Consider the following 55,271-nt stretch of genomic DNA (forward strand, 5'->3'; position numbering starts at 1 on the left):
TGCGGAGGTGGCGGCGTGAGCGGTTCGCAGCGGAGCGGAGAGGCCGCTCACCGGAGGCACAGTTCGGCGACGCCGGCACCGGAGCCTGCGGAGGTGGCGGCGTGAGCGGTTCGCAGCGGAGCGGAGAGGCCGCTCACCGGAGGCACAGTTCGGCGACGCCGGCACCGGAGCCTGCGGAGGTGGCGGCGTGAGCGGTCGCAATCTCGTTGTCGACGTCACGTCGACGATCATCGGCGGCGTGCTGGCGTTGATGGTGGTCGCGGCGGGGGTGTCGGCGGGGACGCTGTCCGATGGGCGGCTCGTCGTCTCGCTCGGCGTCACCACGGCAGCGGTTGTCGGCATGTGGTGGCGGCGGCGGTGGCCGGTCGGGGTCGCGGTGGCCATGCTCGCGCCGGCGGCGCTCACCGACATGGTCGGCGGGGTCGTGCTGATCGTGCTGTTCGGGGTCGCGATCCGGCGGCCGCTGCGCACCGTGCTGTGGCTGGCCCTCGCGCACGTCGTCGTGGCCATTCCGTTCACGATCCTGTACCCCGACCCGGACCTGCAGGTCGTCGGGTCGGCGACGGTCGGCCTGGCCATGTTCGCCGTCGTCATCGCCTGGGGGTCGGCGATCCGGGCCCGCCGGGAGCTCATCGCCTCCCTGCGGGAGCGGGCCGTGCGGGCCGAGTCGGAGGCGCGGCAGCGGGCCGAGCTGCTGCGCGGCCTGGAACGGGAGCGGATCGCCCGGGAGATGCACGACGTGCTCGCCCACCGGATCTCGCTGATCAGCCTCCACGCGGGGGCCCTGGAGATTCGCCGGGACCTGTCCCGGGAGCAGGTCGCCGACGCCGGGAAGACGATCCGGGCCAGCGCGCACCAGGCCATGGAGGAGCTGCGGGAGATCCTGGGGGTCCTGCGGGCCAGCGACCGGGAGGAGCTGCGGCCCCGCCAAGGGCTCGTCGACCTCGAGGAGCTCGTCGAGGAGGCCCGGAGCGCGGGCACGACGGTACACCTGGAGAATCGGCTGGAAGACCCGTCGACCCTGTCGGCGGCGGTGGACCGCACCGCGTTCCGGCTGGTGCAGGAGGGGCTCACCAACGCCCGCAAGCACGCGCCCGGGACGGCGGTGTCGGTCCTCATCGACCAGCGCGACGCCCTGCACGTGCGGATCAGCAACCCGCTGCCCGCGCGGCCGGTCGCGCCGGTGCTGCCCGGGACCCGGTCCGGCCTCGAAGGGCTGGCCGAGCGGGTGGCGCTGGCCGGGGGGCGGTTCGAGCACGGGGTGCGGCGCGACGACGGGCACCGGCCGTGCTTCACGCTGGAGGCGTGGCTGCCGTGAACGATCGGGCCGTACCCGCCGAAGCGGTCATCCGGGTCGTCGTCGCCGACGATGACGCCCTCGTCCGGGCCGGGCTGGGCATGGTGCTCGGCGGCGACACCGGCGTCCTCGTCGTCGGTGAGGCGGCCGACGGGGCCCAGGCCGTCCGCGTCGTCCGGGACCTGCGGCCCGACGTGGTGCTCATGGACATCCGGATGCCGCGGATGGACGGGCTGGCCGCTCTTGCAACGCTCGCCCCCGACGACGTCAAGGTCGTCGTGCTCACCACGTTCGACACCGACGAGCACGTGCTGCGGGCGCTGCGGCTCGGCGCGCACGGGTTCCTGCTCAAGGACACGCCGCCGCTGGCCATCCTCGACGCGGTCCGCAAGGTCGCCGCCGGCGAGCAGACCCTGTCGCCGTCGGTGGTGCGGCAGCTCATCGCGCACGTCGCCGCCGACGATCGGGGCGCGGCCGCACGCCGTACCATCGCCGCCTTGACACCCCGGGAACGCGACGTCGCCGAAGCCGTCGCCGAGGGGCGGTCGAACGCCGAGATCAGCGCCGCGGTGCACATGAGCGTCGCGACAGTCAAAACCTACGTGTCACGGATCCTGGCCAAGCTCGGCTGCACAAACCGGGTCCAGGTCGCGATCCTCGTCCACGAGTCACGCCTCGACTAGATGCGCCAGCCCGGCCAGGACGGCCTGCAGGCCCCGCTCGAACTGGGCCGTCACCGCGTCCGCGGTCGTCGGGAGGTTCGCGGCCTCGGCCGAGCCGGGCGCGCCGCCGTTGAGCAGCGAAGCCGTGTGCGGGTAGCGGCCGGTGGCGAGCTGCTCCAGGCCGTATTCGACGATGGCCTTCACCTGCTCCGGGTCGGGCTCGGTGCGCATCTCCGCGGCCTTGAGCGCGCTGCCGAACACGTATGCGTCCACGACCATCAGCACGTCGATCTTCGCCGCCTGGTCGAGGCCGGTGCCGGCCAGGGCGGCCAGGCTCTGCTCGAAGTGCAGCATGCCGTTGGGGCCGATCGCCGGGCCCTGCCGCAGCGTGACCGCCCACGGGTGGCGGACCAGGACCGACCAGGTGCGGCGGGCGATCGCGGCGGTCGCCTCCCGCCAGCCGGCCGGCAGCTCACCGTCGGCGAACACCGACTCGGCCAGGAGCGCGTCGTCCATGAGCGCGAACAGCTCGTCCTTGGTCTCGACGTAGTTGTAAAGGGTCATCGTGCCGGCGCCGAGGCGCGCGGCGACGTTACGCATCGAGACGGCGTCGATACCCTCCGCGTCGGCGATCGCCAGGGCGGTGGCGGCGATACGCTCGCGGCTGAAGCGGGGCGCGCGGGCGCTGGGCTCCGGGCGCGCCCAGATCGGCGGTCGGGGCATGGACACGATTATCGGTGATAGCGGTCGGCGATGAAGCCGGGCTCGGCCGCTTCCCGCGCACGGGGTGCCGGCGGCCCGGCCGTGTTGGCGCCGAAGCCGCGCCCGAGCGCCCGGACCTGCTCCTCCATCAGCGGCACGCTCCGCCGGGCCTGTGACTCCAGGACCTTCTCGGTGAGCCGGCTGTTGAGCAGCGTCCGCATCCAGTACATCACCATCACACTGCGGGGCACGAAGACCTTGCGCCGGCGGTGTTCCAGCGCGTCGGCGAAGGCCCGGGCGCAGCGCTCGACGGACGTGGTCGAGCCCATCGGCGGCGGCAGGCGGCGCAGCGTCTCCTTGAACGACGGCAGGTCGTCCTGCGCGTCGCGGACCAGGTCGGTGTCGATCCAGCTCGGGTGGGCCGTGCCGACCCCGACCCCGTGGTGGGCGACCTCCAGCCGGACGGCGTTGCCGAAGTGCTCGACGCCGGCCTTCGAGGCGCAGTACGGGGCCATGCCGGGCAGCGCGGCGTACGCGGCGGCGGAGGCGACGATGAGCAGGTACCCCCGCGCCTCGATCAGCCGCGGCAGGCAGGCGGCCGCGGTCCGCATCACCCCGACGAGGTTGACCTCGACCGTGCGGACCAGGGCCTCGACGTCGCCGGTGGCCACGGTGCCGCGGCTGGCAACACCCGCGTTGGCGACGACGGCGTCGATGCGGCCGTATGCGGCCACGACCCCCTCGACGGCGGCCACCATGCTGGCCTGGTCGGTGACGTCGGCCGCGAACCAGACCGCGCCGAGATCGTCGGCGACCGCTTTGAGGCGCTCCGGCTCCAGCCCGACGAGGGCGACCCTGGCCCCGCGAGCGGCCGCTTCCCGCGCCGTGCGCTCGCCGATACCCCTCGCCGCGCCAGTGATGAGCACCACCTGACCGGACAATGAACGCTTCACCGCCGGGGCCTCCTGTCAGGCGACACAAGCCTTGTCGGTCGAGACCCGGTCGCTCGACGCCGGGTTCGACGGTACCGTCCAGTACCAGGCAAACTACACCCGAGGACAGTGTCGCGGAAGGTGAAGGCAACCGCATGACGAGCACCCGGACCGCCGAGGAACTCCAGTCCGACCTCACGGGCGGGCTGGCCCAGGCGATCGCCGCGAAGGGCTACGCGGCCACCACGATCGCCGACATCGTCACGCACGCGCGGGTGTCGAAACGCACCTTCTACGAGCACTTCGCCGACAAGGAAGCCTGCCTGATGGCCCTCTACGAGCAGGGCTGCGACCACCTCCTGGAGGTCGTGCGCAGCGCCGCCGGCCCCGGCGGCCGCCTGCTCGATTGGAGGGCCGCGATCAACAGCGGCGTCTCGGCCTACCTCACCGCACTGGAAAGCATGCCCGCCGTCACCCGCACCCTGCTGGTGGAGATCCAGGCCGCCGGGCCGAGAGCGTTCCGGCTCCGCCAGCAGACGCAGCGCCGCTTCGCCGACACCCTCGTCGACGTCATCGAACGGGCCCGCGCCACCGACCCCGCCATCCCGCCGCTGTCACCGCTGCTCGCCATCGCCCTCGTCGGCGGCGTCCACGAGATGATGCTGCAGGTCTGCGACCCCTACACCGGGGCCGGGCCGTCATTCACGGAACTGACCCCGGCCGTCGACGAACTCGTCTACGCGATCCTCACCAACCCCTGGATGACAGCGGATGGAATGATCGGACCCGAAGCCCGGTTGGACGAGTAAACATCAGGAAGGACGCGTTGCGGTGCTGAACCCCAGCGAACTTTACGAGCTCGCCGACGCCGAGCAGCTTCACCTCGGCCAGGCCGCCGACCGGCCGGTGCTCGTGCACGCGCTGACGGGCTTCGTCGACGCCGGCAACGCCGCCCGCCTGGCCCGCGAGCACCTGCTCACCGTCGGCTCGCCCCGCACGGTCGCCACGTTCGACCTCGACCAGCTCTACGACTACCGCAGCCGCCGCCCCGCGATGCTGTTCGTCGAGGACCACTGGGAGCACTACGAGCAGCCGGCACTGCTCCTGCGGGTCCTGCGCGACGCCACCGGCACCGAGTTCCTGCTGCTCGACGGCCCCGAACCGGACCTGCAGTGGGAACGGTTCTCCGCAGCCGTCCTCCAGCTCATCGAACGCTTCGACGTGCGCGCCACCGTCGGCCTGACCGCGATCCCGATGGCCGTCCCGCACACCCGCCCCACCGGCGTCACCGCCCACGGCACCAGCCGCGACCTGATCGCCGGGTTCGAGCCGTGGCTGCAGCGGGTGCAGGTGCCGGGCAGCGTCGGGAACCTGCTCGAGTATCGGATCGGCCAGCAGGACCGCGACGCCTTCGGCTTCGCCGTGCACGTCCCCCACTACGTGGCCCAGGCCGAGTTCCCCGCCGCCGCCGAGAAGCTCCTGGCCTGCCTGGCCGACGCGACCGGCCTGCGCGTCCCCATGGACGAGCTCCACACCGCCGCCGACACCGTCCGCGCCGAGATCGACGTCCAGATCGCCCAGGCCGACGAGGCGGCCTCCCTGGTGCGGGCCTTGGAGGAGCAGTACGACGCCTTCACCCGCGGCCGCACCGGCAACAACAACCTCCTGGCCGACTCCCCGGCCCCGCTCCCGACCGCCGACGAGATCGGCGCCGAGCTCGAACGCTTCCTGGCCGAACACACCAAGGGCGACGAACCCCCGATCGCGTGATGTTGCCATCCAATTACGCTCCGCACCTTTTTCCTGATCAATTAGAACAGGTGTGCTAGCATTGGGTTTGGAATGAGCGCGCGGGCCCGGTCGGTATGCGACTCGGCTCGTCAACTCGACCGGTGTTGGCGAGCCGAACGCTTCGAACGAAAACGAGAATCGGCACCGCAGCAGCACGGCGGCCCGCGGTGGCGTGGCGTGAACAGCACGACGGCCCGCGGTGGCGTGGCGTGAACAGCACGACGGCCCGCGGTGGCGTGGCGTGAACAGCACGACGGCCCGCGGTGAGGTGGCGTGGCGTGGCGCTACCAGGCGGTGCCGGTCAGGCGTTCGTAGACCTCGACGTAGCGGGAGCGGGTCCTGGCGACCACCGCTTCCGGGATCTCCGGGCCGGGGGCGGTCTTGTCCCAGCCGTTCTGCAGGGACCAGTCGCGGACGCTCTGCTTGTCGAACGAGAACTGGGGGCGGCCCGGTTCCCACTCGGCCGCGGGCCAGAAGCGGGACGAGTCCGGGGTCAGGATCTCGTCGGCCAGGAGCAGGGTGCCGTCTTTCGTCCGGCCGAACTCCAGCTTGGTGTCGGCCACGATGATGCCGCGCTCGGTGGCGATGTCGGCGCCCCGGGAGTACACCCGCAGCGTCAGGTCCTGGAGTTCTTCGGCGAGGTCCTGGCCCAGCTCGGCCTGGACGTCGGCGAAGGTGATGAACTCGTCGTGTTCGCCGATCGGGGCCTTCGTCGTGGGGGTGAAGATCGGGGCCGGGAGGCGGGAGCCTTCCACCAGACCCGCGGGGAGTTCGACGCCGGAGATCTGGCCCGTGCCGCGGTACTCCGACAGGCCGTTGCCCACGAGGTAGCCGCGGGCGATGCACTCCACGGGCAGCATGTCCAGGCGGCGGCAGCGGATGGCGCGGCCGGCGAACTCGGCGGGGACGTCCGTCGCGGAGATCACGTGGTTGGGGACGATGTCGGCCAGCTGGTCGAACCACCACAGGGAGAGCCGGGTCAGGACCGCACCCTTGTCCGGGATCGGCGTCGGCAGGACCACGTCGTAGACGGAGATCCGGTCGGAGGCGACGAGGATCAGATCGTCACCGTCGGCGTAGACGTCACGGACCTTGCCCGAGTGCAGGAGTTCCACAACCCGCACCCTATCGGAGCGGGGTACCGTGAGCGGCGTCACGACGTCGTGAGTGGAGGTCCCCGCATGCCCTTCGATCCCGCCAAGACCGCGCTCGTCCTCATCGAGTACCAGAACGATTTCGTCTCCGAAGGTGGAGCGTTCCACGGCGCCGTGCAGGGCGTCATGGACAAGACCGACATGATGGCCAACACCCGCAAGGCCGTGGCCGCCGCCCGGGCCGCCGGGGTGACCGTCATCCACGCACCGATCACGTTTGCGGCCGGCTACAACGAGATCACGTCCCACCCCTACGGGATCCTCAAGGGTGTCGTCGACGGCAACGCGTTCGTGAAAGGCGAATGGGGCGCCCAGATCGTCGACGACCTGGCGCCCCAGCCGGGGGACATCGTGGTCGAGGGCAAGCGCGGGCTGGACACGTTCGCCAGCACCAACCTCGACTTCATCCTGCGCAGCAAGGGCATCACCACGATCGCGATCGGCGGGTTCCTGACCAACTGCTGCGTCGAGTCGACCATGCGGACCGGCTACGAACACGGTTATCAGGTCATCACCCTGCAGGACTGCGTCGCGGCGACGTCGCAGGAGGAGCACGACAACGCGTTGAAGTACGACTTCCCGATGTTCTCGACGCCGATGTCGGCGGCCGACTTCGCCGGGCAGCTTTAAGCAACCCGGTAGGAGCGGATGGCCAGGCCGCCGGCGATCACGAAGCTGGCGGCCAGCACCGCCAGGTGGGCCAGGTGCGGGGTGTCGCCGGCCCAGGCGGCCTGGATCGCCTGGCGGAACGCGCCCAGCGGGGTGAAGTCGCCGATGCGGCGCAGGACCCGCGGCATCCACTCGACGGGGACGTACAGGCCCGCGAAGAACGCCGACGGGAACCACAGGGCCAGGGCATAGCCGGTGGCGGCCTTGGCCGAGCTCGCCAGGGCCGAGACCAGCAGGCCGATCGGGAAGAGGCCGAGCACGCCGAGCAGGAACGTCGGGATCACCAGGGCCAGGTCCGGCCGGTGCATGTCCAGCGCGGCCACGCCGACGGCCAGGGTCAGCAGGGTCGAGAGCAGGACCACCCCGCCGTTCATGACCAGCTGCGCGCCGAGCATCACGGCCGGCTTCACCGGCGTGGTCGCGAACCGGCGCAGGATGCCCTTCTCGCGGTAGGTGGCCAGGACGACCGGCAGCATGAAGAACGCCACCATCGCCATCGACACCATGACGGCCATCGACGGGATCACGGTGTCGATGCCGCGGTGCCCGCCGAGGGCCGGGTCGGGCTCGTGGGCGCTGCCCGGCGCCCCGAAGATGACGAGCAGGGCGACCGGCAGCAGCACGGTGAACGCCGGGCCGGTGACCTCGCGGAGCATCAGTTTCGTCTCGATGACGGTCAGTCGGGTCAGGGCGCGCATGTCAACTCCACAAAGGCGGTCTCGAGGTCGGCCTGGACAATGTTCAGATTCAGCGGTACGACGCGCAGGGCGCCCAGGGCCGTGGACACCTCGTGGGCCAGGTTCCCGGTGCCCCGCACGGTCCAGATGCCGTCTTCGATGGCGGTCGCGGCCACTCCCGGTACACCCGCCAAGGCTTCTGGATCCAATGGCGCCGACGGCCGGAACGTGACCGTCACGCCGCCCGCGACCCGGCGGATCAGCCCGTCGGGGGTGTCGATCGCGACGGTGCGCCCCTGGTCGATGACGGCGATCCGGTCGCACAGCCGCTCGGCCTCGTCCATGAAGTGGGTGACGAGCAGGACGGTGACACCCCGGTCGCGGATGTCGGCGATCAGCTGCCAGGTCTCGCGCCGGGCCTGCGGGTCGAGGCCGGTGGTGAGCTCGTCGAGGACGGCCACATCGGGCGAGCCGACCAGCGACAAGGCGATCGACAGCCGCTGTTTCTGACCCCCGGACAGTTTCTTGTACTGCTGGCGGCGGTGCTCGGCCAGCCCGAGCCGCTCCAGCAGCGGGCCCGGTGCGGCCGGCCGGTCGTAGAACGAGGCGAACAGGCCCATCGCCTCGTCGACCCGGATCCGGTCCGGCAGCTGCGACTCCTGCAGCTGCACCCCGAGCCGCTGGCGGACCCGCGGGTCGCCCGGGTCGCGGCCCAGGACGCTGACCGCTCCCCCGTCGGGGCGGCGCAGGCCCTCGATGCACTCGACCGTCGTCGTCTTGCCGGCGCCGTTGCGCCCGATGATGCCGAAGATCTCGCCGCGCTCGACGGTGAAGGACACGTCGCGGACGGCCTCGCGGTCGCCGTAGCACTTCCGCAGCCGCTGGACATCGATGACTCCCATGGCGCTTATGTTGGGCTCACGGCGGACCGGGCAGAATGACGCTGAATGCCGGGAGCGGGGTGCAGTTATCTGCACCCCGGACGGCAGCCAGGGCCGATGTGCGCGCGCGACGGGGAGGTGACGCTCGTGGGTATGTCGTACTCGAAGGCGCTCGCCCGCAGCCTCCAGCTGCTCGCGCTGGTTCCGGTGGTGTTCGCCCAGTTCCTGGCCACGGTGCTGCCGACGTGCGTGCTGGTGATCCAGCCGGGCATCGCGGTGCGCCGGCTCACCAACCGGTGGCGGGCCATGTTCGGGGAGTGGCTGGGCCGCGACATCCCGGTGCCCTACTGGCCGCGGCCGGGGCCGCCGCAGCCGGACGAGGACGGCCTGTATCGGCACGACTCCCAGCTGTACCGGTCGCCGCGCGTCCCGGCCTACCTGGCGAAGGTCGACTGGTTCGCGAAAGACCCGGCACTGGGCCGCGACGTGCAGTGGATGGCGCTGTTCCCGTTCTTCGTGCTGCTGGTCATCCCGATCGGGCTGCCGGTCGCGCCGTGGGCGGTGCGCGCGATCGCGTTCTGGAGCGGGTGCATGCTGAAACCCGATCCGGCGCCGAAGGCGGGGAAACGCTCCGACCGGGTCCTGCTCGCCTGGGCCCGCTGCGGGTTCCTGTTCCTGTGCGCGGTCGCGCAGCTGGTGCTGTTCGCGGTCACCCTGGTCTGCTTCACGCTCGGGTTCGGGCTCGGCCTGATCTTCCTGATCCCGGCCGGGCTGACGCAGATGCGCTGGCTGCTCAACCTGCGCCGGTCCTACGCGGCCTGGGGCGGGGTCGCCGTCGAGCGGCCCTACACGCCGCGGCGCCACCCGGAGCTGCGCCCCGACGGGCTGTATCGGGTGAACAACACGCTGTACAAGACCGAGAACATGGCCAAGTTCAACGCACACTGGCAGTGGGTGTGGCACGACACCGCCTCCTGGCGCGACCTGTCGTTCCTCGTCGCCGACGCGAACGTCACCGGCGTCATCGCGGGCCTGCCGGTCCTCGCCGGGGTCTACGGGGCGTGGGGCCTGGCCCTGCCCTGGATCTGGACCGAGCTGTTCGACGCCGAGTGGAGCCGGTGGTACGGCGCCGTCAACGGCAACCGCACCGCCGGGCTCGTCATCGGCATCATCCTCGTCGGCAGCGCCCTTGCCGTGTCCCCGGCCGCGCTGCGGTTCGTGTCGGCCTGGACCCCGGCCCTGCTGCAGCCGACCGCGAAAGAGGCGCTGCGGCGGCGGGTCGAGCGGCTCACACAGACCCGGGCCGACGCCGTCGACGCCCAGGCCGCCGAGGTCCGGCGGATCGAACGCGACCTGCACGACGGCGCGCAGGCCCGGCTCATCTCCGTCGGGCTCACCCTCGGCGCGATCGAGCGGCTCATGGACACCGACCCGGCCAAGGCCCGGCAGCTGGTCGCCCAGGCCCGGGAGACGTCGCAGACGGCCCTCACCGAGCTGCGCGACCTCGTCCGCGGCATCCACCCGCCGGTGCTGTCCGAACGCGGCCTGCCCGACGCGGTCCGGGCCCTCGCCCTGGACACCGCGGCCGACGTCACCGTCACCGGCCGGCTCGCGGGCCGCCTCGCCGCGCCGGTCGAGTCGGCGGCGTACTTCGCCGTCAGTGAACTGCTCGCCAACGCCGTCCGGCACGGGCAGGCCGCCGTGGTCGCCGTCGACATCCGCCACGTCGACGGGGTGCTGCGGATCAGGGTCACCGACGACGGCGGCGGCGGCGCGGACCCGTCGCGCGGGACAGGGCTGCGCGGGATCGAACGGCGGTTGGGTACCTTCGACGGGACGCTCGCCATGGACTCCCCCGCCGGCGGGCCGACCGTCGCCTCGCTGGAGCTGCCGTGCGCGTTGTCCTCGCCGAAGACCTCTACCTCCTGAGGGACGGCATGGTGCTGCTGCTGCAGAGCCACGGGTTCGAGATCGTGGCCGCGGTCGACACCGGGCCGGCGCTGCTGGAGGCCCTGCTGACGCACCGGCCGGACGTGGCCGTCGTGGATGTGCGGCTGCCGCCGTCGTTCACCGACGAAGGCCTGCAGGCCGCCCTCGCCGCCCGGCGGGAGGTGCCGGGGCTGCCGGTGCTGGTGCTGTCGCAGCATGTGGAGCAGCTGTACGCGCGGGAGCTGCTGGCCGACGGGACGGGGGCGGTCGGATACCTGCTGAAGGACCGGGTGTTCAACGCCGACCAGTTCATCGACGCCGTCCGGCGGGTGGCCACGGGCGGCACCGTCATGGACCCGTCGGTGATCGCGAAGCTGGTCGCCCGGCCCCCGCAGCAGACCGGTTCGCTGACCCCGCGCGAGCGGGAGGTGCTGACGCTGATGGCCGAGGGGCGCTCGAACGCGGCGATCGCGAAGCAGCTGTTCCTGTCGGAGAGCGCGGTCAACAAGCACATCGCGAGCATCTTCGGGAAGCTGAACCTGCCCGTCTCGGACGATGACAACCGCCGGGTACTGGCGGTTTTGGCGTATTTGCAGGGTTCCTGACGGTACGTTGGCGTTCGTGGGGCTTCTCGTCGCCGCGATCCTCGCCGTGCTCGTCGCCGGGGGCGCCGTCTACCTGGGCTGGGCCGCGCTGCAGGCTGCCCGGCAGGCCGCCGGCGCCGTCGGGGAGTTCATCGCGCAGCACCGGCTGGCCGACGACCGCCGCGACGCCGAACGGGTGTGCGCGTGGGCGGTCAGCGAACGCGAGACCTTCGAGAAGATCATCACGCGGGGCGTCGTCGGCGCCGCCGTCCGCAACGCCGGCCAGAGCCCCGTCTACGACGTCGAGATCGTCTTCACCGACCCGCCGGCCGCGTGGACCGCGGTCCGCCGGGTGCGCATCGTGCCGCCGTCGGAGCAGCCGGAGGTGTACGCCGGCTTCGACCAGGAGTCCACCGACGGCCCGGTCGACCGGGATCGCATCAACGACGACGGCACGATCCGGCTCGCCCCGTCGGCCGACATGCACGTCGAGGTGCGCTTCACCGACGCCGGCGGCCGCCGGTGGCAGCGCGACGACCAGGGCCGGCTCAACCTGCAGGCCGAGAACGTGGCCCGCGCCCCGGCCCCGGTCGAGACCGCTTAGGTCGGCACGTACAGCAACGCCTCGCGGAGAGGCGGAGTGTGACGTGGCGTCAGGCGATCACGGTGCCGGCGGCGGCTATGGCGGCTCCGCGGGCGCCGGCCATATCGCGCTCCGGGACCAGGGCGAACTCGGCCACCTGCAGTTGTTCGTCGCGGAGCAGGGTGTGTTCGCGGATGCGGGCCAGGAACCAGTCGCGGAAGTGGGGGGCGGCCTCGACGACGCCGCCGCCGACGAAGTAGCAGTCGGGGTCGGTGAAGTTGGCGGCGATCGTGAAGAGGCGGCCGAGGCCCATCGCCTGCTGTTCGAAGATCTTCAGGGCCAGGCCGTCGCCCTGCTCGGCGTAGGAGCGGACCTGCTTGGCCGCGGCTTTGAGGGAGTCGGCGGCGTGCAGGGGGTGGTCGGGGAAGCGGGTCAGCCAGTAGGGCAGCAGGTTGCGCACGATGCCGGTGAGCGAGGCGACGCTCTCCACGTCGCCGAGGAAGCCGCAGCCGCACGAAGGGAGCGGCTGGCCTTCCTCGAGGAGGCCGTGCATCGGGATGTGGACGTGGCCGAGTTCGCCGGCCATGCCGGCGGCGCCCTTGATGACCTGGCCCTGCTCGATGACGCCGCCGCCGAGACCGGTGCCGACGATGGCCGAGATCGAGGACTTGCCGGAGGCCGCGTCGCCGAAGTAGACGTGGTGGGCGTAGAGAGCGGCCGCGTTGCCGTCGTTGTTGTAGATGACGGGCAGGCCGAGCCGCCGTTCGAGGGCGCCGCGGAAGTCGTAGCCCCACCAGGCGGGCTGGGAGAAGTTGGTCGCGCCCTTGGAGGAGATGACCCCGTCGGCGCTGGCCGGGCCGGGGGTGTCGAGGCCGACGGCGGCGACGCGGGAGCGCTCGACCTTGGTGACGGCGAGGATGTTGTCGAACGCGTCTGCGAGCGAGTCGACGGCCGCCTCGGGGCCTTCGAGGACCCGGCTGGGCACCTCGACCAGTCCGTCGACGAGGAACGAGCCCTCGTGGTCGAGTACCGTCGCGTTGTTCGCGGTGCCGCCGTTGTCCAGCCCGACGACGACCCAGTCCTTCGCGTTCACCATGGTCCGACTCCCTTAGTACCTCCGGCGCGGTTGCACCCTAACGCATTGACCTGAAGCGCGCTTGAGGTCGCAGAGTGGTTGACCATGAGAGCTGCAGCGTTCGCAGAGCCGGGCCCGCCGGACGTCCTTCGCGTTGTTGACCTGCCGGAACCGCAGGCCGGGCCGGGTGAGGTGCGGGTCCGGGTGAAGACGGCGGGGGTACAGCCGTTCGACGCGGCTCTGCGCCGGGGGTGGGTCCCGCCGTATGCGCCCGTCACCCTCCCCCAGGCCCCCGGCAACGAGTTCGCCGGCGTGGTTGATCAAGGCCACCTCGCCGGCACCGAGGTCCTCGGATTCAGCGTTTTCAACAGCTACGCCGAGTACATCGTCGTCCCCGCGGACCAGGTCACACCGAAGCCGGCCGGGGTGCCGTGGGAGGTGGCGGGCGGCTTCACGGCCGGCTGGCAGACGGCCCGCTTGGCGTTGTCCGCGCTGCGGATCGGCCCCGATGACACCGTCCTGATCAATGCCGCGGCCGGTGCGACCGGCACCGCCGGGGTCCAGCTGGCCCGGCTCCTCGGCGCGACGGTCATCGGCACCGCGAGCGAGGCCAACCAGGACTACGTCAGATCCTTAGGAGCCATTCCGGTGGTGTACGGCGAGGGCCTGGGCGACCGCGTCCGCGCCCTCGCGCCGCAGGGCGTCACCGCCGCGATCGACGGCGCCGGCGGGGACGCGCTCACGACGTCGCTGGACCTCGTCAAGGACCACAAGCGGATCATCACTCTCGTCGAGCACGGCCGGATCGAGGAGCTCGGGCTGGCGAACATCGAGGGGCGGCGCAGCGCCGAGGCCCTGGCCGAGCTGATCGCGCTCTACGCGGAGGGCCGCACCCAGTGGCATGTGCGGCGGGTGTACCCCCTGGAGGAGGCGGCCGCGGCGCACCGGGAGATCGAGACCGGCCACGGCCGCGGCAAAATCGTGCTCGCGGTGGACAATTGACCGTGTGAGTCTGCTGGAAGAGGGGCGGGACGTCCCGCTCGGGCGTTACACGGTGGTCCGGCGCACCCTGCCCAACAAGGCGCGCCGGACCGTCGGGGCCTGGTGCTTCCTCGACCATTTCGGGCCGGAGGACGTCACCGGGAAGCCCGGGATGCGGGTGCCGCCGCATCCGCACATCGGGCTGCAGACGGTGAGCTGGCTGCTGTCGGGCGAGGTCCGTCACCGCGACAGCCTCGGCTCCGACCAGGTCATCGTGCCCGGGCAGCTGAACATCATGACGTCGGGCCGCGGCATCGCGCACTCGGAGAACTCGCCGACGGCCAAGCCGCCGCTCCTGCACGGCCTGCAGCTGTGGGTGGCACTGCCGGACTCGGAACGCCACCGCGCGCCGGGCTTTCAGCACATTCCGGACTTGCCGGAGGTTTCCGATTCCGGGGTGAAAGTTACCGTCGCCGTCGGCGAGCTCGAGGGCGCCGCCTCCCCCGCCGAGGTCCACACCGAGCTGCTCGGCGCCGACATCGAGCTGGCCGGCAGTACCGAAATCCGCATCCGGCCGGACTTCGAGCACGCGGTCGTGGTCACCGAGGGCGCGGCGACCGTCGACGGAGCGGACCTGACACCCGGCTCGCTGTTGTATTTGGGCGACAATTACGACAAAGTGCGACTTGCCGGAAATGCCCGGCTGTTCCTGCTCGGGGGTGTGCCGTTCGAGGAGGAGCTCGTCATGTGGTGGAACTTCGTCGGCCGCTCCCACGAGGACATCGTCGAGGCCCGCGACGCGTGGATGGCCGGCTCGGACCGGTTCGGTGTGGTGCCCGGGGGCGAGCAGCCGCTGCCCGCCCCCGGGATGCCCACGACGCGATTGAAGCCGCGTCCGCGGTACCGATGAACGAAATGCTTTAGAGCAGTTTCCACAGATGGTCGGCGGTCCCGCTGTCGGCGAACTGCACCACCTGGGCGCTGTTCGCGGTCGACATGCCGGCGACGCCGAGCACCTTCAGGCTGTGCTGGACCTGGATGCGGTACCAACCGTCGCCGTTGTCGAGCAAACGCCAGAGGTGATCGGCGCTGCCGTTGTCGTCGTACTGCTGCACGAGGGCGCCGTCGGCCGTGGACATGTTCTGCACGGCGAGGAGCTTGCCGCTGTTCTGGTTGACGACTTTGTACCAGCCGTTGCCCGCGTCGATCAGGCGCCAGTTGTGGTCGGCCGTCCCGTTGTCGTCGTACTGCACGACATTGGCGCTGTTGGCCGTGGACATGCCGGACACGCCGAGCACTTTGAGGCTGTTCTTGTTCTGGATGCGTTTCCAGGCGATCGGCGCGGTGGTGCCCTCGACCCGCATTTCCAGGATGCCGCCGGAGACGCCGGCCTTGAGCTGGACGGCGACGCGCAGGGCGGAGGTGGTGACGGCGTTGAACGTGACCCGGTTGAAGGTGTTCAGGGCGGTGCCGTAGGCCGACGCGCCGCTGACCGCGGTCCATTGCCCGTTCGTGTTCAGGTACTGCACCTGCCATGACTGCGGGACCCGGCATTGTCCGGTGCCGGTGTCGTCGAACCAGTACACCGAAACCGCGCCTGTGTTGATCGGGGTTGAGTAGGTCAGCTGGGCCCATTCGCTGGTGCCGAGGTGGTCCCAGAACGTGAGCCGCGGGATGCTCTGGTCGGCGGAGCTCGTGGGGACTTTGCCGTCGTTGATCGCTCCCACGCTGTCGCCGCCCCAGCACCAGGACGCCGACGCCGTCGCCGGGATCGACCAGTCGATGGCGTCGGCGCCGTCGCTGATCCGCGGGAACGTGGTGATCCTGACCCGCTGGGCGCCCATCGGCAGCAGCTGGACGGTCTCGTTGGGCTGGGTCGAGCGGGCCGGGCTCTGCTGCAGCGTGCGGACGATCCCTTCGGCGTCGGCCTGCCAGTTGGGGATCCTGCGGCCGGTGACGCTGAGCGAGATCGGGGCGCCGTCGCGGGTGAACGGGTTCGCGGCCAGCGGCCCGGGTTTGCGGGTGACGGTGACGGTGACGGCCGGGTTGGCCGGGTCGAGCAGGAGGCCGTAGTTCCAGGCCGAGTCGGCGTACACCTCGTTGGCGGGCCAGGCGTCGGTGCCGCCGATGCGGGACCAGCGTTCGGCGATCGACAGGGAGAACGTCAGGGGGCCGTTGTCGACGCTTATCGCGTTGCCGTTCTTGGCCCAGGTCCGCACGGTGGTACGCATCGGCAGGGTGACGGTGACCTTGTCGCCGTTGTTGAACGTCTGGTCGACGATGACGAACGAGCCCGACTGCAGTGTGCCGGTGACGAGGGTGCCGTTGACCCGGACCTGGGCGCCGGTGGACCAGCCGGGGACGCGCAGGTACAGCGGGAACGTCACCGCGCCGGGCGTCGTCAGGGTCAGCGTGATCGTGTCGCTGAACGGGTAGTCGGTGTCCTCGGTGACCGTGACCGTGGTGCCGTTGGCGCCGACCTTGGCGGTGACCTGCGAGGCGCCGTACATGGCCGCGCACAGGCCGTTGTCCCACGTCGCGAACCAGAGCTCCTGCGCGTAGTACGGCCAGCCCATGCCGTAGTTGTGCGGACAGCAGCGATAGTTGTGGATGCCGAGCATGTAGGCCAGCATCGGGAAGCCGTTCTGGAACTGCCCCTGCGTGAGGGTGCGGTCGGTGAGGGCGATGCTGTTCGCGGACGAGACGTAGTGGATGCCCTTCTGGGCCGGGTCGAGCGCCGCCGGCAGCGAGTTGAACGCGAGGTCCTCGCACCGGTCCAGCCACACCGAGTCGCCGGTCATCCGGGCCAGCAGCTGGTGGCTGTGCATGAACTCGACGATCCCGCAGGTCTCGAAGCCCTGGCGGGGGTCGGTGTAGCCGGTGCGGCAGTTCTCGTCGCCGGCGAACCCGCCGCCGGGGAAGTTGCCGTAGAGCCCCATCACGGTGGTGTAGTCGTTGTACGTGGCCTGCGGATACTTCGGGTCGGGGTCGAGCAGGCCGAACTGGGCCGGCTCCCGGAAGCCCTGCGCGAGGTTGACGTTGTGCCAGTTGGGGATGCCGTTGGTGTAGTCGGCCGACCCGGCGTGGATCTTGCGCACCAGGTCGAGCAGCCAGCTCTCCGGGCTGCGGTTGTACAGCCAGTAGATGCTGTCGATGTTGTCGCCCCACCGCAGCGCCGCCCAGCTCCGGTTGAACACGGCCGCCGGCTGCGCGTTCTGGAACTGGAAGTACTTGCGCATGAACGGCACGACCCGGGCATCGCCGCTGTACTCCGCCCAGCTGCGCAACGCATCGAGCAGCGGCATGTGCGGCCAGAAGTCGGGCCCGTTCTCGAGGCTGGTCCGCAGGCTGTTGGGGCCGAAGAAGCCGTCGGCGGCCTGATTCGCGATGATGCCGTCGATCCACTGCTTGGTCAGGTTGAGGATGCGGGTGTTGCCGGTGACGTACCCGAGGTCGCCGAAGCCGCGCAGCCAGTAGGGCAGCTCCTCCCAGGCGCCCTTGGTCTTGTCGACCCAGCCGCAGTTGGCGTACACGAGATAGTCGGACACCTCGGTCATCCGCCCGCACAGCCCGTCGGCCTCGATGTTGAGCTGGTTGCGGATCCATCCGCGGGGCTGCACGGCCCCCGGCGGCAGTTTCAGGAACGGCGTTGACCGCAAAGGCGCCAGATTTTGGGGGTACTGCCCTGTGCGCGCGCCCGCCGTGACGGTTTTGGCAGTGCGGACGGCGGCCGCGGCCGCTTCGCTCAGGCCGGTGGTGAGCGCGATCGCGCCGCCGGTGACGACAGCCCCTCGCGCGACGAACGTCCTACGGTCCACGACCGGACTCTCCTTTGCTCCTGGCGGGGAACATCGAAGCCCGATTATGCGCAGGTCTGGTTCGATTATGAAAGAACCCGTTGACTTTTGTTCAATTAGCCGTGTCAGGTTGTGTGGTCTCGACGCTTCGATACCAGCGCAACCCTCCGGCCACGGCGAGCCCGGCCCCGGTCGCGAACGCCACGACCACCGCCCAGCGCCCCCACTCCGGCCCGGCCAGGGTCCCGTACCGGAACACGGCGGAGTCCCCGATGCCGACCATGACGGCGAGGCAGGCCCCGGCGATGCCGAGCAGAATGTCCACACGTTTGAACAGCGCGAGCACGCCGACGGCCGCGGTGCCGGCCGCGGTCAGCAACGGCCACAGCCTCGCGAGCAGCTGCACACCGACCCCGTCGGCGGGCGAGGCCGCGAGGTCGGCCGCCTCGACGATCCAGGAGCCGGTGAGCCCGCCACCGACGATCGCCGCCGCGGCCAGGGCCGGCCTGTAGCGCGTGAGTAGCCCTACGGCTATGGCTCCGAGCAACCCGCCGACCCACCACCAGCCCGTCTGCGGGGCTTCGGCGGCGGCGATGGTGCCGCGGACGATCCCCGGGTCCCGCCCGTCCACGAGCAGCGGCACACTCCAGGCCCGGGCCGGCAGCTCCCGGGCCCGCTCGTCGTGCCACCGGACCCGCGGCTCGGCGCTGACCAGGTGCCACTCGGGTGCCGCGCCGGCGTCCCCGCCGGTGGCCGTGCCGGTGATGGACCGGCTGGCGAACCAGGTCGGCGACTGCCGGTTCTCCTGGACGCCGCCCGCCCCGACGCGCAGGAACTCCTCGCCCTGCAGGCCGAGCACGACCACGTCCCGGCCGGAGCGGTTCACCAGTTCGAGGCGGGCGCCGCCTTCGACGGCCTTGACGGTGACACCGGGCACGGACACCGAGTCGACGGTGACGACGTAGTTCACCGCGACGGGCGCATCCGCTCCGTGCGCGGCGGCCGGCCCGGCGTAGAGCAGCACCGCCAGCACGCCGACCAGGCCCGCCAACAGGAGTCTGATCGCCCCGCCGAGCCGGACGCCTTCGGTCAACCCGCGCGGGCGGTCGCTCATCCCGCGCGGCAGGTCGCTTACCCCGCGCGGGCGGTCGCTCATCCCGCGCGGGCGGTCGCTTACCCCGCGCGGACGGTCGCTTACCCCGCGCGGACGGTCGCTCATCCTGCGCGGGCGGCGGCGATGGCGGCGACCAGGTCGGCCCGGGCCCGGGCGACCCGCGAGCGGATGGTGCCGACGGGGACGTCCTCGATCTCGGCCGCCTCCGCGTAGGACACACCGAGCACCTGGGTGAGCACGAACGCCACCCGGCGCTCCGCCGGCAGGGCCGCGACCAGCGCGTTGGCGGCGTGCAGCCCGGCGTGGTCACCTTCGGCGAGCACGGCCGGCTCGGCCATGACCCGGTTCTCCAGCCGCCGCGCCCGCACCGCCGACCGCACGTGATCGGCACAGGCCCGCCGAGCGATCGCGAGAACCCACGTGCGCGCCGAGGACCGCCCAGCGAACTCCGGCAACGCCCGGAACGCACGCAGATAGGTGTCCTGGGTCACGTCATCAGCCTGCGCCACCCCGACCAGCGCCGCCACGAACCGCCAGACCTCGGCCTGCGTGGCCCGCACGAACACCGCCGCGGCCCGCTCGTCACCCGACCGAGCGGCCAGCAGCGCCCCGGTCGCCGCGTCCACCCCGCCGTTGGCCTCACCAGTCACGGCAGCGAGCCTAACCCCCCGACCTGAGCCCCCCACCAGCGACGCCGCCCCTTTTCGTCGTACACCCGTCCTAAAATCCCCCCATGACCCACGCCGCAGCATGGACCGACGACCCGGCAGCATGGCACACCCGCCTGGAGGCGATGCTGACCACACACCGCCAACGCCGAGCCGAACGGGCAGCGATGCAGGCCGCCCACAAGGAGGCCCGCCGGCACGGCCTGCAGCAACGGCACGCCGAACGCCTGGCCCGCCTCGACCGCGAAGCCGCCTGCGCCGAGCTCACCACCCACTGGGCCAAGCGCGCCCCGACGCCAGCTGGAGCTCCGACGCCAGCCAGGACATCGACACCAGCTCGGACACCAGCCGGGATTCCGGCACCATCTCGGACTCCGACATCAGCTCGGCCACCGGCACCACCTCGGACACCGGCTCGGATCCCGGCACCATCTCGGACTCCGACGCCGGCTCGGCCACCAGCACGACCCCCGGCACCACCTCGGACACCAGCACGAGCTCCGGCATCAGCCGGGACTCCAACTCACCCTCGACCTCCGAGGAACGCTTCAACCCCGACGGCGACGGGAGGTGTAGATCGCAAAGGCTGAGCCCGCCACGACGAGCAAGCCCAGCGCAACCCACAGCGGCGTCAGGCTGCCACCACCCCCACTCCCGGCCGCGGTGTCGGCGGCGGGGCCGGCGGACGGCGCGGTGGCCGGAATGAGGCACGCCACCTCGACTGGCTGAGGGTTGCCACCCGCCCCGGCGACTGGGATCAGGGCCTGGCAGTGACCGTTGACCGGAGCGGCGAGGTCGATGGCGACCCGCCAGGCCCCGGCCTCGAGCGTGCCCGTGTACGTCTGGGTACCCCGCTCATCCCCGGTCTGCTGCAGCACCGCAGGCGCGACGACCGCGCCCGCATCCGTCCGCGCCGTCAGGGTCACCCGAGTCGGCTCACTGATCGGATGCCCGTCCTGCCACTGCGCCGTGATCCAAACCGACCCGCGCCCATCCGAGTTGATCGTCACCGACGCCCCACCATGCGCCAGCGCCGGCGACGCCACCAGCACCACCAACACGACAGCAAGGAGACAAGCCCCAATCCGCGCCGCCACCCGACGAACCCTACGCCATCCCCGAATCCCGCCCAGCCAGGCTCACACCCCAGCTCCGGCTGCGGCTCCGACTGCGACTGCGGCTCCGACTGCGGCCCCGGCTGCGACTGCGGCTCCGGCTCCGGCTGCGACTGCGACTGCGGCTCCGGCTGCGACTGCGACTGCGACTGCGGCTCCGGCTGCGACTGCGACTGCGGCTCCGGCTGCGACTGCGGCTCCGACTGCGACTGCGACTGCGGCTCCGGCTGCAGCTCGGGCGCCGGCCCGTGGAGGGTGCTCGTGCCGTCAGGGGCCGAACTCGACAGCCTTGTTTGAACTGTTCGAGACGTCCGCAACCCTGATCGGCCAGACCCGCCGCCTCGTTGCACGATCGCGCCATCAAACGAAACGGCCACACTCCTCATAGCCACCCGCACGGGCGCAACGTACAGCCGACGTGCACGCACACAACCCGCAGCTCGACACGGCAGTCAGACCCGGCAGGCAGCCGAACGCGGGCGTGACGCGCAGCCGGACAAGACGCGCGGCCGGACTCGGCGCAGGCAGTTCGACATGGCGGCGATCGAGGCGGCGCGGGCATTGCGGCTTGGCCCGGGATCGACTCGGGGTGGGCATTGCGGCTTGGCCCGGGCCGACTCGGGGCTGGCTTAGGCGTCGCAGGGATCGTCGGGGCGGGGCGGGAGGCGAGGCGGGGTGGGGCGGGAGGCGAGGCGAGGCGAGTTGGCGGGTGGGGGGTTAAGGCATGGCGGGGAGGGATTCGGGGCGGTCGTCGCGGACGTAGACGATCATGTCGCCGGTTTGGATTGTGGTGCCTTCCGGGTCGGCCAGGGAGAGGACTTTGCCGCGGCGGAACAAGGCTATGACGAGCTCTTTGAGCTCGCGGGGTGAGGAGCCCACCTCGTCGCGGCGGGCTGAGCGCATCGCCAGGGCCATGCCCTGGCCCGGGGTCAGGAGGTCCTCGACGACCTCGATCAGCGGCGGGGCGGTGGTGGACAGGCCGAGCAGGCGGCCGGCCGTGGCCGAGGAGACGATGACGTGATGGGCGCCGGACTGGCGCAGCAGCGGGGCGTTTTCGGCCTCGCGGACGGCGGCGATGATGGAGACCTTGCCCGCCGTGAGCTGCCGGACCGTGAGCGTGACGAGGACCGACGCGTCGTCGCTGTCGGTGGCGATGATGACGGCCTTGGCCTCCTGGACGCGGGCCTCGACCAGGATCGACGAGCGGGTCGCGGAGCCCTCGACGGCGACCAGGCCGTCGGAGGTGGCCTGGCGCAGGGCGGCGCGGTCGCTCTCGACGACGATGACGTTGGTCTTGTCGAAGCCGTTCTCGAGCAGAGTGCTGACGGCGGCCCGGCCCTTGGTGCCGTAGCCGCACACGATGACGTGGTTCTTCACGCGCTTCCTCCACCGCTGCAACCTGAGGTTTGTGCGGTACTGCTCGGTCAGGACTTCGAGTGTGGTGCCGACCAGGATGATCAGGAACAGCACGCGGGCCGGGGTGATGACGATGATGTTGACGAAGCGGGCCGACTCCGAGACCGGCGTGATGTCGCCGTAGCCGGTGGTCGACAGGGTCACGACCGCGTAGTAGAAGCAGTCCAGCAGGGACAGGCCGTCGTTGTTGACATCCCGGTAGCCGTGGCGGTCGATGAAGATGACGCTGACGATCGCGACGACGAGACCCACGGCCAGGCCGAGACGGGCACTGATCGCTCGTAACGGACCGCGGCGTACCGCTGGGAGGTGGATCACGAATTCCACCATAAGGGTCGGGTGTGACAGTTTCGTCGGCGGCCGGTGGGAATGGCCTGACCCATTCGCGCAACACTGCTGTGCTCATGACCGCGATGCGCCAGGATCGATGCATGGCCACCACCGTCGTCGAACGTCCCGCCGTGCGCCGGCCGCTCTCCTCCGACCGGCGGGATCTTGTCGTGGCTCTGGCCGCGGTCTGGCTGACCGCGGGGCTGTTCATGGACGGCTGGGCGCATTCGCACGTGCCGTCGCTGGAGACGTTCTTCACGCCCTGGCACGGGGTGTTGTACAGCGGCTACGCGGCCCTGGCCATCGCGCTCGTCCCGGCGAGGCTCTGGCGCGGGCGCCCCCCGGGTCCGGTGTCGGCGTGGCTGCCGGCCGGCTACGGGCTCGGGCTGCTCGGGGCGGTGGCGTTCGCGTTCGGCGGCGCCTGCGACATGCTGTGGCACATCACGTTCGGGATCGAGGTGGATCTCGAAGCCCTGCTCAGCCCGCCGCACCTGCTGCTGCTCACCGCGGGCGCCCTGATGATCGCGACCCCGATCCGCGCGGCCGCCGCGAAAGGCGCGCCTCAGAGCGTCTACACCGCGGCGCAGACCCCGATCCGCGCGGCCACCGCGACCGGCACGCCTCAGGGCGCCTACGCTGCGGCGCCGGACCCGATAGGCGCGGCCGCCACGACCGGCGGGCAACGGGGTGTGCACGCCGCGGTGCTCATCGCCGCGACGTGCGGTACCGCCATCGCCGCGTTCTTCCTCGACTATCTTTCGCCGTTCACCGACGCGCCCGCCGCCGACAGCGGGTATGGCAACGGCCAGCCGTTCGGACTGGCCGAGTATCTCGTGTACTCGCTGCTGATCATCGTCGCCGTGCTGTTCACGTGGAGCCGGCTGCGGTACCTCCCGGTCGGCCTCGTTACGCTGGTGGTGGCGGCGGCCTCGCTGCCCAACGGCGTGTTCGACGACTTCGAGAACCTCGCCGCGCAGCTCTGGCCGCTGCTCGGGGCCGTCGTCGCCGATCTCGCGGTGCAGGCCGTCGCGGCGCGGTGGCCGCGGTTCGTGCCCCTCGCGGTCGGCGTGCTCGTGCCGTTCACCGTCTGGCCGACGCACCTCATCGGCGTGCAGATGTCGCTCGGGGTGGCCTGGTCGCTCGAACTGTGGAGCGGCGTGATCGTCCTGACCATGCTCGCCGGCGCGGCCGTGGGCGGCCTGTTCCTGCCCCGCGAAGGGTCGGCAATCGACGGCCGTGACGGCTAGAGTCGCTCGGGTGCGGGACCTGTTGCCGGAGTGGGTGGCCGTCGAGGTGGCGGGCGAGGCGGACTACACGGCTGCGCTGCTGCCGGCCGAGGCCGCGGCGTTGAGTGCGCGGGCCGTCGCCAACCGGCGGCGCGAGTTCACCGCGGGCCGCACCTGTGCCCGCCGGGCGCTGTCCCGGCTGGGTGTCCATGGCCGGCCGCTCGTCCCGGCCGAGAACCGGGCGCCGGTGTGGCCCGACGGCACGACCGGCAGCATCACGCACACCGCCGGCTACTGCGCGGCCGCCGTCGCCCGCCGCGCCGACGTGCGGGCCGTGGGCATCGACGCGGAGCGCCGCACGATCCTGCCGGAGAACGTCCGCTCGGCGATCTGCCGGCCGGAGGAGCTGGCCTGGTGCGCGCGGCGCCCCGACGAGGACTGGTGGGCGGCGGTGCACTTCTCGGCCAAGGAGGTCGTCTACAAGCTGTGGTCGCCGATCATGGGGACCTGGCTGGACTTCCTGGAGGCGCGGCTGACGATCGACGTCGACCGGGGCGAGTTCGAGGCCGAGATCCTGCCGGAGAAGCTGGCGAAGGAGCCCGGCGCCCCCAAGCTGTTTCGCGGCCGCTTCCACGCCGACCCCGACCTGGTCCGCAGCGCCGGCGTCGTCCTCGAGTGAGCGGGGCCGCGGCGTGAGCACGCTGGAGCGGGCGCTGACCGAGCCCGGCCTCGAACCACTCCCGGCCCGCGCCGCCGACCTCCTGCGGCTACTCGGCGCGCCGCCGCGGCTCGGTGCCCATCTGCGCGCCGTGCACGATGTCGCCGTACAAGTCATCGCGTGGGTCGCCGGCGAGCTCGGCGCCGACCTGGGCGGCGTCGACCGGGAGGCGGTGCTCTTCGGGGCGGCCACCCACGACATCGGCAAGGTCCGCTTCCCCGCCGAGCTCTCCGGGCCCGGCGCAGAACACGAGCCGGCCGGGCGGGAGCTGCTGCGAAGCCTCGGCGTCGAGCCGCGCCTGGCCCGCTTCGCGGCGCTGCACGGGAATTGGCAGCGCCCCGGGGCCACGCTCGACGAGCTGCTCGTCACCCTGGCCGACAAGGTCTGGAAGGGGCGGCGCGAGCCTGGTCTGGAAGAACAGGTCGCGCAGCTCGTCGCGCAGCGCCGGGGTGAGCCGGTCTGGGCGGTCTTCATGCGCCTCGACGACGAGCTCACCCGCATCGCCGACGGCGCGGACGCCAGACTGGCGTTCCAGTCCGGATTCCCGGTCGGCGAACAACCCATGATCTAGAACATCCGTTCTAACCATGCGGCCACCATACCGCCCGGGTACGACAAAAAAGCCCTCAGACGCGCGGCTCGTATCGGACAATCGGCTGCGTCGCCCGGACCAGGTCCCGCATGTCCGACAAATCCGAACCGACCACCCCGAGCGCCCGCGCCTGCACCAGGATGTTCCCCAGCGCCCCCGCCTCCACCGGCCCGGCCAGGACCGGCAGCGCACAGGCGTCCGCGGTCAGCTGGCACAGCAGCGTGTTGAGCGCACCGCCGCCGACCATGTGCACCACGTCGACGGACACACCGGCGAGCCGCCGGGCGTCGTCGATCGCGCGCCGGTACGCCAGGGCCAGGGAGTCCAGGATGCAGCGGGTCATCTCCACCGGCGTCGCGGGCACCGGCTGGCCGGCGGCCCGGCAGGCGGCCGCGATCCGGGCCGGCATGTCCCCCGGCGCCAGGAACACCGGGTCGGTCGCGTCCACGATGCTGCGCCCGCCCGGGACCTCGGCCGCCCCGGCGAGCAGCGACTCGAGCGGAAGATCCCACTCGCGCATGCACTCCTGCAAGAGCCAAAGACCCATGACGTTGCGGAGGTACCGCACCGTCCCGTCGACCCCGATCTCATTCGTGAACCCGGCCGCGAACGAGTCGCGGGTCAGCACCGGGGCGGGCAGCTCGACGCCGACGAGGGACCAGGTGCCGCACGAGATGTAGGCGAAGTTCCCCGCGCCCGGCACCCCGGCCACCGCCGATGCCGTGTCATGCGACGCGACGACGGTGACCGGGGTGCCGGACGACACCCCGAGTGAAGCCTGGATGGTGCCCGCCGCCGCGCCCGGCCTGCGCAGGGGCGGCAACAGGGCCGCGTCCACCCCCGCCAGGTCGAGCATGGCCGGGGACCAGCCCCCGCCGCCAGCCGCGAGCAGGCCGGTCGTCGAGGCGTTCGTGAGCTCGGTGCCCTTGACGCCGGTCAGCCAGTACGACAGCAGATCCGGAATCAGCAACAATGTGCGGGCCGCCGGAAAAAGCGCACTGGAACGCGCCGCGACCAGCTGGAACACGGTGTTGAACGGGAGCGTGGCGATGCCCGACGCCGCGTACAGCTCGTAGCCGTCGAACCGGGCCGCCACCCCGTCCGTCCGCGCGTCGCGGTAGTGGACGGGGTTGCCCAGCAGCGCCCCGTCGGCGTCGAGCAGGCCGTAGTCGACGGCCCACGAGTCGATGCCGACGGAGTCGAGCGGCCCCGCGGCGGACAGGCCCCGCAGGACCCCGCGGAAGAGCGCCAGCACGTCCCAGTGCAGGGTGCCGCCGACCCGCACGGGGTCGTTCACGAACCGCGCGACCTCGGCGAACGTGATCGACCGCGGCGAGACGTCGGCCACGATGACGCGCCCGCTCGACGCACCCAGGTCAACGGCACCGATCCTCATCGCAGGAACGCCGCCGCGACGCCGGCGTCGACCGGGATGTGCAGGCCGGTGGTGTGCGACAGCTCGCCGGCGGTGAGCACGAAGACCGCGTTGGCGACGTGCTCCGGGAGCACCTCCCGCTTCAGGATGGTCCGCTTGGCGTAGAACGCGCCGAGCTCCTCCTCGGGCACGCCGTAGACCGCGGCCCGCTGCGCGCCCCAGCCGGAGGCGAAGATCCCGGAGCCGCGGACCACCCCGTCGGGGTTGATCCCGTTGACCCGGATGCCGTACTCCCCCAGCTCCGCCGCCAGCAGCCGCACCTGATGGGCCTGGTCGGCCTTCGTCGCGCCGTACGCGACGTTGTTGGGGCCCGCGAACACCGAGTTCTTCGACGAGATGTACACGATGTCCCCGCCGAGGCCCTGCTCGACCATGACCCGGGCCGCCTCCCGGGCGACGAGGAACGAGCCCTTCGCCATCACGTCGTGCTGCCGGTCCCAGTCGGCCTCGGTCGTCTCCAGCAGCGGCTTGGAGATCGACAGGCCGGCGTTGTTGACGACGAGGTCCACGCCGCCGAACGCCAGGACCGCCTCGCGCATCGCGGCCGCGACCGCGGCACCGTCGGTCACATCGGCGGTCACGGCGACCGCGACGTCGGGGCCGCCGATCTCCGTCGCCACCGCGCCCGCCGCCGCGGCGTCCCGGTCGGCGACGACGACGCACGCGCCCTCGGCCGCCAGCCGCAGCGCGATCGCCCGCCCGATGCCGGAGCCGCCGCCGGTGACCAGCGCGACCCGGGTCGCGAGGGGCTTCGGCTTCGGCATCCGCCGCAGCTTGGCCTCCTCCAGGGCCCAGTACTCGATCCGGAACTTCTCGGCCTCGTCGATCGGCGCGTATGACGACACCGACTCCGCACCGCGCATCACGTTGATCGCGTTGACGTAGAACTCGCCCGCGACCCGCGCCGTCTGCTTGTTGGCCCCGAACGAGAACATGCCGACGCCCGGGACCAGCACGATCGCCGGGTCCGCGCCGCGCATCGCGGGCGAGTCCGGGGCCGCATTGCGCTGATAGTACGCAGCGTATTCGTCTCGATACGTTGCGTGCAATTCGCGAATGCTGTCCGGCGAGCCACCCCCGGTTTCCAATACCATGGGACGCACCTTGGTCCGCAGGAAGTGATCGGGGCACGAGGTTCCCAGCGCGGCCAGCCGGGACATCTCGGCCGAGCCCACGAAGTCCAGAACAACGTCGTCGTCCCGGAAGTGTCCGACCTGCGTCCGGTCGGTGGACGCCAGCCCGCGCAGCAGCGGCATGAGCTCAGCCGCCCGGGCTCGGCGTTCCGCCACCTCCAGAGCCGGAGCAACAGTGGCCCCGAAAGGAGAGGCCTTACCCCGAGAAGCCAGAAACGCGGCCGCGGTACTGATGATCGCCAGCGAGTTCGCCTCGCACTCCTCCGACGTGGCACCCCACGCCGTGATCCCGTGACCGCCGAGGATCACGCCGATCGCTTGCGGGTTGGCCCGCTGGACGGCCGCGATGTCGAGCCCGAGCTGAAACCCGGGCCGGCGCCACGGCACCCACAGCACGCGGTCGCCGAAGCACTCCTTGGTCAGCTCCGGCCCGTCGGCCGCGGTCGCCAGGGCGATGCCGGCGTCCGGGTGCAGGTGGTCGACGTGCGGGGCCTCGACCAGGCCGTGCATCGCGGTGTCGATCGACGGGGCCGCGCCGCCGCGACCGTGCAGGCAGTAGTCGAACGCGGCGACCATCTCGTCCTCGCGCTCGATGCCCGGATAGACGTCGACCAGCGAACGGAGGCGATCCAGACGCAGCACCGCCAGCCCGGACTCCTTGAGGGTGCCCAGATCTCCGCCGGAGCCCTTGACCCAGAGCAGCTCGACGTCGGTGCCGGTGACCGGGTCCGTGTCGGTGCCCTTCGCCGACGTGTTCCCGCCCGCGTAGTTCGTGTTGCGTGGGTCGGCGCCCAGCCGGTTCGACCGGGCGATCAACTCAGAAGACGTGCTCATGCTCCCCATCCAGCTTGCGAGCCGCCGACGCGCTCGGCCACGATCTTCTCCAGATAACCCGACCGCTTGTAGGCGCGGATCGGGTCCGGGTCCAAGCCCATGTCCTCGCGCACGGAGCGCAGGAGCGGGCGGACGTCGGAGTTGTACGCGTCCATGAGGACCTCGTTGGCCTCGAGGACGTCACCGGAGTCCTGGGCGGCCTTGAGCGCCGCGTGGTCGACCAGCAGCGCCTTCGCCGTCGCCTCCTGCACATTGAGGACCGAACGGATCACGGCCTGGATCTTCGGCTCGATGTTGTGGCACTGGTCGAGCATGAACGCGATGCCTTGCCCGGTCAGCGCGTCGGCCAAGACGATCTCGTGCATGATCCGGAACAGCTGGAACGGGTCGGCCGCGCCCACCATCAGGTCGTCGTCGGCGTAGAAGCGGGAGTTGAAGTCGAACCCGCCGAGCTTCCCGGCCCGCAGCAGCTGCGCCACGATGAACTCGATGTTCGTCCCCGGCGCGTGATGGCCGGTGTCGATGACGACCTGAGCCCGGTCGCCGAGGGCCATGCAGTGCAGATAGGCGGTACCCCAATCGGGCACGTCGGTCATGTAGAAGGCCGGCTCGAACAGCTTGTACTCCAGCAGCATCCGCTGCTCCGGGCCCAGCCGGGCGTACGCCTCCGCGAGCGCCGCGGCGAGACGGTCCTGGCGGGTGCGGACGTCGTCCTGGCCCGGGTAGTTGGTGCCGTCGGAGAACCACAGCTTCAGGTCCCGGGAACCCGTGCGGTCCATGATGTCGACGCACTCGAGCATGTGCCCGATCGCCTTGCGGCGGATCGCGGGGTCCGGGTTGGTGACGCTGCCGAGCTTGTAGTCGTTGTCCTGGAACACGTTGGTGTTGATGGTGCCGACCTGGACGCCCAGCTCGGTCGCGTGCCGGGCCAGGTCCGCGTAGTCGTCGACCAGGTCCCACGGGATGTGCAGGGCGACGCTCGGCGCGACACCCGTGTAGCGCTGGACCTGCGCGGCGTCGGCGAGCTTCTCGTACGGATCGCGGGGCACGCCCTCCTGCGGGAACACCTTGAAGCGGGTGCCCGAGTTGCCGTACGCCCAGGACGCCGTCTCGATCCGCTGGTCGCGCAGCCGCGCCGCGACACGCGCCCGCGTCTCCGGGGCGAGATCGGTCATTGCGATGCTCCAAGCTGGTGCTCCAGGTTGAACACCTCGTCGAGGACGACCAGATGCCGCCCGTGGGTGAAGAACTCCGCCATCTGCGCCTCCCAGCGCGCGGACACCTCCGTGGTGTCCATGGCGGCCTGCGCGGCGGCGAGGTCATCGGTGAGCAGGGTCCCGACCAGCAGCCCGTCGTCGCGCAGGAACAGCTGATAGTCGTGCCAGCCGCTGTCGCGCAGGGCGACGAGCATCTCCGGCCAGACCTGGGCATGGCGGCGCCGGTACTCCTCCAGGCGCTCCGGCTTGACCTGCAGCGTGAAGCAGACTCGACGCACGCCATGACCCTTCGTCGTAGGAAATCGTGATATGTCCGATAAGTCGTGGCGCGGAGCGCCCGACTTATCGTGGTGCGCCGCCGCATCGTGGTGCGCCGTGCAGCGCCCGACTTATCGTGGTGCGCCGCGCGCGAAGCCGGCCGGAGCCGTCACCGCGCGCGCGGCGAACCGGCTAGAAGTTGAACTGGTCGATGTTGTCGGCCTTGAAGGTGTAGGGGTCGCCGAGCAGGACCGTGCCGTCCTTGCCGACCGTGAAGTCGCCGAGCTTGCCGGCGGTGAACTTGTCACCCTCCTTGCCCTTGATGATGCCGGAGGCGAGGGCGGCACCCGCGTAGGCGGCCAGGTAGCCGAGGTCGGCCGGGTTCCACAGGGCGAACGCCTTCACGGTGCCGTCCTTGACGTACGCCTTCATCTGGTTCGGCGTGCCCAGGCCGGTCAGCTGCACCTTGCCCTTGTACGTCGAGCCGCTCAGGTAGCGCCCGGCGGCGGCGATGCCCACCGTGGTCGGGGAGATGATGCCCTTGAGGTTGGGGTGCTTGGCCATGAGGCCCTGCGCCTCCTGGAAGGACTTCTGGTCGTCGTCGTCGCCGTAGACGGTGTCGACCAGCTTGAGCTTGCTGTACTCCGGCTTGGCCAGCTCGGTCTTCATCTGCGCGATCCAGGCGTTCTGGTTCGTCGCGTTGGCGGTGGCCGAGAGGATCGCGATCTCGCCGCCGTCGGCGCCGATCGCGTCGGAGATCAGCTTGACCTGGATCTTCGCGATGCCCTCGGTGGTGGCCTGGTTGATGAACAGGTCGCGGCACTCGGGCTTGGTGTCGGAGTCGTAGGTGACGACCTTGGCGCCGTTCTGGCGGGCCTCGTTGAGGGCGCCGCAGATGGCGTCCTTGTCGTTGGCCGACACGGCGATGACGTTCACGCCCTGCTGCGACGCCGTGTTGATGTAGCTGACCTGGGCCGAGGGGCTGGCCTCGGACGGGCCGGTCTCGCTGTAGGTGCCCTTGAACTCGTCGACCGCGACCTTGCCGCCCTTGTTGTCGGACGTGTCGAAGTACGGGTTGTTCACCTGCTTGGGCAGGAACGCGACCTTCAGACCGCTCTTGATGGTGGTGGCACCGCCGGCGCCGGCGGAGCTGTCGCTGGAGGTGCCGGGGTCGGAGTCCTCGGCGCAGGCCGACATGCTGAACGCGAGCGCGGTCGCGACCACGGCCGCGATGAGCTTGCCTCTCATGTGAATCCTTTCAAGTGGGGTGCCGCGAGTGGGGGTTACGGGGTGTTGCGACTTGCAGGCGGGTACAACAACTTTCAGGCGGGTGGTGCGACTTTCAGGGCGGGTCGCCGCCGCCGCAGACGCTCGCGCGCCATGGCGACGACATTCGGTCCGACGACCGAGGCGATGAGCAGAGATCCGGTGACGATGGTCAGGGTGTTCTGCGGCACCGACGCCAGCTGCAGCGCGTTGCGCAGCGTGCTCAGCAGCACGACCGCGCCGATGACGCCGAGCAGGCCGCCGCGGCCGCCGAAGATGGACACCCCGCCGAGGAGCACGGCCGCGACGACGGCGAGCTCGAGGCCGTTGGCGTTGTCGGCGCGGGCGCTGGCGTAGCGGAACGTCCAGAAGACCCCGGCCAGGGCCGACATGGCGCCGGTGGTGACGAAGAGCCAGAACTTGGTCGTGTTGACGGCGACGCCGGCGAAGCGCGCCGCCTCGGCGTTGTTGCCCATCGCGTACAGCCCGCGGCCGATCGGCGTCGCGTGCAGTACCACCGCGAAAATAACGGCCAGCACGGCGACGATGATGATGAACCACGGGATCGTGAGGCCGGAGATGGGGCTGATCGCCTTGCTGGTCCAGGCGATCGGGTAGTCGGCAACGGCCTTGTCACCGAGGACGACGTAGGCGAGGCCGCGGTAGAGGGCCAGGGTGCCGATGGTGACGGCCAGGGACGGCAGCCCGAAGACGGTGATGAACAGGCCGTTGACCGCGCCCAGGACCGCACCGAGGACCAGGCAGAGGGCGATCAGCAGGGGCAGCGACTTGACCCCGTGCATCCACAGGTCGCCCATCACGGCGCAGGTCAGGCCCATGGTGCTGGCCACCGACAGGTCGATCTCGCCGGTGATGATGACGAGGGTCAGTGGGAGGGCCACGATCGCGATCGGGATGACCTCGAGAGTCACGAACCGCCAGAAGCGCGGGCTGGCGACGCCCTCGATCGTGGTGGCGCCGACGACGATGACCAGCACCAGGGCCAGCAGGACGATGAGGTCCCAGGATCCGAGGCGGCGCACGACGTTCACTGGTTGACCCCTCGCTGCAGGCTCTTCGTGACTCGCACCGACAGCGCCCGGTCCAGGCCGATCGCCGCCAGGATCAGCGCGCCGACGGCGGCCCGCTGCCAGAACGGGGTGACGCCGAGCACCGGCAGCGCGGCGCCGATGGTGGTGAGCAGCATCGCGCCGAGGGCGGCGCCGTAGACGCTGCCGCTGCCGCCGAAGATGGCCACGCCGCCGACGACGACCGCGGCCACGACGTTGAGCTCCTGACCGAGGCCGGCGTTGGCGTCGAGGGTGCCGAACCGGGCCACGTACAGCACCCCGGCCAGCCCGGCGAGCATGCCGCAGACGACGAACGCGAAGAACACGCGGCGGCCGACGGCGATGCCGGACAGCCGGGCCGCGGCCGGGTCGGAGCCGATGGCGTACAGCTCGCGCCCGCTGCGGTAGGACCGCAGATAAAAGCCGGCAACCAGCACAACCACCAGAGCGAAAAGCGTCAGCAGGGGTACTCCCAGCAGGGTGGACGTCCCCATGTGCAGGAACGACACCGGAATGTCGGCCGCGTTGATCTGCTTGCCGGTGGCCCACTGGTAGTCGATGCCGCGGAAGACGTACAGCGTGCCGAGGGTGACCACGAGCGCCGGCACCCGGGCGGCGGCGATGAGGGCACCGTTGACCGCGCCGCACACCGCCCCGAGTGCCGCGCCCGCCACCAGCACCACCGGGATCGGGATGCCGGGGTAGTTGATGAACAGCGTCCCGGTGAGGAACGCCGACAGGCCGAGGACCGAGCCGACGGAGAGGTCGACGTTGCGGGTGATGACGACGATCGCCTGCCCGGTGGCCAGGATCGCCAGGATCGTGGCCCCGAGCAGCAGGTCCTTGACGCTCTGCGGGGACAGGAAGCGCGAGTTGGTGATCGCGGTGATGCCGATGAGCAGCACGAGCGCGACGACGATGCCGAGCTCGCGGACCAGGAACACCCGGTGCGTGAGCCTGGTGGCCCGGGCCGTGCGCGGCGGCGCGGGGGTGTCGACGGCGGTCATGACGAGCCCCCCTGTCCGGTGGCGGCCAGCATCACGGACTCCTCGTCGGCTCGGGTGCGGGGGATGTCGGCGGCGAGCCGCCCTTCGTGCATGACGAGGACGCGGTCGGCCATGCCGAGCACCTCGGGCAGTTCACTGGAGACCATGAGCACGGCGACGCCCTCGCCGGCCAGCCGGGTCAGCAGCCGGTGGACCTCGGCCTTGGTGCCGACGTCGATGCCCCGGGTCGGCTCGTCGACGATGAGCACCCGCGGGGTGGTGGCCAGCCACTTCGCGAGGACGACCTTCTGCTGGTTGCCGCCGGACAGGGTGCCGACGGTGTTGCTGAGCCGGCCGGCCTTGACCTGCAGGCGCTGCGCCCAGTCCTGGGCCGCCCGGCGCTCGGCCCCGCCGAAGAGCAGGCCGAGGGTGGCGAGCTTCCAGCGTCGGGGCAGGGTCGCGTTGCGCTCGACCGACAGCTCCATCACCAGGCCCTGCTGGCGGCGGTCCTCCGGGACCAGGGCCAGCCCGGCCGAGATCGCGGCGTTGGCACTGGCGCGGCGCAGCGGCTGGCCGTCGACGAGCACTTCGCCGCGGTCGTACTTGTCCACGCCGAACACGGCCCGGATGACCTCGGAGCGCCCGGCCCCGACCAGGCCCGCCAGGGCCACAATCTCTCCACTGTGGACGGTGAAGCTGACGTCGTGGAACGCGCCCTGGCGGTGCAGGCCGCGGACCTCCAGCCGCGGCTCGCCGATCGTCGCGGTCTCCTTCGGGAACAGCTCGCCGACCTCGCGGCCGACCATCCGGCGCACGACGTCGGCGACGGTGAGCTCCGCGGCCGGGTCGGTGGAGACCCACTGCCCGTCGCGCATGACGGTGATCCGCTCGCAGAGCGCGAAGACCTCGTCGAAGCGGTGGGAGATGAACAGGACGGCGGCCCCGGCATCGCGCAGCGACCGGGCCACGGCGAACAGCCGCTCGACCTCGACCCCGGACAGCGCGGCCGTCGGCTCGTCCATGATCAGGACCTTGGCGTCGAAGGACAGCGCCTTGGCGATCTCGACGAGCTGCTGGTCGGCGATGGACAGGCCGCGGGCCGGGCGGTCGGGGTCGAGCTGCACGCCGAGCCGGGTGAACAGCTCGGCGGCCCGGCGGCGGACCTCGGCGGTGTCGATGCGGCGGCCGGACTTGAGCGGCTGGCGGCCCATGAAGATGTTCTCGGCGACGGAGAGGTCGGGGAAGAGCGTCGGCTCCTGGTAGATGACGGCGATGCCGGCCGCCCGGGCGTCGGCGGGATTGTTCAGGACGAGCGGCCGGCCGTCCATGCTCAGCGTGCCGGTGTCCGGCGTGTGCGCCCCGGCCAGGACTTTGACCAGGGTGGACTTGCCGGCGCCGTTCTCGCCGACGAGGGCGTGTGCCTCGCCGGCGCGCAGCTCCAGCCGCACGTCGCGCAGGGCCGCGACGGCGCCGAAGGACTTGCTGACGCCCTCGAGAACGAGCACCGAGCCTCCAAGCATGGGGTGGGGGAAGGCGTTCTTGTGAAACGTTTCATGGATTGGTTAGAGTGACGGTAGAAGCACAGCCCTGACGCCGTCAAGGGTTTCGTACGCGTTACCGATTTGATACACCAGACGGCGACGCTCGGACCAGGCCCGCAGCTTAAGACGTTTCAGGAGATCGATGACCACCACATCCGGCATCAAAGAGGTCGCTCGGCGGGCCGGGGTCTCCATCGGCACCGTCAGCAACGTCCTCAACCGCCCCGAACTCGTCGCCACCACGACCCGCCAGCGCGTCCTCGACGCCATCGCCGAGCTCGGCTACGTGCGCAACGACTCGGCGCGGCAGCTGCGGGCCGGGCAGTCCCGGCAGATCGCGCTCGTGGTGCTGGACGTGACGAACCCGTTCTTCACCGACGTCGTGCGCGGCGCCGAGGCCGCCGCCGAGGACCACGGCGTGATGGTCGTCGTGTGCAACAGCGGCGAGGACGCCGCCCGCGAGCACCGCCACCTGGAGCTCCTCGAGGAGCAGCGGGTCCGCGGCGTGCTCATCACCCCCGTCGACGAGGGCCCCAGCTCCCGCCTCGAGCAGCTCATCCAGCGCGGCACCCCGGTGGTGCTGGTCGACCGCGGCTCCGGCCGGCACAGCCGCTGCTCCGTCGCCGTCGACGACGTGCTCGGCGGTCGCCTGGCCGGGGAGCACCTCGTCGAGCAGGGGCACCGGCACATCGCGTTCGTCGGCGGGCCCATGTCGATCGGGCAGGTCGAGGACCGCCTCGCCGGGTTCGCCGCCGCCGTCGAGGGCAGAGCGGACCTCCTCGCGGTACCGACGCCGAACCTGACGGTCGCCTCCGGCCGGGCCGCCGCCACCCAGATCGCGTCGCGGGACGCGGCCGACCGGCCCACCGCCGTGTTCTGTGCCAACGACCTGCTGGCTTTGGGGGTACTGCAGGAGATGACGCTCCGTGGCCTGAAAGTGCCCCAGGACGTGGCGATCGTCGGCTACGACGACATCGAGTTCGCCGCGGCCGCCGCGGTCCCGCTAAGCTCCGTGCGGCAACCCCGCGAACAGCTCGGCCGCACGGCGGCTGCCCTGCTGCTCGAGGAGATCGAGGACGACGGCCGGCACGAGCACCGGCACGTCGTCTTCCAACCCGAGCTGATCGTGCGCGAGTCCAGCGGCCGCCCGCGCAGCCGCCGAAAGGTCCGGTGACCCATGCGTGTGGCCCTCTTCGTCACGTGCCTCGCCGACGCCATGTTCCCGGAGGTCGGGAAGGCCACGGTGACGCTGCTGGAGCGGCTCGGGCACGAGGTGGTGTTCCCCGAGGCCCAGACCTGCTGCGGGCAGATGCACGTCAACACCGGCTACCAGCGCCAGGCCCTCAAGCTTGTCGAGCACCACATGCGCACCTTCGAGCCCTACGACGCCATCGTCGCCCCCTCCGGCTCCTGCGTCGGCTCCGTTCGCCACCAGCACGCCACGATCGCCGAACGGGCCGGCATGCACCAGCTCGCGGCCCGGGCCGGCGAGGTCGCCCAGCGCACCTACGAGCTGTCCGAGTTCCTCGTCGACGTGCTCGGCGTGACCGACGTCGGCGCCCGCTACCCGCACCGGGTCACCTACCACCCGACCTGCCACTCGCTGCGCCTGCTGCGCGTCGGCGACCGGCCCCTGCGACTGCTGCGCGCCGTCGACGGGATCGACCTGGTCGAGCTGCCCGACGCCGACCAGTGCTGCGGCTTCGGCGGCACCTTCGCGATCAAGAACGCCGACACCTCGGCCGCGATGCTCGCCGACAAGCTCCGCAACGTCCTGTCCACCTCTCCCGACGTCGTCTCCGCGGGAGACTCGTCCTGCCTGATGCACATCGGTGGCGGGCTCTCGCGGCTGTCGGTGGACGCACGGGCAGTACACCTGGCGGAAATTCTGGCTTCTCGATGAAGACATTCCTGGGCCTGCCGACGTATGCCCCGCGTGGGGTCGGACAGCTGCGCGGCGACGAGCCGTTCCCCGTCGCCGCCCGCCGCGAGCTGGGCAACGAACAGCTGCGCCGCAACCTCGGCCACGCCACCCGCACGATCCGGGCCAAGCGGGCCGCGGTCGTCGGCGAGGTCCCCGACTGGGAGGAGCTGCGCCGGGCCGGCGAGGCGCTGAAGGCCGCCACGATGGCCCGCCTCCCCGAGCTCCTGACTCAGCTCGAGGAGCAGGTCACGGCGCGCGGCGGGCACGTGCACTGGGCCCGCGACGCCAACGAGGCCAACGCCATCGTCGCCGATCTCGTCCGCGCGGCCGGGGCCGACGAGGTCGTCAAGGTCAAGTCGATGGCGACCCAGGAGATCGGCCTCAACGAGGCCCTGGAGGCGCAGGGCATCGCCGCCTGGGAGACCGACCTGGCCGAGCTCATCGTCCAGCTCGGCCACGACAAGCCCTCGCACATCCTGGTCCCCGCGATCCACCGCAACCGCACCGAGATCCGCGACATTTTTCTCCGCGAGATGCCGTCGGTACCGGCCGATCTGACCGACGAGCCGCGCCAGCTCGCGATGGCCGCGCGTGAACACCTCCGGCGGAAGTTCCTGTCCGCGAAGGTCGCCATTTCCGGGGCCAACTTCGCCGTCGCCGAGACCGGCACCCTCGCCGTCGTCGAGTCCGAGGGCAACGGCCGGATGTGCCTGACGCTGCCGCCGACGCTGATCACGGTCATGGGCATCGAGAAACTCGTCCCCACCTGGACCGATCTGGAAGTGTTCCTGCAGCTGCTGCCCCGCTCGTCGACGGGCGAGCGGATGAACCCCTACACGTCGCTGTGGACCGGTGTCACCCCCGGCGACGGCCCGCAGGACTTCCACCTGGTCCTGCTGGACAACGGCCGCACCGCCGTCCTCGCCGACGAGGTCGGCCGCTCGGCCCTGCACTGCATCCGGTGCAGCGCCTGCCTCAACGTCTGCCCGGTCTACGAGCGCACCGGCGGGCACGCCTACGGCTCGGTGTACCCGGGCCCGATCGGCGCCGTCCTCAGCCCCCAGCTCACCGGCGTCGAGGACAACGCCTCCCTGCCCTACGCGTCCAGCCTGTGCGGCGCCTGCTTCGACGCCTGCCCGGTCCGCATCGACATCCCGGCGCTGCTGGTCCACCTGCGGGCCCGCCACGTCGAGGAGTCCGGCCCGTCGGCGGAGGCCGCCTCGATGGCCGCGGTCTCCTGGGTGATGGCCAAGCCCGGCCGGTTCCGCAGCGGCGAGAAGCTCATGCGCATCGGCCGCCTGCTCGGCCGCCGGCGCGACCGCATCTCCGCCCTGCCGCCGCCGCTGTCGGCGTGGACGGCGAGCCGCGACCTGCCCCGCCCACCGGCCCAGTCCTTCCGCGAATGGTGGGCGACCCGCGATGACTGACGACGCCCGCTCGGTGATCCTGGCCCGGATCCGCACCGCCCTGGGCTCCGCCCCCGCCGTCGCGGAGGTCCCCCGCGACTACCATCCGGCCGGGGCCGCCGCGGCTTCGCTGGACCGGTTCGTCGACCGCCTCCTGGACTACAAGGCGACAGTGGTCATGAGCTCCGCGGCGACGCTGGAGGCCGACCTGGCCACCGCGGTCGAGGGCCTGTCCCCGCTGATCGTGCCGCCGGGCCTGCCGTTCGCCGTCCCGGGGTCCACAGTGGACGACGGCTCGCTGTCACCGGTCGAGCTCGACGCCTTCGCGGGCGTGGTGACGTGCTGCGCGGCGGCGGTGGCGGAGACGGGGACGATCGCCCTGGACGGCTCCCCCGACCAGGGCCGCCGCGCCGTCTCCCTGGTGCCGGACCGGCACTTCTGCGTGGTCCGCGCCGACCAGGTCGTCGCCGCCGTCCCCGACCTCCTGGCCCGCCTCGCCCCCACCCGCCCCCTGACCCTGATCAGCGGCCCGTCCGCCACCAGCGACATCGAGCTCAACCGCGTCGAAGGCGTCCACGGCCCCCGCACCCTCGTCGTCCTCCTGGTCCGCGACTGACGCCGCCGGCATGGACACCTGGTATGAGCAGGCCGAGCTGGGCGGCGGCGTCACCCGCATCGCCGAGCCGCACGCCAACGAGCTGCTCGCGGCCAACTTCTGGTGGCTGCGCGGGACCGACCGCGACCTGGTGATCGACGCCGGCCTCGGTGTCGTCGCCCTCCGGGAGGCGATCCCGGCCCTGTTCGCCCGCGCCCCCCAGGTCCTGCTCACTCACGCTCACCTGGACCACGTCGGCGGCGCACCCGGGTTCGAGGACCGGGCCGCGCACCGGGCCGAGGCGGATGTGCTGGCGGCGGGCGTGCCGGCCAGCCTGTACGGCGCGCAGCTGTACGCCGCGCTCGGCATCGACGCCGCCGGCGAACCCGTCCCGGAGCTGATGCTCGACGCCCTGCCGGACCCCGGCTACGACCCGGCCGGCTACCGCATCCCACCCATGACCCTCACCCGCGTCCTCGACGACGGCGACCGGATCGACCTGGGCGGCCGGCGGCTGACGGTGCTGCACCTGCCCGGCCACACCCCCGGCAGCATCGCCCTGTTCGAGGAGCACACCGGCACCCTGTACTCCGGCGACGTCATCTACGAGGGCGGCCTGATCGACGACCTGCCCAACTCCGACGTGCCGGACTACCGGCGCAGCATGCGGGTGCTGGCCGCCCTCGACGTGTCCGTCGTCCACCCCGGCCACGGGCCCAGCTTTGACCGGGCCCGCCTCCACCGGCTGGCCGCGAACTACCTGGCCCGGACCGGCTGAGCGCTCCGGGCCGGGAGCGTCACGCGGACCGATCGGCCCGCCAGGCCGCGATCTGCGCCTCCACCCGCTCCAGCTCGGGGTCGCGCAGGCCGACCGTGTCGGTGGTCCAGAACGCCTCGGGGTAGACCAGCCGCCCCACCATCCACGGCTGGTACGGCGATAACAGCGCCACCTGGAACCCCGGGTCCGGGACGCGCGTCGAGGGCCGCTCGAACCCCAGGGCGGAGGCGAAGCCGAACCCGCGGCGGCCGTAGTAGTCCGGGCTGCCCTCGAGGAAGACGGCCGGCGCGCCAGTTCCCTCGGCGGCCTCCAGCGCCGCCGCGACCAGCGCGGTGCCGACGCCGCGGCCCTGGCGGTCGGGGCGCACCGACAGCGGGGACAGCACCAGCACCTCGACCAGTTCCCGCCGGGCGTCCACCCAGGCGCGGGAAAGACCGACGTGGCCCACGAGGTCCCCGTCGACGACCGCGACCAGACTCGCCCGCGCCGCCCCACCGGTTTGCAGCGCCCGCACCATCCGCACCACCCGCCCGTCCGGTGGCTCACCGAACGCCGCCGCGATGACCTCCTCGGCCGCCGGCACATCGGCCGGCCGCACAGCACGGATCTCCATGGCGCGACCGTAGTGTCCGCGGCCGGTCGGCGCACCGCAATTCCCGGGCTCCGAGTGCCGGCCCGGCTCTGGGCCGGCGGCGGTTCGGGCCGGCGCCGCGGGCCCGAGGCAGGCGGCGGCGCCGGCGCGGTGGTGGTGTCAGGCGGACGGGGACGGGCGGCGGCGGTAGGCCAGGATGCCCACCACCAGGCCGGCCAGGCCCAGCACGAGGCCGGCGATGCCCAGGCCGATCGCGGTGTCGTCGGACGAGGACGAGGACGATGTGTCGGCGGCGGCGGCGGTCGCGGTCGGGCCGGTCGTGGCCGGCGCGGCGGCGGCCGTGTCGGTCTTCTTCGACAGTTTCAGGACCGGGGCCGGGTGCTCGGCCTCGGCGCCGGCGGCCGGCTCGTCGATCCAGCGGACGACCTCGCCGCCGGAGTAGGTCTGCAGGGCCTTGAACACAATCTGGTCGGTCTGCGGCAGCGGGCCCAGGGAGACGTCGAACTCCTGGAACTGGTGCGGCTTGATCTCGGCGCCGGCGTCGGCGGTCCAGGTGATCTTCGAGACGGCCTCGGTGAGCTCGCCGTCGTCGGTCTTGATCGGGGTGGCCAGCTTGCTGGTCTCGGTGACCGCGGTCCAGCCCTGGACCGGCTTCAGGGAGACCGACGCGATCGGCTTGTCGGTCGGGATGGCGATCTCGACCTTGGTCGTGCTGGCGTTGTCGCGCTCGGTGGGCACGCGGAAGGTCACCTTCGTGTAGCCGCCCTGGACGGCGGTATTGGGGTTGACCGTGACGTGCGCGGAGGCGACGGCGGGGAAGGCGAACGCGGCGGTGGCGGCCGCCGCGACGGCGATCCCGATGCGGGTGATGGCAGAGCGCATGAACCGGTAGTCGCTGCCCGCGCCCGGAAAGTTCCTACAGGTCCGCCGGGTCGGCGTAGGCGGTGCCGATGGCGGTCACGGCGAAGAGGGCCACGGCCAGCACGTGCACGCCGGTGCACCACAGGCAGATCGCGTCGAGCGTGAAGAACTCGGCGAACACCAGGTAGAAGACGAACAGCACGCCGATCGCGGCCATGGCCAGGCGGCCGTAGCGGATCGCCGGGAGCGTCGAACGCCACAGCGGCCCGGGCGCGACGGCGAGCATGGCCACGAAGTAGACCAGGCCGAGGACCGCCACCGGGATGCCGAACACGGCCGACTGCTCCGACGTCGTCACCTTGAGGCAGTTGAGGGCGCCGGTGTCCGGGCAGGCGAGGGTGCTCGACGCGGTGAAGTGCTCGATCGTGAGGTACACCGAGATGCCGAGGCCGGCGACCGCCAGCACCAGCGACGTCAGCGGCACCCACGGCTGGACCAGGCTCCGGTCGATCTCGATCTCACTGGCCGACATTGGCGAACTCCCCCTGGAAGGCTTTGACGGCCGCGCTGGAGCACACGTCGCCGGGCTGGTTCCCGGTGATTCTGCACAGGAGGGCGGTGATGGCGTTGGCGCTGCCGTCGATGGCCCGGCCGACCTGGCTGTCCGGATTCTTGACGGCGTCGAGGACCTGCTGGTGCGTGTGGTCGGCCAGCAGTTCGGGGCTGTAGGAGGCGCCCGCCTGCAGCGCCTTGTTGGCGAAGTCGATGAACGGGATCGCGCCGGCCGAGTCGGCCGGGACGAACGGCGCGGCGTTGTACTTCACCACCACCTGCTGCTGGGCCGCGGTGAGCTTGTCCAGGGGTTCGTACTGGCCGTTCTTCTTCGTGTTCGTCGTCGTCTCGACGCCCTGGAAGGCCAGATACTGGCTGGTGTACGTCGAGCCGTGGAACGACAGTGTCGGCGTGTTGGGATACGAGTCATCGGCCGCGGACGTGGTGAGGGTCAGGCCGCTGAACGTGCCGAACCGCGACAGCGCGATGACCACCGGCCAGCGCTGGGCCGCGCAGAACGGGCAGTATTCGGCGCCGACGTAGAGGATCAGCGGCTTGCCGCCGTCGGTGAGCGCGGGCTGGCCGGTCAGCGCGGTCGGCAGGCTCGGCTTGGCGCCGGCCGCGACGGTGTCGAGGGTGGTCGCCGGCACCGAGGTCACGCCGCTGATGATCGACTCCGCCGAGGCACCGGACGGCAGCGCGCTCGGCGCCTCGCCCCCGCCGCCGCCGCCCGAGCCGAGCTTCACCAGCCCCATGACGACGAAGACGAGCAGCACGGCGCCGATCGCGGCATACGCGGTGCGCATCCGGCCGCGCCGCGCGGTCGCCCGCTCCTGGATCACGCGCATGCGCCGCGCATAGTCGCGCGAGTCCCGCTGCCGTTTCGACACGCGGCCAACCTCCTGAAATCCGGTGCGTCGTTCCCTTAGTCGCACACGGCGGGGCGTCGGTTCCGCGATTCGGGCGAAAGATCACCCGCCGCGTTCGATCGTAGGCGATCCGCCTGGGAGGAAACCTAGAGCCGAAGGGCCCAGGATCCTGATGACCAACAGCCCTTAGATTGACGCTCATGCAGAGACGAAACCTGCTCGCAGCCGCCGCCGGAGGGGCCGTCGCGGGCGCCGCCGCGCTCGCCGGCACCGCGTCGGCCCAGACCACCGACGCCTTACGCCCGGGCCGGACCCGGCTGATCAGCCTCTCCCACGTCAACGACCCGGCCAAGACCAACATCTACCCCGGCGACCCCGAGTTCACCCTCGAGACGATCGCGACGATCGAGAACGAGGGCTACTACCTGCAGTACGTCCGCGAGGGCGAGGCGACCGGCACCCACTGGGGCGCGCCGGGCCACTTCAACGCCGGTGAGCCGCTCGCCGACGACCTCGACCCCAACGACCTGTTCCTGCCCGCGGTCAAGATCGACGTCCGGGACAAGTGCGCCCGCGACGCCGACTACGCGCTGACCGTCGATGACGTCCGGACCTGGGAGCGCCGCAACGGCCGCATCCCCAACGAGTCCATGATCATCATGTGGACCGGCTGGGAGTACAAATGGGGCACTCCCGCCTTTCCGAACCTGGACGCCGACGGCGTGCTGCACCAGCCCGGCTTCGCGCCGGAGACGGTCCAGTGGTTCATCGACACCGGACGCATCGGCCGCAACGGCGGCACCGGCATCGACACGTTCGGTCCGGACCTCGGCACCGACCCCGATTTCCTGGCGTCACTGCTGGTGTATCAACGGCACCGGATCAGCCTCGAGATCCTCGCCGGCCTCGCGAAGTTCCCGACCACGGGCGGCTCGGTGCTGGCCGGCGGATTCATCAACCACAAGGGTTCGGGATCGACGGCCCTGATCTTCGGCGTCATTCCCGCCTGATCGCGCACGGCGTGGGCCGGCCCTGATCGACGTGAGGACCGGCCCACTACGACGTGCGCAGCACGCAGTCGCCGCAGGTGCCGCCGCCGGGGATGCGGTAGTACAGGCAGCAGTTGCGCCGCCGCAGCGCCGTCCCCCGCACCTCCGCCATGCCCTTGAGCGGCGGGCGGTCCAGGAGCCCGGCCACGGCCGGCCAAGCGCTCGGCCGCCCGATCTGCCCGGCCGCGCCCCCGAGCGCCGACGCCACATTGCCCCACACGACGTGCGGCGACAGGCGAAACCGGTCCATGAAGACCTCGGCGAGCGGCGTCACGAGCCCTTCGACGACCACCGCGAAGAAGTCCTCGGCGGCCCTGTTCTCATGTGGGGGTACCGCCACGGGAAGCGGCCCACCGGGCACCTCCCGCCACCAGAGGTCCCCCGGCCCCACGTCCGGCACCGTGCCCTCCGCCAGGGACTGGGCCAGGGGCGGCGACACCAGGCGGGCGCAGTACCCCAGCAACAGCGTGGAAGCGATGACCCGCTCCGGCACCAGGCCCGGGTCCAGGCCGAACATCGCGCACAGCGCCTGCCGCGACACCCGGACCCGCTCCGCCACCACACCCGGGTCCAGCAGGTCGGCGAACGGCCGCCACCCGGCCCCGCCGTCGTAGGACTCCCAGACGAAGTACGGATTCACGCCCGTACCGTAGCGCGCGAAAAAAACGTGATTTGGTTGAACCTTCATCGGTCTGCTGGGGTAGAGGTCCGCAGGGAGGCCGTCGAGAGGGGCTGTGCGTGACGCGCGATGAGGAGCTCATGACCGCGCTGTACACCGAGCACTACGGTGTGCTGCTCGCCTTCGTCTCCCGGTACGAACGGGACCGGCACCGGGCCGAGGACCTCGTGCAGGACACCCTCCTGCGGGCCTGGAAGCACATCGAGCGCATCGACGTCAGCCGCGACACCACCCGGGCCTACCTGCTCACCATCGCCCGCAACGTCGTGAGCAACAACTGGCGGGCCGAGCAGCGCCGGCCCAAGCTCGTCTCCGACCCGGACGCCGTCGCGGCCGTCGCCGACCACGACAACGTCGACCAGCTCGTCGAGGGCTGGCTCATCGCCGCCGCCCTCGACCGCCTCTCCGCCGAGCACCGCGAGGTCGTCCGCTCGGTGTACTACGACGGCCGTACGATCGCCGACACCGCGAAACGGCTTTCGGTACCGGAAGGTACCGTCAAGTCGCGCGCCTACTACGCGGTCCGCGCGCTCCGGGCGGTGTTCGAAGAAATGGGGGTGTTGCGGTGACCGCCGGCCACGACGCGGTGCGCCGGCTGCTCGGGGGCTACGTCCTGGGCGGCCTCGACGACACCGACCAGCACACGGTCGACGCCCACCTGAGCACGTGCGCCGAGTGCCGCACCGAGGCGGGCCGCCTGGCCGCCGTCCCCGAGCTGCTCCAGCGCCTCCCCGAGGGCCCCGGCGCGCCCGTCGAGACCCCGTCCCGGGCCGGCCTCGACGCCTTCCTCCGCCGCGCCCGCCCGCGCCGCCTGCCCGTCGTCGTCCTCGCCGCGGCCTGCGTCGCCCTCGCCGTCCTGGCCGGCTTCCTGGCCCTGCGCCCCACCGCCGCCCCCGCGCCCCAGGCCGGCCCGTCCCCGGCCGCGTCCGCGTCGGCCGGCACCGTCGTGCAGTTCGTCGCGGCCGCGGGCAGCGGGCTGTCCGGCCGCGCGGTGCTGACCCCGCGGCAGTGGGGCGTGTCCGTCTCCCTGGAGCTCGCCGGCCTGTCCGGCGAGGGGCCGTTCATGATGAAGGTCCTCGACCACGGCGGCCAGGCCGAGCAGGCGGCGTGCTGGGGCCGCACCCAGTCCGCGCAGGCCCGGGTGACCGGGGCGAGCTCGATCCAGCTGGTCGACGTCGACTCGATCCAGATCGCCGACCACGACGGCAAGACCCTCGGCTCCGCGCGCCTGGGCTGAGCGTCTCAGAAGAGCCCCGCCGTTCGCGCGAGGCCGGTCAGGAAGGCGCCGCCGGCGAGGACCGTCATCGCCCAGGCCTGGACCCGCAGGCGGCGCCGGAACGCCGGGCGCTCGGCGGGGAGCGCGAACACTCTGGCCGGCCAGTGCCGCCAGCTGACGTTCGCGAAGATTCCGGCCGCCAGGAGGTACACCGGAATCGCGAGGTATTGTCCCGAAAGCCCGGCGGTGACCAGCAATGCGGCGATCAGCGGGACCACTTTCCAGCGGTTGCCATGGGCCATGACCAGCAGGAAATCCTCGTAATCATCGTCGCCGCGCTCCTTGAAGAAGCGCTCCGCCTTCGGCTGGACGACGACGAGGCTGTAGCCCATGGCCCCGGCCCAGGCGGCGGCGAGAGCCAGGTGGATGGTGGTGAAGAGGGCGGTCACCCCCTCATTTTGCCGGGCGATAGGCCCAGTGCCACGGCTCGCGGGGCGTCGTCTCGGCGAACCCGAACCGGCTCGCGTTGGCCCGCATCCACGCCTGCGCCTTGGCGTCCAGGTCGAGGTCGACGGCCATCCCCCAGCCGTGGTCGCTGGTCCCCGGCTTCGCCGCCAGGCCGCCCTGCGAGTAGAGGCCCTTGCGTTTGACCAGGTCGACCTGCTCGGCGAACGGCCGGTAGGAGTCCGTGATCCCGATGTTCACGCCCTGCGCCCGCGCGGCCCGCATGAGCGCGTCGAGGGACGTGGCCGCGGGCGCCCACAGCCGGTGGTTCGTGGCTCCGACCCGCTCCAGGGCGTTCTCGGGGATCTTGCCGTTGCCGAACTTCGCCAGCTCGACCGGCACCCCCGCCGGCGTCCTGGCCGTACGCATCGTCGTGTCCAGGGTCTGCTGGAACGCCGCCCCGGAGCCCTCCACCGACGTGGTGGCGGGCGGCCGGAACCCGGCGATCTGGGTACGGATCTCCGCCATCCGGGTCGCGATCCCGGCGATGCCTGCTGCCTCCACACCGCAACCATCGGCCACCCGGGCGGCAACCTTTGCCACTCCGCCCCACCCGTTCGCCTTGATCTCAACCGGGGTTGAGGTTCTACGGTCCACGGGTGTCCTCGGAGCCGCTCGCCCAGCCGGAAGACCTGCTCACCGTGGGCGAGGTGGTCGCACGCACCGGGGTGGCACCGTCCGCGCTGCGGTTCTACGAGGCGGAGGGGCTCATCACGGCCGAACGCAGCCGCGGCAACCAGCGGCTGTACCGGCGGCACATGCTGCGCCGGATCTCCCTGATCCTGGCGGCCCGGCGGCTCGGCATCCCCCTCGCCGCCGTCGCCGAGATCTTCACCACGCTGCCCGCCGACGAGGCCCCGAGCCACCGGGACTGGGTGCGGGTGTCGAGAACGTGGAAGTCACAGCTCGAAGACCGGCGGCGGTACCTCATGAACCTCGAACGGCAGCTCATCGCCTGCATCGGCTGCGGCTGCCTGTCGATGCGCTCCTGCGACCTGCTGAACCCCGACGACCGGCTCCGCACCCGCGGCCAGGGCCCCGTCCGGCTGGAGGAGGCCGGCTGACGCTCAGGCCGGCGCCGTGGCCCGGGGCAGCGCCTTGACCAGCGCGGGGTCCTCACCCGGGACCGGCCCGATCCGCGACGCCCCGCCCGGCGAGCCGATCGTGGCGAAGAACTCGCGGTTGACGGCCCGATACCCGGCGTACTCGGCGGGCAGGTCACCCTCGTAGTAGATGGCCTCGACCGGACAGACGGGCTCACAGGCACCACAGTCCGTGCACTCGTCCGGCTGCACGTACAGCATCCGCTCCCCCTCGTAGATGCAGTCCATGGGGCACTCGTCGACGCAGGCCTTGTCCATCACATCCACACACGGCTGCGCGATCACGAAAGTCATGCCGCGGACGCTACGAGCTCAAGTGCCCTTGAGCGCAAGCCCATCCGTGGTCATATGGGTGCCGTCCTGCTGCTGGTCCGCCACGCGATGCGATCTCGTCACGTTCGGCCTCGGCGCCGGCATGGTCGCCCGCGTTCGCCCACAACACAGTCGACCCGGAGTCGTTCATCCGAACGGCAAGATCTCCGACCGGTCGGCTGCAGGCAATCGCGGACCGTTTCCCTAGGCTGACGGAATGTCGCCGGTCGATGGTCCCGCGCAACGTCCGGCTCGCACGAGTCGCCTGGATATCGGGGTGATCGCGGCGGTGGCGGTGTCGTGTTTCCTCGTCGGCTCCGCGGTGCAGGAGCACTGGGACGTTCCGTGGAAGTCCGACGATCCACCGATGGCCGACGCCGCGGCCATGCGCCGCCTGGTGCTGGCCCAGGAGGCGACGCGCGAGCTCCAGGTCACCCGAGAGACGGTGCAGGCCCGCCTGGCCGAGGAGGAGTTGGCCCAGGTGTCCGACGCGGTCGAGGCCAGCCGGGCCGACCCCGCGGACGCCCAGAAAATCAACCATCGCATCGGCGACCGGACGGTGGTGTTGGAGATCCTCCGGTCGAGGCTCAAGGCCGCGATCGATGACCAGGTGCCGGCGGATCGGGAACTTCAGGTGGCGACCGAGCGCGCCAGAAAGAGCGAGGATGATGCCCGCGACCGGGCCCGAAGCGCCGAGCGCATCGGCCGGGCCGGGCTCGTCGTCGCGGCCTGGTCGGTGTTCGCGCTCGTGTTCGCCGTCTACCTCCTGCTCAGACGTAGCCGGCCGCGCCTCGTCCACGAGCGGACCGTGCTGGCGGGAAGCCTCGCCGGCACCCTCGCGCTCCTGCTCACCGTCACCATCGGCTGGATTGCGGTCCTCGTGGTCGCGGCGACCGCGCTGGCCGGCTGGGTGGTACTGCGACCTGGGAGCGCCCGTGGATGAACCGGCCGCCGCTCCGACCGATGCACCGGTCTCCCACCCGGAGCGCGATCTGCTCGCCATGGCCGGAGACGCCGAGCGCGTCGCGCGCCGGATGGCCAAGGTGCCGCTGCCGTACACGATCGGCATCTACGGCGCCTGGGGCGAGGGCAAGACCACCTTCGCCAAACTGGTCGACCACTACCTCGAGGATCAGCCGGGGTGGGCCGGTCACCGATTCATCGAGTTCTCGGCCTGGCCCTACATCACCGCGGACACCGTCTGGCGGGCGCTGCTCGAGACGATCGCCCGCAGCGTCTACCACATGCCCGTCCAATCGGACCAGGCCGCGCCGCCGGAGACCCTGCGGGACCGGCTGCGGAGCCTCCTGCTGACCGAGGCGCTTCCGGGCAGCAACGCCCCCGCCGATGAGTCGATCCCGGCCGCCAGGCAGATCCTGGCCCGGCTGAGCGACGAGGATCGGCGGGCGATCCGGGCCTGGACGGGACGCCTGCCCGACGGCGACATGCAAATCCTCAAACCGCTCATGGCGGAGCCGGACGGGGAGTTCCTGCCCGGACTGGTGGCGGCCGCGAAAACCGACGGCACCGGGCCTGTACTGGCGGGACTGACCGCGCCGGACCGGCAGGTCCTGGCCGGGCTGGTAGGGCCGACCCCGCAGGAGAAAGCGGACTTCGAGCAGCTGATGGCCCAGCTCGGGCGGGCGACGGCGCTCACGAGCCGGCGGGCGGGGGACGCCGAGACCGCTCGCCAACTCTCCACGCTGGCCGGCGTCGTGCTCGACGTGGCCGCGTCCGCCTCACCCCTCGGCCCCCTGCGTGACCTGCTCCGCAAAGAGCCGTCGCCGAAGTCCGGCCGGACTGCCGAGACCACCGTCACCACGGTCGAGGAGATCCGCGAGTCCGCTCGGAAGCTGTTCAAAGCGGCCAGCCAGCCGCCCACCGCGGTGCTGATCGACGACCTCGATCGGTGCCTGCCCGAGGTCGCCTTCGACGTGCTGGAGACGCTGAAGGTGGTCCTGTCCGAGACCGTGCGCACCAATGCGGACTGCCTTTTCATCGTCGCGGTGGACCAGAACGTGCTGAGCCGCGGCCTGGCCGCCCGGCTCGGCGGGGACACGCCGGCCCGCCAGGCCGAGGCTCGGATGTATCTGGAAAAGGTCGTCCAGCTTGGCTTCCCGGTCTCGGACATGCGCGCGCCGACACCACATCAGTTGATTGCCGGCCAGTTTCCCGAATGGCTCGGCGCCGCCGACCTCATCGATCTGTCGACCAGCGGCAACCCGCGCCGCCTGAAGCAGTACTGCGAACTGCTGGCATTCGGATACGAGCGCACCGGGGACGTGACGTGACCGAGAACGGGCCGGACTATGCCGCCATCTGGCATCGGATGGTGCACCTGCGGGCCACCGACCCGGCGATGCGCGACTCGGATGATGCCCTCGCCCGCCTGATCGAGCAGAGCCTGGTCGGCCCGGCCACGCCGACACTGCTGCGCATTCTCGACGCGCGGGCCGTCGACGGGAATCTGGTCAGCCAGGACGGCTGCTTCACCTACATCGCGGCGACCGTCGCCGAGCAGGCCGCGACAACCTCCGTCGAGTGGCTGCAGCAGCGATTCTTCGCGCGGATCGTCCGGCTGTGGCGGCAGGACCCGGCCTTCGCCGATCTGTTGCGGGAGGCGTCGTACCGACCGGACTTCATTGATCAGATCGCCGAGCTGGACGGCTGGATCGATGGCAACACGGGCGACACGAAGGATGTCGTCACCCGACCGACCCTGGCCGCGGATCATGATCCGCAGAACCTGCTGGACACGGCCAAGTGGCTGGCGCTGCTGGCCAGCTCGCCGCGGATTTCGCAGATCCCCGTCGAGTATCTGCGGATCGATCCGGCGGCGTTGCTCGGCCCGCCGGCGGATCTGCCGGAGTACGAGGATGATCCGGATGCCTACCTGCACGCGGCATACCTATTGCTGGGTGCGGCCAAGAACGCCGACGTGAACTTCAACCTGTACGTCGAAGTGCGTCTGCAGGTCGCGCTGGACCTCGTCCGGCGGCGGCGCTTCGCGAAGGTGCGCATGCTCGATCTGGGCTGGCCGGAGCTCGTGCAGCACGTCCGGATGCCGGGCGGCATCGACCGCTTACGGCAGCTCGAGGCCAGGGTGCTCGGCCTCGAGGAGGCGGAACCCGCTCCGAAACCGATGCTGGACCAACTCGAAGATCAGCGGCTCTGCGAGTTCCTCCGGCTGCCGCCCCTCTTCCGCAACATCCCAGATGCGCTGTTCACGCGGGCCGGAGGAGCGGCCATCGGTGGTCCCGGCCTCGAAACGGACTGGGAGCCGTACATCAACGCCGGCCTCCATCTGCAGCCGGTCGGCCGGGACGGGGACCGATGGCGGTGTGCGGCGACGTTCCACACCCCTTCAGGCACAGCGAAATGGGATACACGCATCGATGTAGACGGATTTGCCGGTCGGGCTGCACGCCTGTTCGCGTTGTTCGCGCGCGGGCCGTATGGGGTGACCCGGGACGTGGTGGCGGCGGTGCTCAGGAACCCGGCGGTTGTGGTGGATGAGATCGGCCAGGAGCTCTGGACGCAGACCTTTGCGGCATCGGAGGCGGCATCGTCAGCGTTGCAGCTGTTGTTACAGCGCGGTGGGCGGGTCCGGCTGACCATCTCCTCGGAGGAGGAGCAGCTGACCAGCCTTCCCTGGGAATGCCTGCGGATCCCGGAAAATCGGGTCACCACCGGACTTACGACCAAGCTTTCGGTGATCAGGCGGGCGGAGACGCGGACGCCTGAAGCGCGCCGGCCGCTGACGTTTCCGCTGCGCGTCCTCGCGGTGCTGGCGGAACCGGACGGCATGCCGCTGCCGGGTGCGAAGCAGGAGCTGAGCCTGCTGCGCGAATGTCTCGCCGAGGCGCAGCGCCAGGGCGTCGCGTCACTGACGACCATCAGCAACGCGAGCGTGGCCGACCTGAGCCGGAGCCTGCAGGCATCGCAGCCGCACATCCTGCACTTCACCGGGCACGCCATGTTCAAGCCGGACGATGGTGCGGCGGCGCTGGTGCTCAGGGCTCCCGACGGCACAGTGCAGCCGCTCGAGGCCGATAGGCTGGCGCGGCTCCTGCAGGGGACCGGCGTGACGCTGGCGGTGCTGAACGGCTGTCACACCGGCGTGAACCCGGCCGACGGCACGGCGAACCTGGGCATCTGCCAGGCCATCATCAGCCACGGCGTTCCGGTGGCCGTGGCGACGGTGCGCTCGGTTATCGACAACGCCGCGCTCCGCTTCGCGCAGGAGTTCTACCAGGCAATGGTGTATGGCTATCCCGTGGAGGGCGCGGTCGCGGAGGCCCGCAAGGGCGTGTTCCTGCAAGGATGGGACTGGTCGGCGTGGGCGATGTTCGCCTCGAACCCGGCCGCGCTTGATCAGATCCGTCTGCGCCGGCCGTCCGCGGTCCGCATGCGGTGACCGGCCGCGGGAGGATGTGCTCCTGGAGCGGCGCGGCGACGAACACGATGCGCGTGAATGTATCCTGCCGCGTTTCCGACAGCTCCGCGGGCAACCAGCGGACTCCGGTGATCACCCGGCGGCGGTTAAGGTCGTTGCAGCCCAGCAAGGGGTAAGGAGAGGACAGCGCAGTGACCGGTTTCAGACATGATCTGGCGCAGTTGCTGAAGGCCAGGTTCCCGGTCCTGTACATCGAGTCGTACGAGGAGCACCGCGTGCTGACCGAGCTCGCGGCGGTCGCGGCCGACGCCGGGCTCGTGCGGACCCCGCGGCCCGTGTGGACCTGGTCGGCGACGAGCGGGCTCCTGCAGCCCGACGGGGTCGCGGTGCAGTACACCACCGAGCCCGACAACGCCCTCGACACCGTCCTGCGCCTGCAGCAGCCGGGGCTGTTCGTGTTCCGCGACCTGCACAACTCGCTCGGCGGGGACGTCCCGGTGCTGCCGAGCGTCGTGCGGCGGCTGCGGGACATCGCGGCCGCGTTCAAGGCCGGTGCGGTACCGCGGACCCTCGTCATCGTCGCGCCGGTCCTGCGGATCCCGGCGGACCTGGAGAAGGACGTGACGATCGTCGACTTCCCGCTGCCGACGGAGGCCGAGATCCGCGGCGTGCTCGAGTCGATGATCGCCGGGAACGCGGCCGGTGGGCGGATCCGCATCGAGCTCGACCCCGTGGGGCGGGAGAAGTTCGCGAAGGCGGCGGCCGGGCTGACCCTCAACGAGGCCGAGAACGCGTTCGCCCGGGCCATGGTCAACGACGGGGTCCTGGACCTGGACGACCTCGGTGTCGTACACGAGGAGAAACGACAGGCGGTGCGCAAGGCCGGCGTGCTCGAGTATGTCGACGCCGACGTGCGCCTCGACCAGGTCGGCGGGCTGGAGAACCTCAAGCGGTGGCTGGCCAAGCGGGACAACTCGTGGCTGGCGGCGGCGGCCGAGTGGGGCCTGCCGGCGCCCAGGGGCGTGCTCATCACCGGCGTCCCGGGCTGCGGCAAGTCACTGACCGCGAAGGCCGTCGCGGCCGCGTGGGGGCTCCCGCTGCTACGCCTCGACATCGGCCGGGTGTTCGCCGGGCTGATCGGCTCCAGCGAGCAGAACATGCGGGCCGCGCTGCGCACCGCCGAGGCGTCGGCGCCGTGCGTGCTGTGGGTCGACGAGATCGAGAAGGGCTTCTCCACCGGGTCCGGCAATGACGGCGGTACCACCAACCGGGTCTTCGGCACGTTCCTGACCTGGATGCAGGAGAAGACCGGCTCGGTGTTCGTCATCGCCACCGCCAACGACATCGAGCGGCTGCCGCCGGAGCTGCTGCGCAAGGGCCGGTTCGACGAGATCTTCTTCGTCGACCTGCCCAGCCGCGTGGAGCGGGCCTCGATCTGGGCCGTCCACCTGCACCGGCGCCTGGCCCGGCCCGCGGTGCAGGGCAAGTTGCAGGTCGACGACGGACTGCTGCGGGAACTGTGCACGATCTCCAACGGCTACTCGGGCGCCGAGATCGAGCAGGCCGTCGTCGCGGCCCTGTTCGACGCCTTCTCCGAGCGTCGCCCGCTGCAGCGGGAGGATCTTTCCAAAGCGATTTCGGCGACGGTACCGCTCAGCGTGACCCAGTCCGACAAGCTCGACGCGATCAGGGACTGGGCCCGCACCCGGGCCGTAGCGGCTACGGCCCCGCAGGACTGGGACGCCGACGAGGAGCCGCCGACCGCGGCGATGCCGGTGATCGGCACACACGGACGGACGATCGAGGTCTGACGATGAGCATCTCCCTGATACTGGTACCCCTGGCCATCGCGGCGGCCGCGGCCCACGCCGGTCTCAAACAGGGCCAGGACACCACGGTGTGCCAGGTCCAGACCCGGATGCGCGATGCGAACCTCCTCACGGCGGCGCTGCGCGACACCCGGGCCGTGGTGGCGCCCCACGAAGACGGGCTCGTCGCGGACTGGGCGGGCGTGCGGGCCCGCTTCGTCCGCGACGAGCAGCACATCTGGACCGCCCACTTCACCGGCGACGTCGTCGAGGCCCAGGCCGTCGACATCGTCCGCGCGGTCGACGCCGCCTACGGCCGCCAGGTCCAGGCCGCGGTCCTGCGGCGGCTCACCGACCGCGCCCCCGCCGCCGGCCTGCGGCTGGAGTCGCGCTCCGTCACCCCCGACCGGGCCGTGCGCCTGGTCTTCGCCGTGGAGCGGGCCTCATGAAACGCATCGTGGTCACCGTCGCCGAGGACGGCACCATCTCGGCCGAGACCGTCGGCGTCACCGGTTCCAAGTGCCTCGACTACGTCGCCGTGCTCGAGGAACTCCTGGCCGCCCAGACGGTGCACAGCGAGTACACCCGCGAATTTCAAGGTTCTTCGATCCAGGCCCTGAACCGGCAGGAGCAGCACGATGGGCACTAGTCTCGGCTGGCGGCTGCGCAACAGCTGGTGGGTGCTGCTTACGATCGTGGGTGTGGGCTGCCTGGGCGGCACCGGATTTCTCTACATCGGGATCACGGCCCGCCGGCCGGCGTGGTGGGGCCTGGGCATCGCCTACCTGGTGCTGCCGTGGGCGGGCCTGGTCGCCATCAACCGCCTCGGCGAGGACTCCCAGCTCAGCACCGGGATCGCCGTGGGCTACTTTGCGCTGTGGTTCGCCAGCATCGTCCACGCCCTGATCCTGAACGGCTCGTGGCTGCGCTGGCGGGCTTCGAACCGCCCCTGGTTCGAGGCTCAGCCGCCGTCGGCCCCGGCCGCCCCGCTCGCCCCTCCCCCGGTCTTCGCTGCCCCGCCGACCGACCCACCGGCCGTGGCGCTGGACGTGAACAGCGCGGGAGCTGCGCAGTTGGCGCAGTTCGCGGGGTTCGACCGGCCGCGGGCCGAACGCATCGTCGCCGACCGGGAGGCGCGCGGCGGCTTCCAGACCGTGGAGGAGTTCGCGATGGCGGCCGCCCTGCCACCGCACGAGTTCGCCCGCCTCCGGCCGCGGCTCACCTGCACGCCGCGCCCCCGCGCACCACAAGGACCGCAGCCGGGCCCCGGCCGTGTCCTCGACTTCTGAGCCCCGCCCCGCGGCCGAGTTGCGGCTGGCGCGGTTCGTCGAGCGCACGGTCGCCGAGGGCCCGGGCGAGCGCACCGCCCTGTGGGTCCAGGGTTGCACGATCCGCTGCACCGGCTGCTTCAACCCGCACCTGTGGACGTTCCGCGGCGGCGCCGCGACCCCGACGGCCGAGGTCCTGTCCCGGGTCCTGGCCGCGGACACGGAGGGCGTGACTCTCCTGGGCGGCGAGCCCTTCGACCACGCGGCCCCCCTGTCCGTGATCGCCGCGGGCGTCCGCGCGGCCGGCCGATCCGTCATGACGTTCACCGGCTACACGACGGCTCAGCTGCACCGGTCCGTCGACGGCGGCCGCGCGGATGTCGCCGCCCTCCTGGCCGCGACCGACCTGCTGATCGCCGGGCCGTACGTGGCCGCGCTGGTCGACCACGACCGCCCCTGGGCCGGCTCGACCAACCAGGAGTTCGTGTCGCAGGGCACTCGCTTTCCCAACCTCCTGACGGCCGCGGCGAGCATCCCGGACCGCCTGGAGGTCACGGTCGCCACCGACGGGACGCTGTCGGTCAACGGCTGGGCCGACGACGAAACCCTTGACGCCCTCCTCCACGACCTGGGCCGCCCGGTTCGCCCCGTCGGCTCCGCCGGTGCCGTTCGCCCCGCCGGTGCCGTTCGCCCCGCCGGCCGCGCCCGTCGCTGAGGAACGGGGCG

The 55,271-nt window shown here is 71.4% G+C and carries 58 protein-coding genes; 30 read left to right on the top strand and 28 right to left on the bottom strand.

Annotated features, from left to right (window positions below):
• The first annotated feature begins 187 nt into the window (after nucleotides 1-187).
• Both ACIA8L_RS35880 and ACIA8L_RS35885 read left to right on the top strand, forming a co-directional pair.
• The gene (locus ACIA8L_RS35880) at nucleotides 188-1,318 is read left to right on the top strand and encodes a histidine kinase (protein WP_395911535.1); all 1,131 of its coding nucleotides are present in this window, start codon (nucleotides 188-190) and stop codon (nucleotides 1,316-1,318) included.
• Nucleotides 1,306-1,980 (top strand): response regulator, encoded by a 675-nt coding sequence (locus tag ACIA8L_RS35885; protein ID WP_395911537.1) that lies wholly within the window; start codon nucleotides 1,306-1,308, stop codon nucleotides 1,978-1,980. The genes ACIA8L_RS35880 and ACIA8L_RS35885 overlap by 13 nt, the downstream gene beginning before the upstream one ends.
• On the opposite strand, the gene ACIA8L_RS35890 is transcribed toward ACIA8L_RS35885, so the two are convergent.
• Both ACIA8L_RS35890 and ACIA8L_RS35895 read right to left on the bottom strand, forming a co-directional pair.
• Nucleotides 1,966-2,682, bottom strand: a complete 717-nt coding sequence (locus tag ACIA8L_RS35890; RefSeq protein WP_395911538.1) for a TetR/AcrR family transcriptional regulator — start codon at nucleotides 2,680-2,682, stop codon at nucleotides 1,966-1,968. The genes ACIA8L_RS35885 and ACIA8L_RS35890 overlap by 15 nt on opposite strands.
• Before the next feature lie 8 nt (nucleotides 2,683-2,690).
• Complete coding sequence (locus tag ACIA8L_RS35895; RefSeq protein ID WP_395911539.1) at nucleotides 2,691-3,614, bottom strand: SDR family oxidoreductase; 924 nt, start codon at nucleotides 3,612-3,614, stop codon at nucleotides 2,691-2,693.
• A gap of 134 nt (nucleotides 3,615-3,748) precedes the next feature.
• Here ACIA8L_RS35895 and ACIA8L_RS35900 point away from each other — a divergent pair, with 134 nt between their 5' ends.
• Nucleotides 3,749-4,402, top strand: a complete 654-nt coding sequence (locus ACIA8L_RS35900) for a TetR/AcrR family transcriptional regulator (RefSeq protein ID WP_395911542.1) — start codon at nucleotides 3,749-3,751, stop codon at nucleotides 4,400-4,402.
• Between the two features lie 22 nt (nucleotides 4,403-4,424).
• Nucleotides 4,425-5,363 carry a proteasome assembly chaperone family protein gene (locus ACIA8L_RS35905; RefSeq protein WP_395911544.1) on the top strand — a complete coding sequence of 313 codons (939 nt, stop codon included), beginning with the start codon at nucleotides 4,425-4,427 and terminating at the stop codon, nucleotides 5,361-5,363.
• Between the two features lie 305 nt (nucleotides 5,364-5,668).
• On the opposite strand, the gene ACIA8L_RS35910 is transcribed toward ACIA8L_RS35905, so the two are convergent.
• Nucleotides 5,669-6,499 (bottom strand): phosphoribosylaminoimidazolesuccinocarboxamide synthase, encoded by an 831-nt coding sequence (locus tag ACIA8L_RS35910; protein ID WP_395911545.1) that lies wholly within the window; start codon nucleotides 6,497-6,499, stop codon nucleotides 5,669-5,671.
• A 66-nt stretch (nucleotides 6,500-6,565) separates the two neighbouring features.
• On the opposite strand from ACIA8L_RS35910, the gene ACIA8L_RS35915 reads away from it, so the two are divergent.
• Nucleotides 6,566-7,168: a cysteine hydrolase gene (locus tag ACIA8L_RS35915; protein ID WP_395911547.1), complete on the top strand. Its 603-nt coding sequence runs from the start codon at nucleotides 6,566-6,568 to the stop codon at nucleotides 7,166-7,168.
• Here ACIA8L_RS35915 and ACIA8L_RS35920 read toward each other — a convergent pair.
• Together ACIA8L_RS35920 and ACIA8L_RS35925 are read right to left on the bottom strand one after the other, a co-directional pair.
• Nucleotides 7,165-7,905, bottom strand: a complete 741-nt coding sequence (locus ACIA8L_RS35920) for an ABC transporter permease (RefSeq protein ID WP_395911549.1) — start codon at nucleotides 7,903-7,905, stop codon at nucleotides 7,165-7,167. The genes ACIA8L_RS35915 and ACIA8L_RS35920 overlap by 4 nt on opposite strands.
• A complete protein-coding gene (locus ACIA8L_RS35925) occupies nucleotides 7,893-8,786 on the bottom strand; it encodes an ABC transporter ATP-binding protein (RefSeq protein ID WP_395911551.1) in 894 nt (297 codons plus the stop codon). Before ACIA8L_RS35925 ends, ACIA8L_RS35920 begins: the two co-directional genes overlap by 13 nt.
• A 132-nt stretch (nucleotides 8,787-8,918) precedes the next feature.
• On the opposite strand from ACIA8L_RS35925, the gene ACIA8L_RS35930 reads away from it, so the two are divergent.
• The 3 genes from ACIA8L_RS35930 to ACIA8L_RS35940 are packed head-to-tail and all read left to right on the top strand — an operon-like array spanning nucleotide 8,919 to nucleotide 11,882.
• Entirely contained in the window at nucleotides 8,919-10,694 is a 1,776-nt protein-coding gene (locus tag ACIA8L_RS35930; RefSeq protein WP_395911553.1) for a histidine kinase, read from the top strand.
• The gene (locus ACIA8L_RS35935; protein WP_395911555.1) at nucleotides 10,658-11,299 is read left to right on the top strand and encodes a LuxR C-terminal-related transcriptional regulator; all 642 of its coding nucleotides are present in this window, start codon (nucleotides 10,658-10,660) and stop codon (nucleotides 11,297-11,299) included. Before ACIA8L_RS35930 ends, ACIA8L_RS35935 begins: the two co-directional genes overlap by 37 nt.
• Nucleotides 11,300-11,315: 16 nt before the next feature.
• Complete coding sequence (locus ACIA8L_RS35940) at nucleotides 11,316-11,882, top strand: hypothetical protein (protein ID WP_395911556.1); 567 nt, start codon at nucleotides 11,316-11,318, stop codon at nucleotides 11,880-11,882.
• A gap of 49 nt (nucleotides 11,883-11,931) precedes the next feature.
• Here ACIA8L_RS35940 and ACIA8L_RS35945 read toward each other — a convergent pair whose 3' ends face one another.
• The gene (locus ACIA8L_RS35945) at nucleotides 11,932-12,957 is read right to left on the bottom strand and encodes an ROK family protein (protein ID WP_395911558.1); all 1,026 of its coding nucleotides are present in this window, start codon (nucleotides 12,955-12,957) and stop codon (nucleotides 11,932-11,934) included.
• 84 nt (nucleotides 12,958-13,041) lie between these two features.
• Here ACIA8L_RS35945 and ACIA8L_RS35950 point away from each other — a divergent pair, with 84 nt between their 5' ends.
• Nucleotides 13,042-13,938: an NADP-dependent oxidoreductase gene (locus ACIA8L_RS35950; RefSeq protein ID WP_395911560.1), complete on the top strand. Its 897-nt coding sequence runs from the start codon at nucleotides 13,042-13,044 to the stop codon at nucleotides 13,936-13,938.
• Between the two features lie 4 nt (nucleotides 13,939-13,942).
• Nucleotides 13,943-14,827, top strand: coding sequence for a pirin family protein (locus ACIA8L_RS35955; protein ID WP_395911562.1), 885 nt, complete (start codon nucleotides 13,943-13,945; stop codon nucleotides 14,825-14,827).
• Nucleotides 14,828-14,837: 10 nt separating this feature from the next.
• Here ACIA8L_RS35955 and ACIA8L_RS35960 read toward each other — a convergent pair whose 3' ends face one another.
• The 6 genes from ACIA8L_RS35960 to ACIA8L_RS35985 all read right to left on the bottom strand — a co-directional run bounded on the left by ACIA8L_RS35960 (nucleotide 14,838) and on the right by ACIA8L_RS35985 (nucleotide 22,345).
• Nucleotides 14,838-17,735, bottom strand: a complete 2,898-nt coding sequence (locus tag ACIA8L_RS35960; protein ID WP_395911564.1) for an RICIN domain-containing protein — start codon at nucleotides 17,733-17,735, stop codon at nucleotides 14,838-14,840.
• Between the two features lie 91 nt (nucleotides 17,736-17,826).
• A complete protein-coding gene (locus ACIA8L_RS35965; protein ID WP_395911566.1) occupies nucleotides 17,827-18,828 on the bottom strand; it encodes a hypothetical protein in 1,002 nt (333 codons plus the stop codon).
• Between the two features lie 101 nt (nucleotides 18,829-18,929).
• A complete protein-coding gene (locus ACIA8L_RS35970; protein WP_395911568.1) occupies nucleotides 18,930-19,478 on the bottom strand; it encodes a sigma-70 family RNA polymerase sigma factor in 549 nt (182 codons plus the stop codon).
• 282 nt (nucleotides 19,479-19,760) lie between these two features.
• Nucleotides 19,761-20,003 (bottom strand): hypothetical protein, encoded by a 243-nt coding sequence (locus ACIA8L_RS35975; RefSeq protein WP_395911570.1) that lies wholly within the window; start codon nucleotides 20,001-20,003, stop codon nucleotides 19,761-19,763.
• 41 nt (nucleotides 20,004-20,044) lie between these two features.
• The gene (locus tag ACIA8L_RS35980; protein WP_395911571.1) at nucleotides 20,045-20,557 is read right to left on the bottom strand and encodes a hypothetical protein; all 513 of its coding nucleotides are present in this window, start codon (nucleotides 20,555-20,557) and stop codon (nucleotides 20,045-20,047) included.
• A 771-nt stretch (nucleotides 20,558-21,328) separates the two neighbouring features.
• Entirely contained in the window at nucleotides 21,329-22,345 is a 1,017-nt protein-coding gene (locus ACIA8L_RS35985; RefSeq protein ID WP_395911572.1) for a potassium channel family protein, read from the bottom strand.
• A gap of 113 nt (nucleotides 22,346-22,458) precedes the next feature.
• On the opposite strand from ACIA8L_RS35985, the gene ACIA8L_RS35990 reads away from it, so the two are divergent.
• Genes ACIA8L_RS35990 through ACIA8L_RS36000 form a run of 3 tightly spaced genes read left to right on the top strand, consistent with a single transcriptional unit; the run spans nucleotide 22,459 to nucleotide 24,872 of the window.
• Complete coding sequence (locus tag ACIA8L_RS35990) at nucleotides 22,459-23,604, top strand: hypothetical protein (RefSeq protein WP_395911574.1); 1,146 nt, start codon at nucleotides 22,459-22,461, stop codon at nucleotides 23,602-23,604.
• 10 nt (nucleotides 23,605-23,614) lie between these two features.
• The gene (locus tag ACIA8L_RS35995) at nucleotides 23,615-24,262 is read left to right on the top strand and encodes a 4'-phosphopantetheinyl transferase (RefSeq protein WP_395911576.1); all 648 of its coding nucleotides are present in this window, start codon (nucleotides 23,615-23,617) and stop codon (nucleotides 24,260-24,262) included.
• Nucleotides 24,263-24,275: 13 nt separating this feature from the next.
• Complete coding sequence (locus ACIA8L_RS36000; RefSeq protein WP_395911577.1) at nucleotides 24,276-24,872, top strand: HD domain-containing protein; 597 nt, start codon at nucleotides 24,276-24,278, stop codon at nucleotides 24,870-24,872.
• A 55-nt stretch (nucleotides 24,873-24,927) separates the two neighbouring features.
• Here ACIA8L_RS36000 and ACIA8L_RS36005 read toward each other — a convergent pair whose 3' ends face one another.
• From ACIA8L_RS36005 to ACIA8L_RS36040, 8 genes are all read right to left on the bottom strand, one after another.
• The gene (locus ACIA8L_RS36005; RefSeq protein ID WP_395911579.1) at nucleotides 24,928-26,289 is read right to left on the bottom strand and encodes a rhamnulokinase family protein; all 1,362 of its coding nucleotides are present in this window, start codon (nucleotides 26,287-26,289) and stop codon (nucleotides 24,928-24,930) included.
• Nucleotides 26,286-28,295, bottom strand: coding sequence for a bifunctional aldolase/short-chain dehydrogenase (locus ACIA8L_RS36010; RefSeq protein ID WP_395911581.1), 2,010 nt, complete (start codon nucleotides 28,293-28,295; stop codon nucleotides 26,286-26,288). Before ACIA8L_RS36010 ends, ACIA8L_RS36005 begins: the two co-directional genes overlap by 4 nt.
• Nucleotides 28,292-29,470 carry an L-rhamnose isomerase gene (gene rhaI, locus ACIA8L_RS36015; RefSeq protein WP_395911583.1) on the bottom strand — a complete coding sequence of 393 codons (1,179 nt, stop codon included), beginning with the start codon at nucleotides 29,468-29,470 and terminating at the stop codon, nucleotides 28,292-28,294. The genes ACIA8L_RS36010 and rhaI overlap by 4 nt, the downstream gene beginning before the upstream one ends.
• Nucleotides 29,467-29,790, bottom strand: a complete 324-nt coding sequence (locus ACIA8L_RS36020) for an L-rhamnose mutarotase (RefSeq protein WP_395911584.1) — start codon at nucleotides 29,788-29,790, stop codon at nucleotides 29,467-29,469. The genes rhaI and ACIA8L_RS36020 overlap by 4 nt, the downstream gene beginning before the upstream one ends.
• 172 nt (nucleotides 29,791-29,962) lie before the next feature.
• The gene (gene rhaS, locus ACIA8L_RS36025; RefSeq protein WP_395911585.1) at nucleotides 29,963-31,018 is read right to left on the bottom strand and encodes a rhamnose ABC transporter substrate-binding protein; all 1,056 of its coding nucleotides are present in this window, start codon (nucleotides 31,016-31,018) and stop codon (nucleotides 29,963-29,965) included.
• A 74-nt stretch (nucleotides 31,019-31,092) separates the two neighbouring features.
• Nucleotides 31,093-32,088, bottom strand: a complete 996-nt coding sequence (locus ACIA8L_RS36030) for an ABC transporter permease (protein ID WP_395911587.1) — start codon at nucleotides 32,086-32,088, stop codon at nucleotides 31,093-31,095.
• Nucleotides 32,085-33,113 carry an ABC transporter permease gene (locus tag ACIA8L_RS36035; RefSeq protein WP_395911589.1) on the bottom strand — a complete coding sequence of 343 codons (1,029 nt, stop codon included), beginning with the start codon at nucleotides 33,111-33,113 and terminating at the stop codon, nucleotides 32,085-32,087. The genes ACIA8L_RS36030 and ACIA8L_RS36035 overlap by 4 nt, the downstream gene beginning before the upstream one ends.
• Nucleotides 33,110-34,597, bottom strand: coding sequence for a sugar ABC transporter ATP-binding protein (locus ACIA8L_RS36040; RefSeq protein ID WP_395911591.1), 1,488 nt, complete (start codon nucleotides 34,595-34,597; stop codon nucleotides 33,110-33,112). Before ACIA8L_RS36040 ends, ACIA8L_RS36035 begins: the two co-directional genes overlap by 4 nt.
• 178 nt (nucleotides 34,598-34,775) lie before the next feature.
• Between ACIA8L_RS36040 and ACIA8L_RS36045 the strand changes: the two genes are divergently transcribed.
• From ACIA8L_RS36045 to ACIA8L_RS36065, 5 genes are read left to right on the top strand one after another with little or no spacing between them, the layout of a single operon-like run.
• Nucleotides 34,776-35,807 (top strand): LacI family DNA-binding transcriptional regulator, encoded by a 1,032-nt coding sequence (locus ACIA8L_RS36045; protein ID WP_395911593.1) that lies wholly within the window; start codon nucleotides 34,776-34,778, stop codon nucleotides 35,805-35,807.
• Between the two features lie 3 nt (nucleotides 35,808-35,810).
• Nucleotides 35,811-36,536 carry a (Fe-S)-binding protein gene (locus ACIA8L_RS36050; protein ID WP_395911595.1) on the top strand — a complete coding sequence of 242 codons (726 nt, stop codon included), beginning with the start codon at nucleotides 35,811-35,813 and terminating at the stop codon, nucleotides 36,534-36,536.
• Nucleotides 36,533-37,984, top strand: a complete 1,452-nt coding sequence (locus ACIA8L_RS36055; RefSeq protein ID WP_395911597.1) for a LutB/LldF family L-lactate oxidation iron-sulfur protein — start codon at nucleotides 36,533-36,535, stop codon at nucleotides 37,982-37,984. The genes ACIA8L_RS36050 and ACIA8L_RS36055 overlap by 4 nt, the downstream gene beginning before the upstream one ends.
• A complete protein-coding gene (locus ACIA8L_RS36060) occupies nucleotides 37,977-38,579 on the top strand; it encodes a lactate utilization protein C (protein WP_395911598.1) in 603 nt (200 codons plus the stop codon). Before ACIA8L_RS36055 ends, ACIA8L_RS36060 begins: the two co-directional genes overlap by 8 nt.
• Before the next feature lie 10 nt (nucleotides 38,580-38,589).
• Nucleotides 38,590-39,336 carry an MBL fold metallo-hydrolase gene (locus ACIA8L_RS36065; protein ID WP_395911600.1) on the top strand — a complete coding sequence of 249 codons (747 nt, stop codon included), beginning with the start codon at nucleotides 38,590-38,592 and terminating at the stop codon, nucleotides 39,334-39,336.
• Nucleotides 39,337-39,355: 19 nt separating this feature from the next.
• On the opposite strand, the gene ACIA8L_RS36070 is transcribed toward ACIA8L_RS36065, so the two are convergent.
• From ACIA8L_RS36070 to ACIA8L_RS36085, 4 genes are all read right to left on the bottom strand, one after another.
• Nucleotides 39,356-39,949: a GNAT family N-acetyltransferase gene (locus ACIA8L_RS36070; protein WP_395911601.1), complete on the bottom strand. Its 594-nt coding sequence runs from the start codon at nucleotides 39,947-39,949 to the stop codon at nucleotides 39,356-39,358.
• A gap of 138 nt (nucleotides 39,950-40,087) precedes the next feature.
• Nucleotides 40,088-40,810 carry a YcnI family protein gene (locus ACIA8L_RS36075; protein ID WP_395911603.1) on the bottom strand — a complete coding sequence of 241 codons (723 nt, stop codon included), beginning with the start codon at nucleotides 40,808-40,810 and terminating at the stop codon, nucleotides 40,088-40,090.
• Nucleotides 40,811-40,844: 34 nt separating this feature from the next.
• Nucleotides 40,845-41,321, bottom strand: coding sequence for a vitamin K epoxide reductase family protein (locus tag ACIA8L_RS36080; protein ID WP_395911605.1), 477 nt, complete (start codon nucleotides 41,319-41,321; stop codon nucleotides 40,845-40,847).
• Nucleotides 41,308-42,231 (bottom strand): DUF929 family protein, encoded by a 924-nt coding sequence (locus ACIA8L_RS36085; RefSeq protein WP_395911607.1) that lies wholly within the window; start codon nucleotides 42,229-42,231, stop codon nucleotides 41,308-41,310. The genes ACIA8L_RS36080 and ACIA8L_RS36085 overlap by 14 nt, the downstream gene beginning before the upstream one ends.
• Nucleotides 42,232-42,410: 179 nt before the next feature.
• On the opposite strand from ACIA8L_RS36085, the gene ACIA8L_RS36090 reads away from it, so the two are divergent.
• Nucleotides 42,411-43,220 (top strand): cyclase family protein, encoded by an 810-nt coding sequence (locus ACIA8L_RS36090; protein WP_395911609.1) that lies wholly within the window; start codon nucleotides 42,411-42,413, stop codon nucleotides 43,218-43,220.
• Between the two features lie 46 nt (nucleotides 43,221-43,266).
• Here ACIA8L_RS36090 and ACIA8L_RS36095 read toward each other — a convergent pair whose 3' ends face one another.
• Entirely contained in the window at nucleotides 43,267-43,899 is a 633-nt protein-coding gene (locus tag ACIA8L_RS36095; protein WP_395911611.1) for a (2Fe-2S)-binding protein, read from the bottom strand.
• A 98-nt stretch (nucleotides 43,900-43,997) separates the two neighbouring features.
• On the opposite strand from ACIA8L_RS36095, the gene ACIA8L_RS36100 reads away from it, so the two are divergent.
• Nucleotides 43,998-44,507, top strand: a complete 510-nt coding sequence (locus ACIA8L_RS36100; protein WP_395911613.1) for a sigma-70 family RNA polymerase sigma factor — start codon at nucleotides 43,998-44,000, stop codon at nucleotides 44,505-44,507.
• On the top strand, nucleotides 44,504-45,175 hold the full coding sequence (locus ACIA8L_RS36105; RefSeq protein ID WP_395911614.1) for a zf-HC2 domain-containing protein: 672 nt from the start codon (nucleotides 44,504-44,506) through the stop codon (nucleotides 45,173-45,175). The genes ACIA8L_RS36100 and ACIA8L_RS36105 overlap by 4 nt, the downstream gene beginning before the upstream one ends.
• 5 nt (nucleotides 45,176-45,180) lie before the next feature.
• Here the strand turns inward: ACIA8L_RS36105 and ACIA8L_RS36110 are convergent, their stop codons facing one another.
• Together ACIA8L_RS36110 and ACIA8L_RS36115 are read right to left on the bottom strand one after the other, a co-directional pair.
• Nucleotides 45,181-45,603, bottom strand: coding sequence for a hypothetical protein (locus tag ACIA8L_RS36110; RefSeq protein ID WP_395911616.1), 423 nt, complete (start codon nucleotides 45,601-45,603; stop codon nucleotides 45,181-45,183).
• 4 nt (nucleotides 45,604-45,607) lie between these two features.
• Complete coding sequence (locus ACIA8L_RS36115; protein ID WP_395911618.1) at nucleotides 45,608-46,162, bottom strand: D-alanyl-D-alanine carboxypeptidase family protein; 555 nt, start codon at nucleotides 46,160-46,162, stop codon at nucleotides 45,608-45,610.
• A 95-nt stretch (nucleotides 46,163-46,257) separates the two neighbouring features.
• On the opposite strand from ACIA8L_RS36115, the gene soxR reads away from it, so the two are divergent.
• Nucleotides 46,258-46,722 carry a redox-sensitive transcriptional activator SoxR gene (gene soxR / locus ACIA8L_RS36120; RefSeq protein WP_395911619.1) on the top strand — a complete coding sequence of 155 codons (465 nt, stop codon included), beginning with the start codon at nucleotides 46,258-46,260 and terminating at the stop codon, nucleotides 46,720-46,722.
• Nucleotides 46,723-46,725: 3 nt separating this feature from the next.
• Here soxR and fdxA read toward each other — a convergent pair whose 3' ends face one another.
• Nucleotides 46,726-47,055, bottom strand: a complete 330-nt coding sequence (gene fdxA, locus ACIA8L_RS36125) for a ferredoxin (protein ID WP_395911621.1) — start codon at nucleotides 47,053-47,055, stop codon at nucleotides 46,726-46,728.
• A 295-nt stretch (nucleotides 47,056-47,350) separates the two neighbouring features.
• On the opposite strand from fdxA, the gene ACIA8L_RS36130 reads away from it, so the two are divergent.
• The 8 genes from ACIA8L_RS36130 to ACIA8L_RS36165 all read left to right on the top strand — a co-directional run bounded on the left by ACIA8L_RS36130 (nucleotide 47,351) and on the right by ACIA8L_RS36165 (nucleotide 55,260).
• Nucleotides 47,351-48,016: a hypothetical protein gene (locus ACIA8L_RS36130; RefSeq protein WP_395911623.1), complete on the top strand. Its 666-nt coding sequence runs from the start codon at nucleotides 47,351-47,353 to the stop codon at nucleotides 48,014-48,016.
• On the top strand, nucleotides 48,009-49,364 hold the full coding sequence (locus ACIA8L_RS36135; protein WP_395911625.1) for a P-loop NTPase fold protein: 1,356 nt from the start codon (nucleotides 48,009-48,011) through the stop codon (nucleotides 49,362-49,364). The genes ACIA8L_RS36130 and ACIA8L_RS36135 overlap by 8 nt, the downstream gene beginning before the upstream one ends.
• A complete protein-coding gene (locus ACIA8L_RS36140) occupies nucleotides 49,361-51,490 on the top strand; it encodes a CHAT domain-containing protein (RefSeq protein WP_395911627.1) in 2,130 nt (709 codons plus the stop codon). Before ACIA8L_RS36135 ends, ACIA8L_RS36140 begins: the two co-directional genes overlap by 4 nt.
• A 170-nt stretch (nucleotides 51,491-51,660) precedes the next feature.
• Entirely contained in the window at nucleotides 51,661-53,280 is a 1,620-nt protein-coding gene (locus ACIA8L_RS36145; protein ID WP_395911629.1) for an AAA family ATPase, read from the top strand.
• A gap of 2 nt (nucleotides 53,281-53,282) precedes the next feature.
• Nucleotides 53,283-53,726, top strand: coding sequence for a hypothetical protein (locus tag ACIA8L_RS36150; protein WP_395911631.1), 444 nt, complete (start codon nucleotides 53,283-53,285; stop codon nucleotides 53,724-53,726).
• Nucleotides 53,723-53,926: a DUF2997 domain-containing protein gene (locus ACIA8L_RS36155; protein ID WP_395911633.1), complete on the top strand. Its 204-nt coding sequence runs from the start codon at nucleotides 53,723-53,725 to the stop codon at nucleotides 53,924-53,926. Before ACIA8L_RS36150 ends, ACIA8L_RS36155 begins: the two co-directional genes overlap by 4 nt.
• A complete protein-coding gene (locus ACIA8L_RS36160; RefSeq protein WP_395911635.1) occupies nucleotides 53,916-54,566 on the top strand; it encodes a ComEA family DNA-binding protein in 651 nt (216 codons plus the stop codon). Before ACIA8L_RS36155 ends, ACIA8L_RS36160 begins: the two co-directional genes overlap by 11 nt.
• The gene (locus ACIA8L_RS36165; protein WP_395911637.1) at nucleotides 54,550-55,260 is read left to right on the top strand and encodes a 4Fe-4S single cluster domain-containing protein; all 711 of its coding nucleotides are present in this window, start codon (nucleotides 54,550-54,552) and stop codon (nucleotides 55,258-55,260) included. The genes ACIA8L_RS36160 and ACIA8L_RS36165 overlap by 17 nt, the downstream gene beginning before the upstream one ends.
• Nucleotides 55,261-55,271 lie beyond the last annotated feature (11 nt).

Origin of the sequence: Dactylosporangium sp. NPDC051541, assembly GCF_044454505.1 — a bacterium.
Classification (GTDB): Bacteria; Actinomycetota; Actinomycetes; order Mycobacteriales; family Micromonosporaceae; genus Dactylosporangium.

Excerpts from the sequence above, each read along its gene's own strand:
- ACIA8L_RS35890 (WP_395911538.1), bottom strand. The coding sequence starts at position 2,682 with ATGCCCCGACCGCCGATCTGGGCGCGCCCGGAGCCCAGCGCCCGCGCG.
- ACIA8L_RS35900 (WP_395911542.1), top strand. The coding sequence starts at position 3,749 with ATGACGAGCACCCGGACCGCCGAGGAACTCCAGTCCGACCTCACGGGC.
- ACIA8L_RS35915 (WP_395911547.1), top strand. The coding sequence starts at position 6,566 with ATGCCCTTCGATCCCGCCAAGACCGCGCTCGTCCTCATCGAGTACCAG.
- ACIA8L_RS35920 (WP_395911549.1), bottom strand. The coding sequence starts at position 7,905 with ATGCGCGCCCTGACCCGACTGACCGTCATCGAGACGAAACTGATGCTC.
- ACIA8L_RS35925 (WP_395911551.1), bottom strand. The coding sequence starts at position 8,786 with ATGGGAGTCATCGATGTCCAGCGGCTGCGGAAGTGCTACGGCGACCGC.
- ACIA8L_RS35930 (WP_395911553.1), top strand. The coding sequence starts at position 8,919 with ATGTCGTACTCGAAGGCGCTCGCCCGCAGCCTCCAGCTGCTCGCGCTG.
- ACIA8L_RS35945 (WP_395911558.1), bottom strand. The coding sequence starts at position 12,957 with ATGGTGAACGCGAAGGACTGGGTCGTCGTCGGGCTGGACAACGGCGGC.
- ACIA8L_RS35950 (WP_395911560.1), top strand. The coding sequence starts at position 13,042 with ATGAGAGCTGCAGCGTTCGCAGAGCCGGGCCCGCCGGACGTCCTTCGC.
- ACIA8L_RS35965 (WP_395911566.1), bottom strand. The coding sequence starts at position 18,828 with ATGAGCGACCGCCCGCGCGGGTTGACCGAAGGCGTCCGGCTCGGCGGG.
- ACIA8L_RS35975 (WP_395911570.1), bottom strand. The coding sequence starts at position 20,003 with ATGCCGGAGCTCGTGCTGGTGTCCGAGGTGGTGCCGGGGGTCGTGCTG.
- ACIA8L_RS35990 (WP_395911574.1), top strand. The coding sequence starts at position 22,459 with ATGGCCACCACCGTCGTCGAACGTCCCGCCGTGCGCCGGCCGCTCTCC.
- ACIA8L_RS36005 (WP_395911579.1), bottom strand. The coding sequence starts at position 26,289 with ATGAGGATCGGTGCCGTTGACCTGGGTGCGTCGAGCGGGCGCGTCATC.
- ACIA8L_RS36010 (WP_395911581.1), bottom strand. The coding sequence starts at position 28,295 with ATGAGCACGTCTTCTGAGTTGATCGCCCGGTCGAACCGGCTGGGCGCC.
- rhaI (WP_395911583.1), bottom strand. The coding sequence starts at position 29,470 with ATGACCGATCTCGCCCCGGAGACGCGGGCGCGTGTCGCGGCGCGGCTG.
- rhaS (WP_395911585.1), bottom strand. The coding sequence starts at position 31,018 with ATGAGAGGCAAGCTCATCGCGGCCGTGGTCGCGACCGCGCTCGCGTTC.
- ACIA8L_RS36035 (WP_395911589.1), bottom strand. The coding sequence starts at position 33,113 with ATGACCGCCGTCGACACCCCCGCGCCGCCGCGCACGGCCCGGGCCACC.
- ACIA8L_RS36045 (WP_395911593.1), top strand. The coding sequence starts at position 34,776 with ATGACCACCACATCCGGCATCAAAGAGGTCGCTCGGCGGGCCGGGGTC.
- ACIA8L_RS36050 (WP_395911595.1), top strand. The coding sequence starts at position 35,811 with ATGCGTGTGGCCCTCTTCGTCACGTGCCTCGCCGACGCCATGTTCCCG.
- ACIA8L_RS36055 (WP_395911597.1), top strand. The coding sequence starts at position 36,533 with ATGAAGACATTCCTGGGCCTGCCGACGTATGCCCCGCGTGGGGTCGGA.
- ACIA8L_RS36060 (WP_395911598.1), top strand. The coding sequence starts at position 37,977 with ATGACTGACGACGCCCGCTCGGTGATCCTGGCCCGGATCCGCACCGCC.
- ACIA8L_RS36065 (WP_395911600.1), top strand. The coding sequence starts at position 38,590 with ATGGACACCTGGTATGAGCAGGCCGAGCTGGGCGGCGGCGTCACCCGC.
- ACIA8L_RS36070 (WP_395911601.1), bottom strand. The coding sequence starts at position 39,949 with ATGGAGATCCGTGCTGTGCGGCCGGCCGATGTGCCGGCGGCCGAGGAG.
- ACIA8L_RS36075 (WP_395911603.1), bottom strand. The coding sequence starts at position 40,810 with ATGCGCTCTGCCATCACCCGCATCGGGATCGCCGTCGCGGCGGCCGCC.
- ACIA8L_RS36080 (WP_395911605.1), bottom strand. The coding sequence starts at position 41,321 with ATGTCGGCCAGTGAGATCGAGATCGACCGGAGCCTGGTCCAGCCGTGG.
- ACIA8L_RS36090 (WP_395911609.1), top strand. The coding sequence starts at position 42,411 with ATGCAGAGACGAAACCTGCTCGCAGCCGCCGCCGGAGGGGCCGTCGCG.
- fdxA (WP_395911621.1), bottom strand. The coding sequence starts at position 47,055 with ATGACTTTCGTGATCGCGCAGCCGTGTGTGGATGTGATGGACAAGGCC.
- ACIA8L_RS36150 (WP_395911631.1), top strand. The coding sequence starts at position 53,283 with ATGAGCATCTCCCTGATACTGGTACCCCTGGCCATCGCGGCGGCCGCG.
- ACIA8L_RS36155 (WP_395911633.1), top strand. The coding sequence starts at position 53,723 with ATGAAACGCATCGTGGTCACCGTCGCCGAGGACGGCACCATCTCGGCC.
- ACIA8L_RS36160 (WP_395911635.1), top strand. The coding sequence starts at position 53,916 with ATGGGCACTAGTCTCGGCTGGCGGCTGCGCAACAGCTGGTGGGTGCTG.